Raw genomic sequence first — 57671 nt, 5'->3', positions numbered from 1 at the left:
ATGTGACAGCGTAGCGGCTTGCTCCTGAACATCATCTACGCCATTAAGCTCAAAAGTGACCTCTGTTTCGTCTTGAATCAGTTCTCTTTCATTATTTGTCTTCTGACAAGACATAAAAGTTAGGAATAATAGTGTAGCAAAAATAGGTGGCGAAAGCAACTTTTTAGGAGTTTGCTTAAATGATAGTGTGTGCATGTGAAAATTTCAAAATAGGTGATCGACTATAATTGTAGTTTACAAGAAAATGTTAGCGTTACTATTATCTAAAACGGCCTCTTCGATGTCAGGTTGCCCTTGCGTAGTGCCAGATCCCGTGAAGGTAACTTCCGAAGCTGCTGCTATGCACCCTTCCGTTTTAACGAATAGCACATCCATAAAAGGTGTTGAATAGTTTTTTTTCTCTATCATGACTTTTTTAATAATAAACTTCAAGACCAATTACTACTCCATTTGTAAATAAATCGGTGCGTTTTATTTTTTGTCGTCACAGCAGTTTTTCGTGCTATATTGTGGTTCTAAGTCGTATACTGCTGCTGTAGTACCTGTCTTGACAATGCTAATACTAGATTACTTTCCTTTAAAATTTACTGTAAAGTTAATTTTAATTGCCTAAAGGAGGAAATTTATAGTAATTAATTATCTAATAAAGAAATGTAATTAACTGAAACATCTACTATACAGGCTCGCTAGTACGTTTTTTGATTTTAATGGTATGCTATATATAACAAAAATTTGCTATATCGATTTTACGGTAAATACTTGTTTGTGTAACGTTTATTACAGTATTTTTTTGGGAAATTCATGCAAAAATTAAAGATAAGTGCAGTCTTAATAATATCTACCCGTCGATATTAATTGATCCTGTACATTAAATATTCAAGATTGATTTGTCGCTAATCGATGCGACCACAATTTTGTTCTTCCGCAGATGTCGGAACTATGAGTAATACGTGTTTTTTGTTGCAAGATTTTGATAACTAGTATAATGTGAATTTATTCTATATAGCATAAGATAGTAGATATGATATTTTGCTATACATTTTTACCCATCTTTTCGCTAAATATCCCCCCTGATGGTGATGTCAATTAAGTAGTTTTACACTATTAATCGCAGGCTATAGTAATACCAAAACTACAGGTATAGCCTGAGTTGTAAACGCTAATGACTGCCATGAAATATTTTATTGACTTAACCAATTCGAAGATTTTAACCATGAAATTTTTTATAGATACCGCTAATCTAGGCGAGATCAAGGAGGCGCAAGACTTAGGTGTGCTTGATGGAGTGACCACTAATCCTTCTCTGATGGCTAAAGAAGGAATTAGCGGAACAGATGATGTGCTTGCGCACTACAAAGCAATATGTGATATCGTTGATGGAGATGTGAGCGCAGAGGTCATAGCTACGGATTACGATGGCATGATCAAGGAAGGATTAGCTTTGGCGAAGTTGGATGATAAGATTGTCGTCAAAATCCCGATGATTAAAGAGGGAGTAAAAGCGCTCAAGTATTTCTCTAAGGAAGGAATCAAAACGAACTGTACACTAGTATTTTCTACCGGACAAGCACTGTTGGCAGCGAAAGCTGGCGCAACGTACGTATCTCCATTTCTGGGTCGTTTGGATGATATTTCTACCGATGGACTAGGTCTTATCAAAGATATTCGTTTAGTATACGACAACTACGGTTATACCACTCAGATACTTGCCGCTTCTGTGCGCCACGGTATGCACATCGTTAACTGTGCTAAGATTGGCGCGGATGTTACGACCTCGCCATTGTCTGCGATTACCTCATTGCTTAAGCATCCATTAACTGATTCTGGGCTTGCTCAGTTTTTATCGGATCACCAGAAATCGGCAGGACTATTATAATATGAAGAATTCTATTTTGAATAACTACAGTATACATAATCTGGAAACGATCGCAACGCAAATACGTCGTGATATCGTTCGCATGGTACACGCGTGTCAATCTGGTCACCCTGGCGGTTCATTAGGATGTACAGAACTATTTGTTGCTTTGTATTTTGAAGTGATGAACAGGAAGGAAGGTTTCGACATGGGCGGTATGCATGAAGACTTGTTTTTTCTATCTAATGGACATATTTCTCCCGTTTTTTATAGTACGCTGGCCAGAGTCGGTTATTTCCCAGCGGAGGAGTTAGCCACCTTTCGTCAAATGAATTCACGACTACAAGGTCATCCTACTACGCACGAAGGACTTCCAGGAATTCGTATCGCATCGGGTTCGCTCGGTCAAGGGCTTTCGGTAGCGATAGGTGCTGCGCAAGCAAAACGCCTACATGGCGATAAGCATCTCGTGTTTGTACTAATGGGCGATGGGGAATTGCAGGAAGGGCAGATTTGGGAAGCCGCATTATATGCTCCGCATAACAAAATAGATAATCTGATTGCTATTGTAGATTACAATGGTGCTCAGATAGATGGTTCGACAGAGCAGGTACTTTCGTTAGGCAACCTGTATGCCAAATGGCACGCTTTCGGTTGGGACGTGTTAGAGATCAAAAATGGGAATGATATGATCTCTGTTGTGGATGGGCTTCGTGAAGCAACATCTAGATCAAGGCGACAAAAACCTGTTGTCGTATTACTACATTCCGAAATGGGAAATGGTGTGGATTTTATGATGGGTACACACAAGTGGCATGGTGCAGCACCAAATGATGAGCAACTTGCTGCGGCACTTGCGCAGAATGCAGAGACACTAGGCGATTATTAGGATGATGTGTGGACTATTACTGGTCAAGCACTTCACTATTATCAAAATATAAAGATGAAAAAATATACATATACTGTTTCAAAAGATACGCGATCAGGTTTTGGAGCAGGCTTATTGGAGGCAGGACGGCAGGATGAGAACGTCGTGGCACTATGTGCGGATTTGATTGGCTCTTTAAAAATGAATGATTTTATTGACGCATTTCCCGATCGCTTTTTCCAGATCGGTATTGCAGAAGCCAACATGATGGGTATTGCTGCTGGATTAACCATTGGTGGCAAGATTCCATTTACAGGTACTTTTGCCAACTTTTCTACCGGGAGGGTATACGATCAGATCCGGCAATCCATTGCCTACTCTGATAAAAATGTGAAGATTGCGGCATCGCATGCAGGTTTAACACTAGGTGAAGACGGTGCCACACATCAAATATTAGAAGATATCGGATTGATGAAAATGCTGCCTGGAATGACGGTCATCAATCCCTGCGACTATAATCAGACAAAGGCAGCAACTATTGCGGTAGCAAAGCATCGGGGACCCGTTTACCTCCGTTTTGGTAGACCGGTCGTGCCCATATTCACCGCCGAAGATCAAGTATTTGAAATTGGAAAAGCAGTGATGCTGAATGAAGGTAAAGATGTTACGATCATTGCGACCGGACATCTTGTGTGGGAAGCAATCCAAGCAGGAGAAAGATTGGAAGCGCTAGGCATTGATGCCGAGATTATCAATATACACACCATCAAGCCCTTGGACGATGAAGCAATTCTCCGATCCGTTCAAAAGACAAGATGCGTAGTCACGGCGGAAGAACATAACCGTATAGGAGGGCTGGGAGATAGTGTAGCACAGCTGCTTTCCAAAACACTGCCCGCACCTCAAGAATATGTGGCGGTGGATGACAGCTTTGGCGAATCTGGTACTCCTGCACAATTAATGGACAAATACGGGTTGAATGCATCTGCTATTGTTGATGCCGTACAAAAAGTAATTACCAGAAAAATGTAATTAGATGCGATTCTATCGCATATGAGCGTTTTTGGAAGTGATGGGGAGATCGTTTCTGATCTCAGTAATAGCCTAATAAATCTAACGAATTACTAGATATGATGAAATATGTATTAAGGTGTTTATTGACAATTGCGTCCATGGCCACCGTTCAATCGCAAGCCCAAAGTTTGGCGCCCAAAGGGTTTGATACGCAGAAAAATCTTTCTGTGACTGGTAAGATAGATACCATTACCTATCCTTCCAAGACGGTCGGCACAGAACGAAAAGCCCTAATCTACACACCACCAAGTTATTCGAGCAATATCAAATACCCTGTACTCTACCTACTACACGGCATCGGCGGTGATGAAAAAGAATGGTTTACGCATGGTGTGCCTCATATTATTCTCGATAACTTATACGCAGAAGGGAAGTTAGAACCCATGATCGTAGTGCTTCCGAATGGTCGCGCAATGCAAGACGATCGTGCAACTGGAAATATCATGCAAGAAGATAAAGTAAAAGCTTTCGCTACTTTCGAACGTGATTTGATCGATGATCTAATTCCTTTTATCGAACAGCATTATTCGGTCGAAAGTACGCCACAAAAACGCGCTATTGCAGGGCTATCAATGGGTGGCGGACAGTCGCTTAACTTTGGTTTGGGCAATTTAGATATCTTCGCATGGGTAGGCGGGTTTTCTTCCGCGCCAAATACCAAAAGTCCAGAACAGCTCGTACCTGATACTGAACTGGCCAAAAAGCAGTTAAAGTTATTGTGGATCTCCTGCGGCGATCAAGATCGTTTATTGCCATTCTCTAGCCGTACACACGATTATTTAAATGAGCACAAGGTGCCTCATATGTACCTCTATGAATTGGGAGGGCATGACTTCCGCGTATGGAAGCATGATTTATATCTCTTCTCACAGTTACTTTTTAAGGATTAAGAAATAAGTGTGCTCATGTGCTTGGTAGGTTGGTGAGGTGTAAAACATTCGACAAACCGAGTACTTTTCACGATTAGAAGATATAGATACATGACGATACATCCTATCCAAAACGCGACGCTTTTACTGCTGATAACTGTTCTTCCTTTTTGGTCGTTTGCACAATCCACACCACCTTTAAAATTGTGGTACGATCAGCCAGCAGATCCTTCGATCTGGGAGCAAGCGCTTCCTATAGGAAATGGACGCTTAGGTGCTATGGTTTACGGTATTCCTGCACACGAAGAGTTGCAGCTGAACGAGGAAACAATATGGGGAGGAAGACCATATCGAAATGACAATGATAAAGCATTGTCGGCACTGCCGGAAGTGCAGCGGTTATTATTCGAGGGCCAAGTGCAAGAAGCTGAAAAACGGATCAATGCATCATTTTTCACGAAAACGCATGGGATGCCTTATCAAACGGCCGGTAGTGTATTAATCGATTTTCCGGGGCATGAATCGTACACCGATTACTACCGGGAGCTAGATATTGAAAATGCTATCACACGCACGCAATACAAGGTAGGAGATGTGCATTATACACGCGAAATTTTGGCTTCCTTCACGGACGATGTGGTGATCATTCGGCTTACCGCCAGTAAGAAAAAAGCCTTAAATTTTACGTTGCGTTATAAAAATCCAGCACAACACCGTGTATTTGCCTCCGGGCATGCACTCGTACTGGAAGGTAAAGGAAGTGATCATGAAGGCATTCCGGGTGAGGTGATGTATGAGACACATACCGCTGTGCATCCAGAAGATGGTCAAATCAGGATGACCGAGAATTCCTTGATGGTTTCCGATGCTAGTGCGGTCACGCTGTATGTTTCTATGGCGACGAACTTTACCGACTACACTACTCTGGCCGCCGACCCGAGCTCAAGTGCTGCTAACAAATTGTCCGCTGCCATGCTCGTTCCATTTCAAAAAGCAAAAAAAAGGCATTCGGACTACTATGCGGCACAGTTCAATCGCTTTAAATTAACATTGGGTAAAAATACCACTTCTCCGAATACGACTACTAGCCAACAAATTGCTTCTTTTAAAGATACGCAAGACCCAGCGCTTGTAACCTTATTGGCGCAATTTGGAAGATATTTATTGATCTGCTCCTCGCAACCTGGTGGGCAGCCGGCAAATTTGCAAGGGATTTGGTGCAATTCCATGCGCCCAGCCTGGGATAGTAAATACACGATTAATATCAACACAGAAATGAACTATTGGCCAGCAGAAGTGACAAATCTGGCCGCCAATCACGAACCGCTATTGAGGATGATTACAGAGTTAAGCGAAAGTGGTCGGCAAACAGCGCAGACCATGTATGGCGCTTCTGGATGGGTAGCTCATCACAATACGGATATTTGGAGAGTGACTAGTCCGATCGATTTTGCGGCAGCCGGTATGTGGCCAACGGGTGGCACATGGCTGGCGCAGCATCTGTGGGAACATTACTTGTATGCTGGTGATCGACAGTTTTTAAAAAGTATTTATCCGGTGATGAAGGGTGCCTCAGACTTTTTGCTGACTAGTTTGGTAGAACATCCTCAGCATAAGGACAAGAATTGGCTCGTATTGTCACCATCTGTATCGCCAGAGCACGGGCCAATTGCGGCCGGTGTGACGATGGATAACCAGCTGGTTTTCGATATGCTCACACGCACAGCGTTAGCTAATGAGATACTCGGTGAGGATCAAACTTATAGGGCGCAACTGCGCCAGACATCGCTGCGCATTCCTCCGATGCAGATCGGAAAATATGGTCAGCTTCAAGAGTGGCTTGAAGACCGAGATGATCCTAAAAGCGATCACCGACACGTATCCCATCTCTACGGTCTTTATCCCGGCAATCAAATTTCTCCGTACCGCACGCCAGAACTGTTTGAGGCAGCTCGTAATTCTCTAAATTATAGAGGAGATATGGCTACCGGTTGGTCGATCGGTTGGAAAATTAACCTGTGGGCACGGTTATTAGATGGTAATCATGCCTATAAAATCATCAACAATATGTTGACCATTGCGGATGCTAACCGTAGAGAAGGTCGTACTTATCCCAATCTGTTTACCGCGCATCCACCGTTTCAGATTGATGGCAACTTTGGGCTGACTGCCGGTGTCGCTGAGATGCTTTTGCAAAGCCATGATGAGGCAATACATATATTGCCCGCACTTCCGGATGCTTGGTCATCAGGTGCGGTGAAGGGATTACGCGCCAGAGGCGGGTTTGAAATTGATGTGGTGTGGGAAAATGGGCAGGTTAATGACATCGCGGTGTATTCTTCTATCGGAGGAAATCTCCGTTTGCGGTCCTACACACCGCTACGTGGAAAAGGTTTGACAGAAGCTACTGGCCAAAATCCTAATACTCTTTCTAATGCTGTAGTGGGGTTGAGGCCATTGATCTCCGATCAAGCCACTTTGAAAGGAAGTGCATTGCGTACCATATATGAATATGATGTAAAAACCGTAGCCGGAAAGCGCTATACATTCCAGCAAAAAAGGTAACTGATCAGGAGAAGATACCTATGGAGTGGCGAGCTGTTTTTCTGAGATATAGGTACAGATAGACAAACACTGAGCAACTCATTTTACGTGTGTATACCATGATAAATAAAGACCATGATTAACCATTAATAGATGTTATTATTAGGAATAGACTTAGGAACATCCTCTATCAAAGTTTCTGTGTTAGACGCGCAGACCAATAGAAGAATTGCTTCAACGCAATATCCGGATAAAGAAGCAGCAATACTTTCCGAACAAACCGGATGGGCTGAGCAAGACCCACGTACGTGGTGGACCTACACAAAGGCCGCCATTCAAAAATTAAATAGCTTGGGATTATACAATCCGCAACACATCGGTGCTATTGGTATCGCATATCAAATGCATGGACTTGTCGCGGTTGATAAAGCACATGATCCTATTCGCAATGCAATCATCTGGTGTGATAGCCGCGCTGTCGCGATCGGCAATGAGGCCATGCAAGCTCTACAAGCAGATGGCTTTTTGCGATCGCATCTCAATTCGCCGGGAAATTTTACAGCATCAAAATTGGCTTGGGTGAAACGGTATGAGCCTGCGCTGTACGACAAGATTTACAAGTTTATGTTGCCAGGCGACTACCTCAGTATGTGTTTTACAGGAGAGATCAATTCCAACAGTAGCGCTCTGTCGGAGGGTATACTTTGGGATTTTCAGGAAAATGCGGTTTCGCGCACCCTATTATCCTACTATGGCATCAGTGAAGAACTTGTGCCAGATATCGTACCGGTATTTTCAAACTATGGCAGAATAAAGCCACAAATTGCGCAGGAGCTGAATCTTTCAACTGAAGCTTTTGTGAGCTACAAAGCAGGCGATCAACCTAATAATGCGCTATCTCTGAATGTGTTTGAGCCTGGTGAGGTGGCCGCTACAGCAGGTACATCGGGTGTTATCTATGCTGTCACCGACCAACTCACGTACGACAAAGAGTCCAGAGTTAACACGTTTGCCCATATCAACCATGAGCAAGATAACACCAATTTAGGCGTATTGCTATGCATAAACGGTACCGGGATACAGAATAGCTGGATAAAGAAAATAACCGCGCGTGGGCACGATTACTTTAAGATGAATCAGTTAGCCTCTGATGTTTCTATTGGGTCGGATGGCATTCGAGTACTGCCATTTGGTAATGGCGCTGAGCGGATGCTCAATAACAAAATTGTGCAGGCGCATATCGAAAATATTGATTTTGTCCGTCACGACGATGCTCATCTTTGGCGTGCTGCTCAAGAGGGTATCGCTTTTTCTTTCCGTTACGGTCTAGATATACTAAAGGAGAATGGCATTACACCAAAGGTGATTAGAGCTGGGCATGCCAATCTGTTTTTAAGCCCTGTATTTCAGCAATCTTTTGCAGGCGTGACCAATGTATCTGTGGAGCTCTTTGACAACGATGGGAGTGTAGGTGCAGCGATAGGCGCTGGTTTAGGCGCTCAAGTATTTTCGTCACGTAGCGATGCATTTGCCGGACTGGAAAAACATGCAACTATAGAACCCTCACATGTAGGGTTATATGATGAATTGTATGAGCAATGGAAAGATAGTTTAAATAGAAAACTTTAATAAAATATAAAAAAATGAAAATCATATCTGGAAATCAAGAGTATTTCAAAAACATCGGACAGATCAAGTACGAAGGGGTGGAATCAGACAATCCTTTGGCTTTTCGGTGGTACGATGCCGAACGCAAAATCGCTGGAAAAACAATGGCGGAGCATTTCAAGTTTGCGTGTGCGTATTGGCATTCGTTCAATGGGAATGGTTCTGATCCTTTTGGTGGACCTACTCAATTTTTTCCCTGGGATACCAAAAGTACAATTATCGATCGTGCAAAAGATAAGATGGATGCCGCATTTGAATTTATGACGAAAATGCAATTGCCCTACTATTGTTTTCACGACGTGGATTTGGTGGATTACACCGATGATGTTGCGCAGAATGAGAAGCATTTAGCGCAAATCGTAGCGTACGCTAAGCAAAAGCAAGCGGATAGTGGTATCAAATTATTGTGGGGTACTGCCAATCTATTTAGCCACCATCGTTATATGAATGGGGCATCTACCAACCCCGATTTCCATGTGGTAGCACATGGAGGAGCACAAGTAAAAGCAGCGATCGATGCTACGATCGCTTTGGGCGGTGAGAATTATGTTTTTTGGGGAGGTCGCGAAGGATATATGTCCTTGCTCAATACCGATATGCAAAGAGAACAAGATCATTTGGCTCGCTTTTTACATATGGCCAAAGATTATGCTCGTAAGAATGGATTCAAAGGAACATTTTTCATAGAGCCGAAGCCTTGCGAACCTTCCAAACATCAATACGATTACGATGCGGCCACCGTCATCGGATTTTTAAGGAAATACGATCTGTTAGATGACTTCAAGCTAAATTTGGAGGTCAACCACGCCACATTAGCAGGGCACACTTTTCAGCATGAGCTCCAAGTCGCTGTAGATGCAGGTTTGCTAGGTTCTATTGATGCCAATCGTGGAGATTATCAAAATGGTTGGGATACCGATCAGTTTCCAAACGATTTGAACGAGTTGACCGAATCTATGTTAATCATTTTAGAGGCTGGCGGCATCAACGATGGTGGAGTGAATTTTGATGCCAAGATCCGTCGCAATTCTACCGATCCGGCAGATCTATTCTATGCTCACATTGGCGGTATGGACAACTTTGCGAGGGCATTAGTAATTGCAGATAATATCTTGCAAAAATCTGACTATCGTCATCTTCGTGCGGCGCGTTATGCCAGTTTTGATAGTGGTGCAGGTGCCGATTTTGAGCAAGGAAAATTGACTTTAGAAAATTTAAGGGATTTTGCTGCCGCAAATGGAGAACCACAATTGATTAGTGGAAGACAGGAATATTTAGAAAATCTGATCAACCGCTATATCTAGAGCATATCATGCTCATATGATGCTACGCATAATGAATACATCGTTACTTTCATTATGCGTAGCATCATTATCATCAAGCAGTTGGTTTTTGTATTTGCTGAGAAACAGCTGATGAAACACAAAAAGCCAACAACTGCTAGCAGTTCGCTGCAATACATTGTACCAATTTTACATGCTATGAAAAAAAACATCTTACTGCATATATTCCTGTTTTTGCTTAGTCTATGTTGCTTCATGCAGCAGGTAAACGCGCAAAACCCCATTGTTCAAACCTCTTATACTGCCGATCCGGCTCCACTAGTTTATAACGATAAGGTATATCTCTACACCGGACAGGATGAAGATCAATCGACTTGGTTTGTAATGAACGATTGGAGGGTATATTCTTCTGACGATATGGTCAATTGGACGGATCACGGAGTAGTTATTTCTGCCAGTACTTTTGAATGGGCCAAAGGAGATGCGTGGGCGTCTCAATGTGTGGAAAGGAATGGGAAATTTTATTTTTATAGCACCGTTACATCCCGGTATAATGGTAAGCCTGCCATTGGCGTAGCTGTCGCCGACAGTCCTATTGGTCCTTTTTACGATGCACTTGGTAAGCCGCTCGCACAAACTGGTAAAGGAGATATCGACCCCACCGTATTTATTGATGACGACGGACAAGCCTACTTGTATTGGGGTAACCCATTTTTGTACTACGCAAAGCTTCACGAAGATATGATCTCCTTGAAAGGAGAAATTGTAAAAGTTCCTATGACCGAAGCGGCCTTTGGAAAGAGGGAAGGAAACGTGTCTGAGAGGCCGACATTGTATGAAGAAGGCCCATGGTTGTACAAGCGGGCAGATCTTTACTATCTTCTGTGGGCAGGCGGTCCTATACCAGAGCATATTGGCTATTCGGTGAGTAAATCACCTTCAGGGCCTTGGGAGTACAAAGGTACATTGATGCCGACCGAAGGCGCGAGTTTTACCAATCATCCTGGGCTGATGGATTACAGAGGAAAATCTTATTTCTTCTATCATAATGGAGCCCTGCCTGGAGGGAGCGGATTTAACCGATCCGTTGCTGTACAAATGGCTTCTTTTGACCCGTCGGGCGCAATCCGTCCGATGAAAATGACAGCAGCACCGGATCAACCACTGCAACCATTAATGCCGTACCAGAAAGTTGAAGCAGAAACGATGGCTTGGTCTGAAGGTATGAAAGCTAATCAAAATCGGCAGGTAGGGGTATTTCTAACCGCTCAGAAGGATGGCGCTTACACGGTCGTAAAAGGAGTTGATTTTGGTGAAGATGGAGCATCACGACTGGTGGCACGCATCGGTACTACTCACTTCAGTGATGTAGCGCTAGAGATACGGATTGGCAGTTTGAATGGCACATCGCTCGGCAAGGTAAAAGTACCATTGACTGGAGGAAACGACCGTTGGGAATTGGTAAGCATCGATATTCCCAAAACTACGGGCGTACAGGATGTGTATTTTGTTTTTCACGGAAAAGACCGTGCTAATGCCGCCTATTTCGACTATTGGAAATTAGAGAAATAACAGAGTTAGTGAATCATTTGCTATAGCAATGGAAGAGATCAAGAAGCAAATTGTAGGTACTGTACTGCTCATACTTTTTCTAACAAATAGTGCGACCGGGACAGTGCGGCTGCCTTCGCTAATCAGTGACCGAATGGTACTACAGCGCCACACCGAACTCAAAATTTGGGGATGGGCCGATCCCGGAGAAAAGGTAACGGTGCGTTTTGCGGGCAATCATTATTATACCGAAGGGAGTGAAGCAGGTAAATGGATGGTACATATTCCTGAACAAAAAGCGGGTGGTCCTTACAATATGGAAATTAATGAAATCATCATTCGTGATATCTTAATAGGAGATGTATGGCTATGTTCAGGTCAATCCAACATGGAGACACCCATAGCGCGATTAGTAGAGCGCTATCCTGATATTCCCATGTCCAATCAGCACATGATTCGATACTTCAAAGTACCTACGCTAAATACCGTCGAAAAGCCACAGGAAGATATCGCACCACATGGAAAGTGGTTTTCGGGAATCGCGTCAGACATCATGAATTGGACAGCGTTAGCGTATTTTTATGCTAAAGAATCATATGAGCACAATCGTGTTCCGATAGGTATGTTGGTTTCTAGCCTTGGAGGATCTGCGATCGAAAGCTGGATCAGCCAAGACCATCTTAAGGAGTTTCCACATTTGCAAATCGATCAAGTGGCTTTGGACAGTCTTCGCATCGTAAGCGAAGATCGAGGCTTGGGTAGCTGGACGAGAGAGGATTGGGATGATGCTAACTGGCAGCAGACATCCGTGCCTGGCATGTGGAAGGACAACCCGCAATTAGCTTCCCTTCGCGGCGTTGTTTATATGCGAAAAACATTTGAAATGCCTGATCAGATGGCTGGTAGGCATGCACGCGTTTTCTTAGGTACCTTAGTAGATAGCGACTCGGTCTTTGTTAATGGGCACTTTATTGGATCTACCTCTTATATGTATCCACCCAGAAAGTACGATATACCAGCCGGCCTGCTTCGCGCTGGGCGCAATGTTATCACCGTACGATTAAGATCCAATAGCGGTTATGGAGGTTTCATTACCGACAAGGCTTATTATGTCCAAGGAGATGATGTACGTGTAAATTTAGCCGGTCAATGGAAATATCGGATCGGCATCGATCTGGATAAAGCCAAACCACTGGTCGATCGTTTGGCTAATAAACGATCAGCGGGATCGGGTCTTTTCAATGGTATGATCTACCCTATACGAGATTATCAAGTCGCTGGTGCTATTTGGTATCAAGGAGAAAGTAACAGTGGGCAAACCCAATACTATATGACGCATTTGCAAAATTTGATAAAGAGCTGGCGTACGCTCTTGAACAAGCCTCAACTCCCGTTCTTACTGGTTCAGTTGCCTAATTATATGGAAAAGCAAGCGCAACCATCAGAGTCGGGCTGGGCGGCTATCCGCGAAGCCCAAGCACAGGTGGCCCAAGCACTACCTTACACGGCATTAGCAGTCACGTACGATGCGGGGGAATGGAATGACATTCATCCATTGAATAAAGAAGTCATTGCCAAGCGATTGCTTTTGGGCGCTCGAAAATTGCTCTATCAAGAGCAAATCGTTAGTTCCGGGCCGATGTATCAGAGCATGAAGATCGAAGGCGACCAGATTGTACTTCACTTTACCGAAATAGGTACAGGATTACGTACACGAGATGGCCAATCACTAAAACATTTCGCTATCGCGGGCGCCGATAAGCAGTTTGTATGGGCCGACGCCGTTATTAAAGGAGATAAAATTATTGTACGTCATGCTGACGTTCAAGAGCCAGTGGCCGTGCGCTATGCGTGGAGTGATAATCCAGAAGAAGCCAATCTAATCAATAAAGAAGGCTTGTTAGCTTCTCCTTTTCGTACGGATAACTGGTAAGTAGTAGCATGCAACACATAAGAAAAGCAAATATGATACGTCTGAATATCTGTCGGCACAATGCTGTTGAAGATAGAGGTAGCCATAGCCAACAATATTAGGCTTTAATAAGAATAACCAATTAGAAAAAAATAGAAAAGGACATGATGATGAAACTAAAAAGCATCAAAGAAAGACAACCCATCTTCTGCCTAGTAGCAGCAGCGCTATTGTTCTCTACGACGACCAGCCTACATGCGCAGCAGCAGCAGATGAATACCTCTAAACCACCTCAGCAACGCTATGTACATAACGCAGCGGGAAACCCTTACCTGCCACTTTGGGAGCACCTTCCCGATGGAGAGCCGCGTGTGTTTGAAGATCCGGATAAACCAGGTCAATACCGAGCCTACATTATTGGTTCGCACGATCTGCGGATGGATAGCTACTGTGGTCCCGACATCCGGATGTGGTCTGCACCCGTTGAAGACCTGAGCAGTTGGCGAGATGATGGTCCAATATTTACCTATGAGGTAGATGGGCAATGGGATGTAATGTATGCGCCCGATTTGGTAGAGGTAAAGCAGAAAGATGGTACCAAAGAGTACTATTTATATCCACATAGTAGAGGGCCAAACCGAGAAGCAATGGTAGCAAAGGGTAGTAGGCCGGATGGTCCATTCACGCCAATCAATCTCACCGACGACGGACGTAAAACGCTCCCGGGAAGCATGATTGGTTTTGACCCGGCAGTGTATATAGACTATGTGACAGATCCGGCTGATCCAGATTATGATATTGGATTTAGGGCTTATGTATATTGGGGTTTTCAAAGGTCATTAGCAGCCGAACTAGATCAGACAACGATGTATTCTGTACGACCTGGAACGAAAATTATCGACCGTTTTATTCCTGCTAGTGCGCGCTACGGTGTGCTCCGCGATCCAGAGGGCACCACCTTTCCGCACATTGCAGAAGGGGAAGATTTGGGTTCATTCAATTTTTTCGAAGCCTCCTCTATACGAAAAGTAGGCAATAAATATGTGTCGGTATATAGCGGTTATTCAGGTCCCGAGTACGGCATGAGCAGTTCGAATTCTACCTTACGCTATCTCGTAGGCGATTCTCCGCTAGGGCCCTGGAAAAGTGGCGGAGTGTTAGTCGATTCGCGCGGTCCTGTCTTGAACAAAGATGGTACAGCACTGCAAAGCACCAATGGCGGGCACAATACGCACGGCAGTATACAATTGATTAATGATCAATGGTATGCTTTTTACCACAGACCACCGCGAAACTTTGGTTTTGCCCGTCAGGCAGTTGTCGCTCCAGTTCATGTCGAGTGGGATGAAAAACCCGTATCCGAAGGTGGAACCGTACGGATCAGAGCTTTTGATCCTTATGGCCAAAATGAGCAATGGACCGTAAAGGATAGTGAAGGAAGAGAATATACCGGAGCAGAAGTAACATCCGAAGGCTTTCACATGTATGGATTAGATCCCTATCAATATTATTCAGCCGGTTACGCTAGCTATCTTTCGGATATTGGTAGCCAGCAAGATTCGTGGGATATTTGGGATAACCATATGCCCATCCATGTCAAAAATGGGGATATCATTGGTTATAAATACTTTGGTTTTGGCGGATTGGCACAAGATAAGGCTGGATTGAAGGCTTTTAAGGGTACGGAGAAAGGTAATAAAACAGCATTTAATGTATTTTTAATCCCAAAAACAAAGCAAAGCTTCAAAATACAGGTGTGGTTAGACGGCCCTTGGAACAATGCCACATGGAAAGGAACCCAGATTGGCGAAGTCGTAGTTCCCGCTAATGCTGCGGAGCAAGAAGCGCCCTTTACGATTGACGTATCAAAATTCGTGGATCATCTAGATCAAAAGCACGCCATATTTCTGGTGGCAGAAGGGAATGACGGCGGACAACTTTTCGAGTTGAGCGGCTTAGGTTTTAGTTCCAAAAAGCACAAAATCAATCGGCCACTCGTTCCTGGTGTGTCCATTGAGATAGATGGTCAAGCGATAGCATTACCAAAAACGCCCGTAAGATCTACCAATCAAAATGGTATTGTGGGTTACGATATTTATCAGGTGTCGGTACCACATACATCTGCAGGACAAGCGCCGAAAATAACAGCATCTTCCGATAATAAAAAAGTGAAGGTGACAATACAGCAAGCAGCCTCATCATCGGCTCCAGCTGTGGTAAAGTTTGATTTTAATGGCGTAGTAAAAACGTATAATATCAACTTCCAAAAGGACTAATTTAGTATTAAAACAATCTCATAATGAGTAAAAAAACAAGCAGCTTTTGGCAAGGGATTGCGCTCATAACAGTAGCTATTGGCTTATCTAGTAATCCTACATATGCACAGCAGTCCACAGTCAACAAAGCGACCAACCCGATCATCTTTGCAGATGTGCCCGATATGTCTATGATACGTGTAGGAGATACCTATTACATGAGCAGTACGACCATGCACATGAATCCGGGATTGCCGCTAATGAAATCACATGATTTAGTGAATTGGGAACTATTCGGTTATGGACATACCACGTTACAAGATAGGGATGAATTAAATTTAGACAATGGAAAAAGCACCTACGGTAGAGGTACATGGGCCAGTAGCCTTCGGTATCACAACAATACTTTTTATGTGAGTACCTTCGCGCAGACAACTGGTAAGACCTATATCTATAGCACGAAAGATATCGAATCGGGACCTTGGGAAGTCAACGAATTCGAACCGATGATGCATGATCATTCTCTATTTTTTGATAATGATAAATCTATATGATCTGGGGCGGGGGTAAAGTGGAGATCGTCGAGCTTCAAGCCGATTTATCTGGGATAAAGCCTGAAACGCAACGTGTTTTAATAGAAAATGCGACCCTTCCAAGTACGCCCGAAGGAGCGAAAGGTGGGCTACCAGCAGAGGGATCTCAGCTATTCAAAGTCAATGGCAAATATTACTTATTTAATATTTCCTGGCCTCCGGGAGGTATGCGTACCGTTATTGTACATCGGGCAGATAAATTGCATGGGCCTTACGAAGGGCGGGTCGTATTGCAAGATAAAGGCGTTGCGCAAGGAGGACTAATTGATATGCCAAACGGAGAATGGTATGCGTATCTGTTTCAAGATCATGGCGCAGTCGGAAGAATACCGTTTCTAGTGCCGGTAAAGTGGGAAAACGATTGGCCTGTTCTGGGGGGTGATGGCAAAGTACCGGCCGAATTGGATCTTCCGGCCAGTACAGGTTTAATTCCTGGGATTGTACATTCCGATGATTTCTCTCGAAAAGCAGGCGATCCGGCATTGCCTTTAGTTTGGCAATGGAATCACAATCCGGCGGATGAGCTTTGGTCTGTCGATGCCAGGAAAGGGTATTTGCGATTGACGACCGGTCGGGTAGATAATTCATTCCTGCAAGCTCGAAATACGCTGACACAACGTACGATAGGACCAACTTGCGTGGCTTCGACATCGATCGAAGTGAATAAGATGAAAGACGGTGATTTTGCAGGTCTTTCTTTATTACAGAAAAATTATGGATTAGTGGGCGTTCGTATGCATGGTAATACGAAGAGCTTAGTAATGGTCAATGCAACGACAGGTGTGCCAGAAGAGGTTGCAAATCTGTCATTGGAACAAGAGCACGTGCACCTAAAGGCCATGTGCGACTTCACCAACAAGAAAGATGTAGCCACATTTTTCTACAGCCTAGATGGTGAGAAGTGGATGCCGATCGGTACAGCTTTAAAAATGGCCTATACCATACCGCACTTTATGGGGTACCGTTTCGGATTGTTTAATTATGCGACAAAAGAAGCCGGTGGATACGTCGATTTTGACTATTTCAATATCGATTACGGTGACTAGTGAAGTTGCGATAAGTAACGCTCAAGCGACCTTTAACCGATAAGCCCTTTTGATGCAAGCTCAAGCACAGCCAATACGTAGAAAGGGCAATTCGCAAAATAATCTGCTAACTATAAATAGAAACCATTGCTATGAGAAAAATTTTTGGAAGTGCAGTACTTTTAATAGGACTGATATTTAGCCAATGCAAATCCGCACAAGATCAATACGATCATCCTTTTCGAGATCCAGATGTATCGGTCAATGAAAGAGTCGAGAATTTGTTAAGTCTGCTTACCCTTGAAGAAAAAGTAGGTCTGATGATGAATTCATCGAAAGCAGTGCCCCGTCTGGGTATTCCTGCTTACGATTGGTGGAACGAGGCTTTACATGGTGTGGCTCGTTCGGGCAAAGCAACGGTATTTCCGCAGGCTATCGGTATGGCAGCCACATGGGATGACAGCAATCATTTGAAGACCTTTCAAATTATTTCGGATGAAGCGCGTGCTAAGTACAATAAATCGTCGGAAGAAGACGAGCGCGGAAGGTACTATGGCCTATCATTTTGGACCCCAAATATCAACATATTTCGTGATCCACGATGGGGTCGTGGGCAAGAAACTTATGGTGAGGATCCCTTTCTGACTACGCAATTAGGACTTGCCGCTGTAAAAGGACTACAAGGAGACGATGACAAATTCTTCAAAACACATGCCTGCGCCAAGCATTATGCAGTACATAGTGGTCCCGAGTGGAATCGACATTCCTACGATGCGACGGTATCCAAGCGGGATCTTTGGGAAACGTATCTACCTGCTTTCGAAGCGCTGGTAAAGGAAGGCAATGTACAAGAAGTCATGTGTGCCTACAATGCTTTTGAAGGTGAGCCTTGCTGCGGGAGCAACACGCTATTGGTCGATATACTACGCAATCAATGGGGATTCAAAGGAATGGTAGTGTCCGACTGCTGGGCCATCAATGACTTTTATGAAAAAGGTCATCATGAGACACATGACAGTGCGGAAGCTGCAGCGGCAGATGCCGTTATTACTTCTACAGATCTTGAATGCGGCAGCACGTATGAAAATCTATTGTTGGCGGTAGAAAAAGGTATGATTTCGGAAGATCAAATAAATACTTCTTTGAGGCGGGTTTTGCGTGGATGGGTAGAACTCGGGCTGTTTGATCCAAAGGGAACGGGTCCATGGGATGATCTTTCGTATGATATTGTGGCTTCCGCAAAACATCGGCAGCAAGCGCTAGAGGTAGCTCGCCAGTCCATGACTTTGCTTAAAAATCAAAACAATACATTACCCTTAAGCAAAGAGATTAAAAAAATAGCTGTTGTGGGTGCCAATGCTGCTGACAGCCTCATGCTGTGGGGCAATTATAATGGTACTCCAACTTCTACGGTTACCATATTAGACGGGATTCGTAAAAAACTGCCGAATGCTGAAGTGATCTATGAGAAGGGGAGTGATTTAGTAGATCCCTGGGTGAGAAGTTCGCTTTATGACTCCTTTCAAACAGCGCAAGGTGGAGAGAAGGGTCTTAAAGTCGAGTTTTACAATAACAATAAATTGGAAGGAAAGCCTGTGCGCACATTGACCAACGATTTAGGAATAGAATATAGCAATCGTGGGGGTACAGCATTGGCACAAGATGTCGATATGGAAAATACTTCCACGCGCATTTCGGGAGTATTCGTAGCGCCATATACCGGCGAGGTTGTTTTCAAAGCAAATGCTTATGACGGGTATGTGCTAAAGATTGATGGTAAAGAAGTCGCCAAACGGACAGGTGCCTCTGCCATACAAGGAGAAGAATATGCCATGCGTATGCAACAAGGTAAGTCCTACTCCGTGGTAATGGAACATCGCCAAATGGGGAAAATCAATATTATTGGCCTTTCTGTATTTAAAAAGGAAAAGGCAGAATTCTCCGACCTCACCGAGCGACTGAAGAATGTGGACGCCATCGTGTATGTTGGCGGCCTTTCGCCGCGGTTAGAGGGCGAGGAGATGTTTGTCGACTATGAAGGTTTTCGTGGAGGAGATCGTACATCCATCGATTTGCCGCGCGTGCAAAGAGATTTATTAGCGGCGTTGCGCAAGACAGGAAAATCCGTCACGTTTGTATTATGTACTGGAAGTTCTCTCGCGTTAGAGCAAGATGAAAAAAACTATGATGCACTACTTTGCGCTTGGTACGGTGGCGAAGAGGCTGGAACCGCGGTCGCAGATGTCTTATTTGGAGATTACAATCCAGCAGGTAGATTACCAGTAACCTTTTATAAAACACTCGCGCAACTGGATGATGGACTTACCCAAACAGGCGATTCGAAACGTCAAGGTTTTGAAAATTACGATATGAAAGGTCGTACGTATCGCTATTTAGCGAGCCAGCCCTTATATGCATTCGGCCATGGGCTGAGTTATGCTACGTTTAACTATGGTCGTGTTGAGCTACAAAGTACTAAGATAGAAGGGGCGAAAGGAGTTCAGTTTTCTATTCCAGTGAGCAATATTTCGGATAGAGACGGCGAGGAAGTGATTCAGGTGTATGTGAGGCGTTTAGATGATCCGAATGCACCACTCAAGTCGTTGCGCGCATTTAGCAGAGTGCCTTTCAAAGGAAAGCAACGTAAAAAAATCGACATTAGCCTGTCCGCAGATTCATTTCGCTTCTACGATGATGCGCAGGGTAGTATGCGAATCAAGGAAGGGAAGTATCAAATACTTTATGGCGGCAGCTCTACAGACGATCAACTGCATAGCTTAGATATCGAGGTGATCTAGGATCGCTTACGCGAGAATTTATTCCACTAAATCCGAAGCTCCAATCCTGCATGCTGCTGACATGCAAGATTGGAGCTTTATATTTTGAAATGCTCGCTAGTAGTGTGCAGAACCCCTGTTTTATACATTTTTACTAGTTAATAAAACAAATGTATCATCTACCGCAGCAGCGTTAATCTAATTTTACAACACGGATGTCTGTCGGTACAACTTGGCGGGCGACCACATTATAAACTGTACTTAAACCTATTCCTACACTACATGATGTATCAAAGATGCTGTATCGTCTTTATTTTACTTTTTTTAAGCCGCACTCTTGTGGCACAAATCAATGAAAGTAACCGTTTTGTAACAGATGATGTACAGGATGGATACCTTCCACTTGTTATACAAAGTCAACCTATCCCGGTTGTCGTTAGTACAGAAGATTGGGTGGGAGTACAGCGTGCTGTCCATAATTTACGTGAAGATTTTCAACGAGTAACTTCGCATACACCGAGTAATGCTGCCGCAAAATACAGCGTTATTATAGGTACATTAGGTCATTCGCCACTCATCGATAATTTAGTGCAGGATCGTAAAATTGACCCCGCTGCATTATCCGGCAAAAATGAAAAATTCCTGATTCAGCTTATTGCTCATCCTATGGATGGTGTCGATTCTGCGTTGGTTATCGCAGGTAGTGATAAGCGGGGTACCATATACGGAACCTATGAACTGTCTGCGCAGATAGGCGTATCGCCTTGGTACTATTGGGCAGACGCGCCCATCGCAAAAAAGCAAGAACTGTATGTAAAACCTGGCGTGTATACGCAGGGCGAACCCGCTGTGCGATACCGTGGGATTTTTCTTAACGATGAATATCCTGGATTGACCCGATGGGCAAATCATACTTTTGGCGGTTACAACAGTGAGTTTTACGAGAAGGTTTTTGAATTGATTCTTCGGTTGAAAGGCAATTTTCTCTGGCCAGCCATGTGGGGCAGCGCTTTTTATGATGATGACCCAAAGAACGGAGCTTTGGCGGATGAGATGGGCATCGTAATGAGTACCTCCCACCATGAACCTATGGCACGAGCGCAGGCCGAATGGAAGCGCTATGGAAATGGAGGCGCGTGGGATTACGCGCAGAACAAGAAAGGACTTCAAGAATTTTGGAAAGGTGGAGTTCAGCGTACAAAGGACTGGGAAACCATCGTGACGATGGCCATGCGTGGAGATGGCGACGAGCCCATGAGCGACAACCAAAACATCAGCTTGCTACAAGACATCGTGCGCGATCAGCGTAAAATTATCACACAGGTAACGAATAAAAAAGCTGCAGCAACCCCGCAAGTATGGGCGCTCTATAAAGAAGTGCAGGATTATTACGATTCGGGGATGCAAGTACCTGATGATGTAACCTTACTGTTCTGCGATGACAATTGGGGCAATGTACGAAAAGTGCCGCCACTTGATCATAAACCTCGAGCTGGAGGGTATGGTATGTATTATCATTTTGATTATGTAGGCGCTCCACGGAATAGCAAATGGCTGAACGTAAGTCAGGTGTCTCGCGTATGGGAACAGATGAATATCGCTTACGAGCACGGAGTTGACCGCATCTGGGTAGTCAACGTAGGTGATCTAAAGCCGATGGAATATCCTATCTCTTTTTTCTTAGATATGGCTTGGGATCCAACGCGCTACCAACCGGCTAATCTCTATCAACACACGGTGGACTGGTGTGCGCAACAGTTTGGATCAACCTATGCCGAGGAAGCGGCACGGCTAATCGACACTTATACCAAGTACAATCATCGTGTGACACCAGAGCTGCTAAATCACCGCACCTACAGCCTAGAACATTACCAAGAGTTTGAAACGGTGACGATGGATTATCAAAAATTATTGATGGATGCCTTTCGATTATACAATAAGTTGCCATCAGCGTATCGTGATTCTTTTGACCAATTGGTGCTATTCCCCATTCAGGGTATGTCCAACTTGTATGATTTGTATTTCGCCAAAGCGAAAAATGATTTTTATGCGGACAAGCAGGATGTACAAGCCAATTATTGGGCAGATCAAGTCAAAGAGAGTTTTGTTCGAGATTCACTGCTCACCCTACATTTCAATACCTTATCTGATGGTAAGTGGCAACATATGATGGATCAGGTACGCATTGGCTACCGTAGTTGGAATAATCCACCGCATAGTATCATGCCAAGCGTAAGGTACGTAGATAGCACTGGCGTGGCATCCTCCAAGATTTTTTTAGAGCAGGATGGTCACATCTCGATCGAAGCTAGGAACTTTTTTCGGGCGCAAGGTGCGGGAAATGTAACTTGGGAAGAAATCCCCAATTTAGGCAAGACCGTATCAGCGATTACCACTTTGCCTATTACTGCTGCTATAGCAGACGGTGTGTCTGTAGAATACAAAATAAAGACCGAGTCCACCGGTCAAGCGAAGATACACGTGTTGACTTCACCCACATTAAATTTTAATGCTAATAAGGGATTACGCTACGCCATTTCAGTCGATGATGCCGAGGAAGTTATGGTAAACATCAACGGTCATTATCGAGGCGAATTAGGTAAATGGCAGGCCGAGCGGATTATCGATAACGTCACCGAACATCATATGGCACACGCTGGCGAACACACCATCCGAATACGACCACTAGATCACGGTATCGTCATACAGAAAATCATGATAGACTTTGGCGGATTGCTACCTTCTTATCTGGGTGCGCCACAAAGTAAGCAACAATAGACTACGAAATTATAAACTATACATAGCGCAAAATAGGCAATGAATACAGACGTGAAACAGGGAATAGAAACCAGAGGGTTTTATAAGCTTTCGCAAGTCCAGCGGATCGGTTTTGGTTCGGGAGATCTAGCCCAGAATCTCATTTATCAGACCGTTTCTATGTATCTGCTTCTATTTTATACCAATGTCTTTGGTATTTCTGCTGCTGCGGCAGGATTGATGTTTTTGATCGTAAGGATCGTGGATGTTTTATGGGATCCTGTAGTTGGCGCCTTTGTCGACAAGAAGAATCCTAAGTATGGTAAGTATCGGTCCTATCTGCTACTAAGTGGTATTCCGCTTACCGGGTTTGCGATACTGTGTTTTTGGAATGGTTTCTCGGGATCTTTAACCTATGCCTATATTACCTACGTCGGTCTGTCTATGCTATACACGCTGATCAACGTACCTTATGGTGCTTTAAATGCTTCGCTGACCAGAGATACAGATGAGATTACCAAGCTAACTTCTACGCGAATGTTTATGGCCAATCTAGGAGGATTAGCCGTAGGATATGGCGTGCCAATTGTGGTGCAATATTTCTCTCCCGACGGCAAAATAAATTCTTCAGCTTCTGGAGATGCTTGGTTTATTACAATGACCATATATGCTATCGCCGGATTATTCTTATTGATTTTTTGCTACACGCAAACAAAGGAACGGGTGGTGATGGACGAAAAAGAGACAGAAAATGTGCACGTTTCGGATCTATGGACTGAGTTTAGACGTAATAAGCCTTTGCGCGTGTTGGCTTATTTTTTTATTACCGCATTTGCGATGATGGCCATTGGCAATTCGGCTGGTTCATATTACATGATATATAATGTGCAAGCCCCACAAATGTTGCCCTATTTCATGGCGCTAGGATCCATACCCGCCTTTATTTTTATGCCTTTGGTGCCCGCTATCAAAAGGACAATCGGAAAGAGACAAATGTTTTACCTGTTTCTGAGCATCGCCATATTCGGCATGATCCTGCTCTATGTGATTTCGGTCGTTCCTGCGCTTAAAACTCAAATATGGCTCGTGCTTATTGCGCAGTTCGTCAAATCTACCGGTGTGATCGTGGCCACAGGTTACATGTGGGCACTAGTGCCAGAAGTGATTTCCTACGGAGAGCATACAACGGGTAAACGCATTTCAGGCATTGTAAATGCGCTGACGGGCATTTTCTATAAAGCAGGTATGGCGCTCGGAGGAGTAGTTCCTGGTTTGGTATTAGCTTACGTAGGTTTTGATCAACAAAATACGCTTCGACAATCTGCTTTCGCTGAGCAAGGTATTCTTTGGCTAGTAGCCGTTATTCCCGCCATGCTTCTTGTACTGGGCTTATGGATCATTTCTAAATATGATCTGGATGATGCTCTGATGGATAAAATTAATTACGAAATCGAATACCGATATAAAGACCAAATATGAAAACAAAAATGAAAAGCATCAAGGCATTACTGTTAACCACCGTGGTAGCTTCAGGAATAGCCTGTGCTAGTAACAGTTCGCGTGAAAAAATACCAACAAATGATCCGGTGGTACTAAAAGAAGCTTTCCAAGGTCGCTTCTACATTGGTACTGCATTAAATCTAGATCAGATCTGGGAACGTGATGGCGAGGCAATAGCCTTAGTACAGCAACAGTTCAATTCCATCGTGGCCGAGAATTGTATGAAGAGTATGTATCTGCAACCGCGCGAAGGAGAATTTAATTTTACCGATGCCGATCGCTTTGTCGCATTTGGTCAAAAACATGACATGCATCTCGTAGGTCACACCTTGATATGGCACTCCCAAGCTCCAAGATGGTTTTTTCTGATGAAAATGGAAAAGACGTATCGCGCGATGTACTGATTGCACGAATGCGCTCACATATTCACAAAGTAGTATCAAGGTACAAAGGTAAGATTGCAGGATGGGATGTAGTCAATGAGGCGGTATTGGATAATGGCGAATACCGAAAAAGTAAATTCTATCAGATCATTGGAGAAGATTTTATTCCCCTAGCATTCCAGTTCGCTCACGAAGCTGATCCAGATGCAGAGCTATACTACAATGATTATTCTACGGCCATTCCGGCCAAGCGGGATGGCATTGTAAAAGTTGTCAAAAGCATACAAGAGCGCGGTATACCTATTCATGGCATTGGCATGCAAGAGCACCAAGGTCTGTATCATCCTGAACTTGATGAAATCGAAAAAACCATTTTAGCATTTTCATCTACTGGCGCAAAGGTGATGGTCACAGAGTTGGATGTCTCTGTGTTGCCACATGCGCGCGAAAACCAAGGTGCCGAAATTAGCGAGACGTATGCGTACAAGAATGAGCTCAATCCATACGTAGATGGCTTGCCAGATAGCGTCATGAATAAACTAGGAGAACGATACGTAAACTTCTTTAAAGTGTATCTAAAACATAGCGATAAGATTTCCAGAGTAACCTTATGGGGTGTCGGGGATCAATATTCGTGGAAAAATGGCTGGCCGATTCCCGGTCGTACGGATTATCCATTACTATTTGACCGAAATTTTAAACCTAAACCCTTTGTACAAGACATCGTCAGTTTAGCCCGTAATGCTGCTGAAATAAAATAAAACACACGATGAAACAACAACCAAAATATTTATTTCCAGATGATTACATGGCAGATCCGTCTGCACACGTATTTGAAGGTAGATTATATATCTACCCTTCGCACGATTGGGAAAGCGGAAAGCCTGAGAATGATAATGGTGATCATTTTGATATGAAAGACTATCACGTATTCTCAATGGAAAGCGTGGATGGAGAAGTTATTCATCACGGCGAAATATTACGTGTAGAAGATGTGCCTTGGGCAGGCCGACAGCTTTGGGATTCGGATGTAGCGCACAAAAATGGCCAATATTTCCTCTATTTCTCGATGAAAGATAAGACCGATATTTTTCGGATTGGCGTAGCTATTAGCGATCGTCCGTCAGGACCATTTAAGCCTTTAGGTAACCCGATGGATGGGAGCTACAGTATCGATCCGTGCATCTTTGAAGATGCCGACAATCAGTATTATATGTATTTCGGCGGTATCTGGGGTGGTCAATTGCAATACTATCGGAACAACAAGTTAAATGCCGATGTCAATCTGCCTTTGTTCCATGAGCAGGCGCTCTCGCCAAAGGTCGCGCGATTGTCGGATGATATGCTGTCTATGGCCGAAGAACCCCGCGACGTACTCATATTGGATGAAACTGGACAACCACTGAAGCAAGGCGACACCGAACGTCGATTTTTCGAAGCATCCTGGATGCATATCTATCAGGGCAAATATTATTTCTCGTATTCAACAGGCGATACACATTTGCTATGCTATGCGGTTGGCGATAATCCATATGGGCCATTTACCTATCAAGGCGTCATACTACGCCCGTAGTAGGGTGGACCACCCACCACAGCATCGTCCAGTTTCAGGATAAATGGTGGCTGTTTTACCACGATTGCGTGCCATCGGACGGAAAGACCTGGTTGCGTAGTATGAAAGTGGTAGAACTTGAATATGATGATAACGGCCATATCAAAACGATAGAAGGAAAGCAAGTTCCTAATCTTGAGAATAGTGAAGTAGGGTAGTCACACATCATATATAGTAAGTTTTTGAATTTTTTGATTAACATGTTTACACGATTTTACAAAATATACTTAATCATCTTCACTGTTGTTTGGATTCCAGTGGGGCTGCTTCAGGCCGACGATGGCAGTCAATTATGGTTGCGTTATGATCGCGTGTCGGCACAGATAGCAGCTCTCCGAACGATTTCCAGCAAGAGCAGTCATGCCTCCGCGCAGCTTGCCGTACAAGAATTGGAGAACTACTGGGCTGGTCAGCATATTGAACTCGTGCTCGACCAGCGCAAACAAAGCTGGAAAGATGGGTATCAGATCCAAGGGAATAGCCAAAAATTGCGTATTACAGCGTACCAACCGATTGGCTTGCTGTACGGTGCATACGATCTACTTCGTAGACAACAGGTCGGTCAAGAATTTTCCGAGCCATTCGAGGTTTCCGAAATTCCAACGTTTGACCTTCGGGTTCTCAATCATTGGGACAATTTGGATCGTACCGTTGAGCGTGGGTACGCCGGTCATTCGCTCTGGCTATGGGATGAATTGCCCGGCAGCATATCTCCAAGATATGTCCAATATGCCCGTGCCAACGCATCGATTGGGATCAACACCGTTGTATTAAACAATGTTAATGCATCACCCCAAATACTTAGCTCCACTTATTTGCAGAAAGTAAAAGTATTGGCGGATCTCTTTCGCCCGTATGGCATTCAAGTGTACCTATCGGCGAATTTCTCATCGCCTGCCGTTATTGGCGGATTAGATGATTCGGATCCACTGCGCGATGAAGTACAGCAGTGGTGGGCCATGAAAGCGAAGGAAATCTATAATCTTATCCCAGATTTCGGCGGCTTTTTAGTAAAAGCTAATTCAGAAGGTCAGCCCGGTCCACAGGATTATGGCAGGACGCACGCTGAAGGAGCCAATATGCTGGCCGATGTTTTGCAGCCCTATAATGGACTCATCATGTGGCGAGCTTTTGTGTATAACCCTACAACGGAGGACCGCGCCAAGCAGGCTTATGCCGAATTTCTACCATTGGATGGCCAATTTCGGGACAATGTTATCATACAAACTAAAAATGGAGCGATAGATTTTCAGCCTCGTGAACCATTTCATCCCTTATTTGGCGCTATCAAAAAGTCGAAGCAAATGGTCGAATTTCAGATTACGCAAGAATATCTTGGCTTTTCTAATCATTTGGTCTACTTAGCACCATTATTCAAAGAAACTTTAGATGCCGATACCTATGCCTACGGTTCGAACAGCACGGTGGCCAAAATGACTGACGGTACCTATCACCAGCAGGGCAAAAGTGCTATAGCTGGCGTAGCTAACATCGGTGCGGATGACAATTGGACCGGACACCATTTCGCGCAAGCGAATTGGTATTCGTATGGTCGACTAGCCTGGAATCATACGCTTAGTGCTGCAGACATTGCCGAAGAATGGATTCAGGCCACATTCGATAAAGATCCCAATTTTGTGAAACCGGTCAAAGACGTGATGCTGAAATCTCGCGAAGCCGCCGTCAATTATATGATGCCATTGGGGCTCCACCATATTTTCGCATTCGACCATCATTACGGACCCGAGCCTTGGGGCGATATACCCAACGCACGAGCAGATTGGATGCCTTGGTATTATCACAATGCCAGTACAAGTGGAGTAGGTTTTGATCGTACAGCAACCGGAAGCAATGCCGTCGCGCAATACAACGAACCATTACAGCAAATATATAGCGATGTGGCGACGTGCCCCGAAACACTATTGTTGTGGTTTCACCATGTGCCCTGGACATATCAAATGCGTAACGGAAATACCTTATGGGATGAATTATGCTATCGGTACGATGCAGGTGTATCAGATGCACGACATTTTCAAAAACAGTGGGACGAACTCGAAGCATATGTAGATAAGGAACGGTTTCTGGATGTACAAAAAAGACTAGCGATTCAATCGCATGATGCGGTATGGTGGAAAGATGCCGTGCTCTTGTATTTTCAAACTTTTGCTAACAAACCCATTCCGCACGATATCGAACCGCCGAAACATCAATTGGAAGAATTAAAGAAAATAAAGCTCAATCTTAAGCATCACAACTAGTAGCACATGGAAAGATCGGCTGCAAAATGTTGATCTACTTCCGCGCTATAAACTCGTATAAGGTGCTAGTAAATTGGATAAAAAACGATGAAAAACTATTTAATACATATTAGCAAACGACTGTTCTTTCTATGTCTGTGTGTGGCGGTATTGCATGTAGCAAAAGCAGAGAAAATCAAGGTGCAAAGTCCAGATAAGCGCTTGTCCTTAACCTGTTTTGTAGAAGATGGTAAAGCATTTTACCAGGTTTTGTATGATGACGCAGTGATCATAAAGGCTTCCCCGCTAGGTTTACATACCAATGAGGGTATTTTCATGGACAAGTTGATCTTAGTGCAAGCTTCGCATGCTACAACAGAAAAAAACTACGCACAAGATCGGATCAAGAAATCCAGCATTTCTTACGCTGCAAATACCCTGCATGTCACGCTACAAAATGAGCAATCTCAGCATCTTTCCATACAATTTCAGATCAGTAATCATGATATTGGATTTCGGTACGAATTACCGATTTGGGGCGAACGCCGTGCTGTGGTCGTTCAAAATGAAGAAACAGGATATGCATTCCCCGAAAAAACGCAGCTGTTTTTGTCGGAAATGATGAAGCCTATGACAGGTTTCGCACGCACAGCTCCTAGTTATGAAGGACATTACCAGATCGATGTACCCGTTTCAACAGCCAAAAGGAATCCATACGGATATGTCTTTCCCGGTTTGTTTCATGTGGAAAACGATACCTGGGTTTTGCTATCCGAGACTGGCGTAAGCAGCTTGTATTGTGGATCTCACTTGGCGCAGAGCGATACCAATGGGCTATTTACTATAGCATACCCACATATGGAAGAAAATAATGGCTTTGGAAGTACGGGTGCTGCAATTTCGCTTCCCGGAGTAACGCCGTGGCGTACAATCACAGTCGGCAAATCACTGCAGTCCATTGTAGAAACCACGATTCCGTTTGATTTGGTAGAACCACTATATGAACCATCACAGCAATATCAATATGGGCGCGCGTCCTGGAGCTGGCTAATTTGGCAAGATCAAAGTATGAACTGGGACGACCAAGTAGCCTATATCGATCTTGCTTCTGCCATGAAGTTCGAGTATATCTTAATTGATGCACATTGGGATACACAGATTGGCCGTGATAGGATGCAAGATCTTATCTCCTATGCGAAAAGCAAACAGGTGGATGTATTTCTGTGGTACAACTCCAATGGTGCTGCCAACGACGCTCCGCAAGGACCAAGAAATCGCATGAATACCAGTGTAGTACGAAAAAAAGAAATGCAATGGCTGCAAAAAGCCGGTGTAAAGGGTTTGAAAGTCGACTTCTTTGGTGGTGATAAACAAGAAACCATACGCCAATATGAAGACATCTTGTCTGATGCGAATGATCATGGTTTGATGATCATTTTCCACGGTGCAACCTTGCCTCGAGGGTGGGAACGAATGTACCCCAATTTTGTAGGTAGCGAAGCAGTCATTGCATCAGAAATGCTTATTTTTTCCGAGCATGTGCGCGAGCAGGAAGCCATATTTGCTACGTTACATCCCTTTATACGCAATACGGTGGGCAGTATGGAATTTGGTGGCGTCTTGCTAAATAAGCACCTTAACAAGGGGAATACATCGGGCAATGACCGCCAAACCAGCAATGCATTTCAACTGGCAACTACGGTGCTTTTTCAAAACCCAGTGCAACCGTTTGCATTAACTCCAAATAACTTACAAGAGATCCCAAAATCTGAAATAGCGTTTTTACAAAATGTGCCTACTACGTGGGATGAAACGCTATTGTTGGACGGATACCCGGGCAAATATGTAGTACTGGCACGAAGACATGCTGATCGTTGGTACATAGGTGCCATTAATGCAGAATCAGAAGTAAAACACCTAACGGTAAAGCTGCCTATGCTCGATGGCAAAACGATGCATATGATAGGAGATGTATCCCTCACCGAAACTTTTCTAAAACAAGTGCCCATTAAGGATGGAGAATTGGCTATTTCTGTTCAGCCGAACGGCGGAGTAGTGATTTTCTAAAGCAAATAGAATTTATCCAAATCAATTGAAGAACAACAGTAATGATGAAATATTTTTCCCCTAAGATAGCCGGTAGTTTACTAACATTATTAAGCATTAGCTTACTGACTTCCTGCCATAATCCCGATGCCAAGGCGGAAGCTTTAGAAGAGGGAAAGGCTGTATTTAATAATTTTCAATACGTGGGTAACGATGCTATCTACGAACAGCATAACCTTTCTTCAGAAGAATTTTTTAGCCCGATTTTACAAGGCTGTTATCCTGATCCAAGTATTACTCGTAAGGGCGACGATTACTATCTAGTCAACTCCTCCTTCGTGATGTTCCCGGGCGTGCCGATATTTCATTCTAAGGATCTTGTAAACTGGACTCAGCTAGGACATGTATTGGATCGCGAAAGCCAGCTCAACGTGCAAGAAGCGGGTATCAGTGAAGGTGTTTATGCGCCTGATATTCAGTATAATAAACACAATGATACTTTCTACATGGTGACTACACACATATCGGCTGGTATAGGTAATATGGTAGTCAAAACGCAGGATCCCCAAAAGGGCAATTGGACTGATCCGATTCGTCTGCAAATTGATGGTATTGATCCAGCATTATTTTTCGATGAAGATGGCAAAGCATACTTGATTCATAATGATGCTCCTGACAAAGGAAAGGCTTTGTACGAAGGACATCGTGTAATCAAAATTTGGGATTACGATGTAGAGAGTGATCAAGTAGTGCCCGGCACTGATCGCATACTGGTAGATGGCGGTGTTAATATTCAAGATAAACCGATATGGATCGAAGGTCCGCATCTCTACAAAAAGGATGGTAAATACTATCTCATGTGTGCAGAAGGAGGTACAGGGAGTAACCATAGCGAAGTGATTTTTATTAGCGATCATCCCACAGGTCCTTTTACACCGGCCGCTACCAATCCTATACTTTCGCAAAGGCACTTAGATAAATCACGTCCTAATCCAGTCGAGTGGGCTGGTCATGCCGATCTGGTGCAGGGACCGGATGAAGCATGGTATGCGGTCTTCTTGGCGGTACGACCGAATGTCAACCGCAGAGTAAATACGGGACGCGAAACCTTTATTCTTCCAGTAGATTGGACAGGTAAGTGGCCCATATTTGTTGGAGGAATGGAACCTTTGAAGCCCACGATCCCTACACCGCAAGGAATAAGTAACCATACAGGAATCGATGGTTTCTTGCCAAATGGCAATTTCCGTTTTGAGGATAGTTTTAAGCAAGCGAATCTTGACCTACGCTGGGTTGCATTGCGCGGTCCTCGCGAAAAATTTGCACAGCAAACGGCACATGGTGTTCAACTAAATCCAGGAGGTCATAGCTTAGCAGATCGTAAACCGATATCAGCACTATTTTATCGTCAGCAACATCGTGACTTTAGTACGGAAGTGGAGATCGATTTTGTGCCAAAATCCACACGTGATTTTGCAGGAATAACCTGTTTGCAAAGCGAAGCTTTCTATTATTCATTGGGTGTTACCAAGATCAATAATGAGTATTATGTAGTCTTGGAGAAGATGGCTGATAGCCAATCCACTGTACTAGCTACCGAAAAGATTAGCCATCCTCGATCGCTCAGTTTGCGGGTAGAATCCAAAGATGATCGTTATCAATTTTCTTTCAAGCAGGCTGGTAATAGCTATAAGCCGATTGGTGCTGCGCTTTCTGGCGATATTTTGTCGACCGATGTGGCAGGAGGTTTCACCGGTACATTGATCGGTCTTTACGCCACCACCGCTAATCACATACAATTCAAGCCTCAATCATCCAATTAGTTCTACCAATAAATCGAGTTACATTATGCGTATTAAACGTCTATTACTGCCCCTTGTTTTACCGCTTTGCGTATCATCTATCTGCGCGCAGGAAAAGCTGTACCCTCATACTTTTTCCTTGGCAGATGTACAAATTGCGGAAGGGCCATTTCGTCATGCTATGAATCTGAACGTCGAAACACTCTTGGCTTATGATGTCGATCGGCTCTTAGCACCGTATCTCAAAGAAGCAGGTTTGGAACCAAAAGCACCAAGCTTTTCGAATTGGATAGGACTAGATGGACATATCGGAGGGCATTATCTTTCCGGATTGGCAATGCACTATGCCTCATCAGGAGATCAGCGTTTGTACGATCGGATACAGTATATCGTGGAAGAAATGAGACGCTGCCAATTGGCACATGGTGATGGATACGTGGGCGGTGTACCCAATGGGGCCAATTTGTGGCCGGAAATCAAAGCAGGTAATGTAGGGATAATCTGGGATTATTGGGTACCATGGTACAATCTACACAAGACGTTTGCTGGGCTGCGTGATGCTTGGTTGTACACCGATAATGATCTAGCAAAAACCATGTTTTTGGAATTTTGTGATTGGGCTATTCAGATCACCAACAATCTGGATGATCGGCAAATGGAATCCATGCTAAATAATGAATTTGGCGGCATGAACGAAGTGCTTGCAGATGCGTTCGCCATGACGAATGAACCCAAGTATTTAGCTGCTGCACGTCGCTTTTCTCATCGAGAGATTTTGGACAGTATGGCTATAGGAGTTGATAATTTGGATAATATGCACGCCAATACCCAAGTGCCTAAGGCAGTGGGTTATCAGCGTATTTCTGAACTAACGCACGATAGTACATTTCGCAAGGCTTCGGAATTTTTTTGGCATACAGTCGTCAGCAATCGATCCCTTTCTTTAGGTGGTAATAGTCGGCGTGAGCATTTTCCCTCCAAACAAGATTTTCTGAGCTATATGGAAGATCGAGAAGGCCCTGAATCATGCAATACCAACAACATGATGAAGCTTACTGCCGGTCTATTTCGCGAGCAACCAAATGCCGAATTAATGGATTTTTACGAGCGTGCTATGTACAACCATATCTTATCCACACAGCATCCACAACATGGTGGTTACGTTTACTTTACATCGGCTCGGCCTGCACATTACCGCGTGTATTCGCAAGTAAACAGTGCGATGTGGTGCTGTGTAGGAACAGGAATGGAAAATCATGGTAAGTACGGTGAATTGATTTATACCCACGTCGACGATTCGTTGTATGTTAACCTTTTTGTGGCATCAGCACTCAATTGGAAAGAAAAAGGAATTCAAGTAACACAAGAAACCAAATTTCCTAAAACGGGCGAGAGCAAAATTCATTTGGAGATGGATGTACCTCAAAAATTTGGACTCAAAATACGCTATCCAAGTTGGGTGCCAGTCGGAGCATTTCGACTTATGGTAGGAGGGCAGGAATATAGGCACGATGCGCAGCCGGGTACCTATGTGACGATTGACCGAACTTGGAAATCAGGAGATGTTGTAGAAATACTTTTTCCTATGCAGTACCGTATTGAGGAACTAATGGGCCATCCCGAGTATATTTCTCTTTTTAAAGGTCCGATATTAATGGGAGCAGCACTGGATCACGATGATCTGACAGGTTTGAAAGCGGATGATCATCGTTGGGCACACATCGCGCATGGACCATTAGTATCGATCTTTGATACTCCGATTTTGGTAGGAGATCGCGAGGAGTTGCTGAAGTCGCTTAATGCCAACGAATCCTTCGCGGAAGAATCGGGCGAAGTGGCTATTCCTGCCAACTTTATAGACACGCGCTTTCGCGGATTGCGTATCAAACCTTTTTTCTCGATACATGATACGCGATACATGATGTACTGGTTGCATACGACTTCAGCAGGCCTCGACTCGCTACAGCAGCGCAAACAAGCAGAAGAAGCACAAGCATTGCTTTTAGATCAATTGACATTAGATGTAGTCAAGTTAGGTGAGCAACAACCAGAAGTGGATCACAAATTTCATGGCGTGAAAGCAAACCGTGGAATTCATATGGGGCAATCCTATCGGGAAACAGCGCAGGGAGGATCGTTATCGGTGGAGCTGACGGCTGATCATCAAAAAGACTTGGCTTTAGTGATCACCTACTGGGGCTACGAGTCCGACGGAAAAATGATCGATATTTTTCTTAACGATCAGCTGCTGACTACCGAAGATGTTGGTGGTAAGTGGAATCAAAGTAGATTCTTCGAGCAAAAATATGTGATTCCCGAAGAACTTCTTCCTGATACGCAAAACCTGAAGGTACAAGTCAACGCTAAAGATGACCAAAAAGTACCAAAGATCTTTAAGATCCGACTCATTCGCAATAAGGATACCGACGACCAAAGTATTCCGCAGGCCAACGAGTATCTACAAAAGACATAAACATAAACTGTTAACTAAATTATATAACAATCTAATAATCAATTTACTAATTAATAATATATAAACCTTTATTTATACATGATGAACAAATTACAGACCTTTATGTATAGGGTACTCACACTATGTTGTTGGCCCGATACAAAAATGAGCTTGTCCATCTGCTTTGTACTTATGAGCGCAGCAGTATTTGCCCAGAGCACAGTTAGCGGAACAGTGACTTCTAGGAGTGGACAAGCATTACCCGATGTTACAGTCAATGTCAAAGGCTCGTCCACCAGTGCATTGTCTTCTGCGAATGGCCGCTATAGTATAGCTGCCTCGGTGGGCGATACGCTCGAGTTTGTGAACGTTGGTTTATCGCGCCAAACTGCGGTAGTCACTTCGCTCAACCAACCCATTAACGTCGTGTTCACCGATGATAATATCGCTGTAGACGAAGTCGTAGTCGTAGGATATGGTACGCAACGTCGAGAAGCCGTTACCGGCTCGGTATCCTCTATTGGAGGTGAAGCAATGCGCGATGTACCTTCAGCAAACATCACGCAAGCCTTACAGGGACGACTGCCTGGTGTACAAATGTCACAAACATCGTCACGACCAGGTGCTACTACTCAAATTCGTATTCGTGGTACGCGCTCACTCAACGCCAGCAATGATCCATTGATCGTACTGGATGGAATTCCATTCACGGGATCTATCGGAGACATCAATCCCAACGATATTAAGAGTATTGATGTCTTAAAAGATGCTTCTGCAACCGCGATTTATGGATCTAGAGGTGCCAATGGTGTCATGCTCGTAACGACCAATACAGGAACATTAGGACAACCCGCTCGGATCTCTTACAATAGTTTCCAAGGGTTTCAAACCATTTTTTCGAAATATCCGATGATGAACGGTCCCGAATTCGTGGAACTGCGCAGGGTAGCCGGCATGTTTCCTAATAATGGGGTCGACGAATCAGACGATGTTGATACGGATTGGCAGGACTTGATGTACCGCACAGGATACATTGTGAGTCAGGATTTAGGTGTATCCGGAGGGACAGAAAAAGGTGCCTATAATTTTGGTGCCGGCTATTATACCGATCAAGGCGTATTACCGCTGCAGGGATACGACCGGATTTCGTTACGCGGATCGGTAGATCAGCGCATAGGAGATTATATTCGTGTCGGTATCAATACCAATACCAATTACAATGTCACCAGAGGCCAACATGTTGGCCTTGGTGTGTTGAGCAATTCACCAATTGCCAATCCATACAATCCAGATGGTACATTTAAGCGTACTATTCAGATGCCACTCAATGAAAACTGGGTATCCACACGCTCCATTATTGAAGACCTTAGCGATCAATGGCTGAACGAAACACGCGCCTTTGCAACTTATAACGCCCTATTTGGAGAAATCGCTATTCCAGGCGTTGAAGGTCTGAAGTACCGCGCCAATCTAGGTTTGGATTACCGGCAAAACAATGGCGGTTGGTTTACTGGAGAAGGTATCAATAACATCAACCCGACATCACCATCTACCGCAGGAATCAACAATTCACACATTTACCATTATGTTATTGAGAACTTGCTGACTTATGATAAGACATTTGGATCGAAGCATAATCTAAACTTAACGGCTTTGTATTCGGCAGAGGAAAACCAGTTTGTACGCTCGGAAATGTCTGGTAGAGATATTCCGGCATCGGCCTTCCAATTTTATAACATTGGCCATGCTTTAGGTGAAATCATCGTGAATCCAGATGGTCAGGTTTATGAGAAATGGGGTTTGTTATCGTACATGGGACGAGCGATGTACTCGTACGATGATAAATATATGTTGAGTGTGACGATGCGGTCTGATGGCTCTTCCCGTTTGGCCAGAGGTAAAAAATGGCATACCTATCCGGCTATCTCAGCAGGTTGGAATATCGGTCGCGAATCTTTTATGGACAATGTTTCCTATATCGATATGCTAAAGCTTCGCGTGGGTTATGGACAAACGTCTAATCAAGCCATTAATCCTTATGCGACGTTAGGTAGGTTGTCTACACGACCGTACAACTTCGGTTCGGATAATTATGATGTCGGTTATTTCGTTTCGCAACTTCCTAATCCGCAATTGGGCTGGGAATATTCGCAAACTTATAATCTGGGTCTTGACTTTTCATTATTCAATAACCGCCTATCCGGTACAGCAGAATATTATGAAACCTACACACATGATTTGCTGCTGAATTTGAGAATGCCTGGATCTTCTGGTGTCGAAAGTTATACCGCGAATGTGGGGAGAACGCAGAATAAAGGGGTAGAATTTGCTTTAAATGGGATCATTTTGGATAACAAAAACGGATGGACATGGGAAGCCGGACTTAACCTTTACCGTAACCGCAATAAATTAACGGAACTAGCTTCTGGACAAACCAGAAATGAGAACAACTGGTGGTTTGTTGGTCATCCAATCGATGTAATCTTCGACTATGAATACAACGGCCTGTGGCAGGAGGGCGACCCTCATCTAGATATATTGGAACCAGGTGGAAACGTTGGAATGATCAAAGTGCATTATAATGGTGAGTTTGATGAGAATGGTGTACCTACACGTCCAATTGGTCCAGATGATCGTAGAATTATCGATATGCAGACCAATTTCATGGGTGGTTTTAATACGCGTTTGGCTTACAAAAACCTTGATTTCAGTATGGTCGGTATGTTTCAGCAAGGTGGTGTATTAATTAGCACCCTTCATTCCGGTTCCGGGTACCTCAACCTCATGTCTGGTCGTAGCAATAACGTGAAGATCGATTATTGGACACCAGAAAATACAGACGCTAGATATCCAAAACCAGGCGGTATCATGAGCGGTGACAACCCAAAATATGCGAACTCATTAGGATATTTTGACGCTTCCTATCTCAAAATTAGAACCATGACGTTGGGGTATAACTTCAATGATTCGCCATTTTTCCAAAATATGGGAATCAATCGTCTGCGTATGTACATGATGGTACAAAATCCTTTTGTGTTTTTCTCGCCATTCCATCGCGCTACAGGTATGGATCCAGAAACGAACTCCTATGCTGATGAAAATACAGCCGTGGCGGCGCACCAAAGTCGCCTGTTGACGATCGGGACGAATGCTCCGGCTACCCGCTCCTTTTTATTCGGCGTCAATCTGACTTTTTAATGAAAATCCTTATGAAAAAGATATCAAAATACATCAAGATAAGCGCACTGGCTATTCTGGCTACCGTAGCATCCTGCTCCAAGATTTTGGAAGAACAGCCGCGCAGTATATATGAACCTGGTTTTTTTGAAACCGAACGCGGTATTATGGGTGGACTGACATCCATGTACGCTCATTTGCGTTGGATTTATGGTCAAGCTTATTGGTATAACTCTGTACTAACCGGTACAGACGAAGTAACCTATGCACAACAAGCCGATCAAAATTTCTTAGTGATGGATCTAAGTGGTCGAGCAGTGATGAATGCCGAAAATAGCAGAGCTGATGCTATATGGGGCGTATGTTTCAGCAATATCAATACGGCTAATGGAATTCTGGAATTTGCGCAGAATGTCGATGGCATTACAGAAGCACATATTGGCGAAGCCAGATTTTTTCGGGCTTTTGATTATTTCTTGCTCGTACAAACTTTTGGTGGTGTGCCACTGGATTTGGGAGCAGGGGAGTTAGTATTCAATACAAGTACCACGCGTACCTCTGTACGTAATACGGTGCCTGAGGTGTATACGAAGGCGATATTTCCCGATCTTTTGCACGCGGTAGAAAACCTGCCAGAAAGTGGTCGGGTTATCGGCGGTGTCACCAAAACATTAGCTCGCCTTTACTTGGCCAAAGCTTATCTCACCTACGCATGGTGGTTACAAAATCCTAAAAACATTCCGACCTATCCCGCTGCTGATCGTGTAGATCCAGATGGGCATGATGCACAGTGGTATTTCCAGCAGGCTTACGACATTGCGGTACAAGGCATTGAAAATCCGGGACCATTCGCATTACAACCAACTTTTTATGACGTGCATGTCGCTACTAATGATCGTAATAACGAGTTATTACTTTTTGCAGATCATACGGAGTCTAGCGAGTTTTACAATGGTGGCAGTCTGACGTTTGGTAGCGGTGGTGCTCCCGACAATTTTGCAGGCTGGATGCTCACATGGAACTACACCGAGATTCGAAGCAGTTCTTCCAGTTCGGCTTGGGCGCCTGTAGCATCTGTGCAGCGCGAAGCGGCACAAGCATTGGGACGACCGTGGGTAAGGATGGCACCAACCATCGGCGCTATTACCAATACATTTGCGGATAAAACCAACGATTCTAGATACGACGGTACATTTACCAGCGTATACCGAGGCAATTGGAATAAAGCAGGTATACAAGGCCAGCTATACAATGCGAACTTCCTGCCTGTAAACCCGGGCGATGCCATTCTTACGTTTTTGGATGAAGAACCTTCGGAAACAATTAACTATGCGTCACCAACCAGTAGTAATGTAGGTGCCGGCGTACTTCCAAATCGTGCAGACTTTGTCGTTGCGCCCAATGGAATTAGTCGGCGAATATATCCTGGTCTTTGGAAACTTGGACCTTACCGTACAGACAGTGGCGGTGGCTTAGGTGAACCTAATGCGGGTAGTACTCGACCATTTGCTGCGGCAAAGTTCTCGGAATTGTACTTGGTGGCGGCTGAGGCCGCCGTAAAAGGTGCATCTATAAAAGCAGGTTTCTCCGCACGAGAATTGGTTAATGTGATCAGAGCGCGTGCAGGCGTATGGCGCTGGGACAATAATGGCAACACCGAAAAAGTGGAAGACAATAGTGCGGCTATGATTGCAGCTACTCCGGCAGATATTACGGTTGAATATATCTTAGCAGAGCGTTCTCGAGAATACTTCGGTGAAGGATACCGGTGGCACGATCTGGTTCGTACTCAGACTTGGACCGACATTGCATCTAGTTATGTAATCTGCGGCCCCAACTTAGGAGATAGAACGCCTATTACTTTTCAGCGAAATATACAAAATTTTCATTACTTGAGGCCAATTCCTTTGGGACAGTTGGATGCTATGGAGGGAGACCGTGGCACGTACCAAAATCCGGGATATGATTAATGTAATGACCATTGCCTTTTTTAAAAGGGCAATGGTTGTACTTCATTCTTTTCTTTAGGATGAATGCCCGCCCTGCATAGATGGCAGCTGCTTCTTACAATTATTGTTCAGTTGATTAATGAAGGGCGAGTACAGAAAATGAAATTACACACAAAAAGAGCCTAGTCTGCATATACGGACTAGGCTCTTTTTGTGTGCGTAATGATAGATCGATTACAAGTTTCTAGTAGTTCAAATTCCAGAATGGAAGTCCACCGTTAATTTTGCTTTTCAAAGCGAGCACGATGGTGCATCAATGCCTTTGCGTACTGCGTACCAAGCTGCCGATAGCCAGCGGGACTAAAGTGCAAACCATCTGTAGTGCCTTCACACTGCGCCGAACTCACGACGATAGCTTCAGGTAATACCGTCGGCAATGTTTGGATAATGGCATTCATGGACGCGCATTTTCCGCCAAATTCTTCAGTTAAGAGTTCGCCAGCTAGAAGCGGAGTTTCTGAAGAGCTCAAATGGAGGTCATTTATAATGTTGTCATAGATTCGTTTTACTTTGCGCGGCCAGTGCAGATCGCCGGTATTGGATTCGCCTTGATGTAATAATATACCTTTTATCACCCCAGATTCTTGAGCGATTTTTGCCAAAGAGATCATGTGTTCATAAGGATCGTTACCATAGGCAGATAGGGCACTTTTCATCCAGTCGGGCGCTGTTTTTACGTAGGTAGTAGTGCTGTCACGATCAAATAGTTCGATCCGGCATCCGCCCACAGCAACATTAATAATTCCGATACGTACCTCATCAGATGAATTTTGTGCTAAAGTTTTTCCAAAATAATCTGCCGGTGTTAATCCCGTATGGCATCGTGTGATGGGCGATTGAGCCAGATACCATTTGCCTTGCGCTCGCTCAAGATCTGGACAATCCACAGCTTGTAAGGAAAATACGCGAGCGTTTGTCACGGTATCTTGCGCTTCAAACTTCCCGTGTCCTTCCATATTAGATTGGCCAAAGCAGAGGTAAATATGAAAATTTGGATCCTGAGCTTGCGCAGTGCAGATGCCGATAATGCCTGCAAATAGGAGGCCTAGCTTATGTTTAATTGGAGAGCATATCATAGCGTTAGATTTAATGTTATATTTAAAAGATCAAGAAAGGGAAATATAAAAATATTTCCCTTTCTTGATCTTTTATTTTTGATTATTGGTTTTGTAATGCTTCCAATACGCCGCGGTAGGCCGGCTTGCGTTGGTAGCCAGCATTGTTTGTCCAAAGGCCAGATGCCACTGTCTGATTGGCAGCATCCGTTGGGCTGGTAAATAGTATCCCTGCTCTTCTTTCTCTCGGTATATGCTCCATGTAGGATTGCACTAACCATTTGTACATATTTTCTTGCTCCGTATATTGCGCATTGGTGGTTTGTTGTACTGTATTTCCAGTTTGGATGCGTACTGCTACTTTGATGAGTTTATTGGTTGCCGCCAAAGATTTAAACAAGTTTTCTACATGACTTTTGTCACTATTAAGTTGAAGATCCAACTCAGAGACAATGCCATGTATGGGCGCACCTTGCTTTTCGGTATGTTGAATAAAATCCATCAAAGCTTCGAGTTTAGCACTATTGTTCAAGAGATTCGTTTCGGTAATAAAAAATTTATCTTGCGAATTTGCCTGCTGTAGTAGCTGTTTTATCGCTATTGCGGCATAATCTTTACCCAAATAATCTTGCCAATAAAATGTGTTCGCTGGTAATGCTCGGCCTACTCCGCTGCGCAATTGGCTAGGATCGGTGTCATCTATTGGTTGATAGGCTACGCTCCAAGAGCTTACTTTGTCTTTGCCTGCTTCTGCAGTTGCATTTATCCATTTTTCTAATTCAGTGGTGAATATGGTTTTTCTTTCTTCAGGCGTCTTTACGATTGTTTGACCTTCCAATTCCCAGTCCATTTTGATATTATCCATATAATAATCGGCAGAACCGGTAGCGGAACCTATTGTTAATACAAAACTAGTCCACGCTTTTTGATCTGAAGTAAGGTTGAGATTAGCCAGAGGAAGATTAATCAAGCCGCGTCCCCAACTGTTTATCGTAATCCCGAAGCTGGCTGGACTACCATACTGACCTAAGTTTACGTCCTCCGCTTCAGCACTAATGCCCAGTCGCATACCTGCTCCATAGTAACCACAGCAGCCATCTCCCTTAAAATCGATCATAACGTTTTTATAATCTCCGACCGTGCGACCTTCGGGAAGGTTTATCCTTATTTGTGGAAAAGTTTGTGGACCTTTAATGTTGAGTACCTTGCCGGTTTCTCCGTTTGGATCATTGACCACTGCATTACTTCCCGATCCGATCATCGGGAATGAATGACCTAGTTCGTCGTCTTCAAAATCATGCACTACATCGGTGCCGCTTTCGCCCGGAATATAAATATCAGCGATCAGACTATTTAAAAAGGTCGAAAACTGATTCTCGTGCCACAGCAAATGCCCGAAGTGCACTTTTAACGGATTTTCGGTCTGACTATTGAGCTCCAACGCCTGAGATAGCGCTGTTAAGTTGGCACTTCCTTCTGCATTAAATACATTGACAGGATACACAGAAGTAGTTATACTTATTTCATTCATATGCTCTTGCATTAAGCGGTATAGGGAGTGGTTGGCTCCGACGGCTGAAAGAGCGATTTCTGCTCCTAAAGTAGGATGAGATGCTGGATCAGTACCGGTTACGGATCGCAATGTAACGAGTGCGTCTAAGGCTTCTTGATCAAATATACTTTGTGGTTTGTCGACGTCAAATATACGTGCCTCGTATTTGACACAACCTATGAAAGGTAGAGCAGCTATAAGCGCGATAACGACTTTGGTGCATAATCTCGTGATAATGTTCATCATCTTGGTGGCTTTAGAGTTATCGTAATATAGGATTGAAATATTCAGGTGATACCGCACGATCTCGCATTACTAAGGTATCTTTGGTCGTTATTTGTCCAGTGATCGTTCTGATATTTGGTGCATTACCAATGCTAATACCCGAGTACGCGACTTGATATTCAAGATATAGTGCATCACGATCTCTATTTGCCCAGCTATTTTTTTCTCCTTTTGAAACAAATTTTCCGGTACCTGTTGCGGTGTATCCAGGTGTATTGGTCGATATAGTACAGTTCCCCGAGTTATCAAATTCCAAATGAAGCGTACAGGAAAAGATGTTACCCGCATCCTGATCTCTAAATTGTATAGGAACAGTGGCTGATGTAAGTGAGCGAGTTGTCAACTTGTTGGTCTCGTCATGTTCTACGTATTGTGCACGACGCGTCACCGTTCTGCTAATATCCCCGGTCATGATATCACTTCCGCGGCGTAGATAATTTCCATGCCAGGGATTGATAAATTTCACGGCATAAAACACAAAATCCTTATGACTCAATATAGAATCGGCATGCATAACGCGGTTCATTTGCAATGGAATTGCATAAGTATTTACTAATGCATTGGGATCTGCGAAGAATGCGTCGAAAAATTGTACTTTGACGCCGCCCATAATATCACCAATACCGATATTGATCTGATTGGATAGTAAACTGTAATAATTGGCCGGCATTGGAACAATTTTATTGCCATTCTCGAAGTGGAGGCCTTCCAGCAAAGATTCGTTGACTTGCACGTCGATCAATACGTTATGCTGATTGTATCTTGTGCCACCCAGCGTGGCCTTAATTTCTACTTTTTTCTCATTATCTAAGGTGGTGTCGAAGTTCATGTCCTCTCCGAGAACGATCGTCCGGACGGGATACTGATTAGCAAAATATACCGTTTGGTAATCAAAATCAGGATGAATGATTTCTGCATTTTTACAGCCGATTACGGCTATAAAAATACTGGCTGTAGCTATTATTTTATTTAGCGATTTCATTGTTAGTTCATTTTAGTGCGTCAAAAAACTATTTACTATTCCCAACCGGTATTTTGTTGTAAGTTGCTGTATTTTAGCACTTCTGAAAATGGTATAGGGCCATAGTACATGTGGTTTTGGAACGTTCGGCCTTCGACAGGAATAGGTTGGTAGTTACTGCCATTTATATCCATTCCTGTTGCGGATTCTGTCAATGGCATTTTCCATCGGCGCAAATCCCAGAATCGGAAACTTTCAAAGCATAATTCTAGTCGACGTTCGTTGCGAATTAATGCGCGCATTTTGTCTTTATCGGCGCGGCATTCTTCCAAATAGGGATCATTATTAGTTGCGCCAACTCCCGCTCGTTGACGGATCGCCTTAATCACATCGTACGCGCTGTAGGCATTGCCTCCGGTACCGTCAGGTCCCCAAGCTTCATTGGCAGCTTCAGCATAGGATAAATAAATTTCGGTATAACGCACACGAGGGTAGTAGCGATTTCTGCGAACTGTATTAACGGGATCCAAGTTGACATCTGCACGAAGTCGTTTTCTCATGTAGTACCCGGTCCGAGAAGAGGTTTCCCGCGCATTAATAGCATCTGCAGTTCCAGAGGCACTTCCGGTCAAAATTTGTCTATTAGATACCCCTGCAGTACTTCCATTGTAAATAATGTACAGATTCAATCTAGGGTCTCTATCCGCATAAGGCGTTGCTGCATTGTAGCCACCGCTATTTTCACTATGATTAATCGGGTAACCATTAGCCATCGGAAAGGCATCTACCAAATTTTGTGTGGGATTGACTAGCGCATTGCCAAACAGACTTGGGGGTAGATTTTGCAATTCTTGATCAGAGTTATTCGGTTGAATTACTTCTCGCCAGATCATTTCAGGCGGATTAGTACCATTACTCAAATTATCAATCTCATTTCTATTATCGTAATAAGTATGTCCATTGTTAGGAAGGCCACTGATGCCCCCCTTGAAGTTGATTACGCTGGCTGCGGCGTTAGCTGCGGTCGCCCAATCGCTGTTGTTGCTTGTATGCTGGAAATAGGGGCTTGCAGCAAGGAGCGCCGTTCGCGCTCTAAAGGCTTTGGATATCAATCCATCAAAGAGCTGTCGGCTATATTCGCCCATCACGCGATTGTAGGCACTTACATCTTGGCTATATTTTCGAAGATGTTCGGGTATCTGTGCCGCTGTAGCGACATTATTATATTGCATGGGCAAATAAGCATCTGCACTATCCAGATCCATATAGATCTGATTGATACATTCCATAAAGCTTGCTCTAGGTACGTTAAAATCTGCCGTGCTCGGCATTGATTGTGTCATTAAGGGGACACCCATCAATTCGCCACTCGCATTAATACCGCCATGATTGCGCAATAAATAATAGATGTACAATGCGCGCAAACCAAATGCTTCGCCTCGCATTCTGATATTAAATAACTGCGCTGCCTCCGGATCTTCTGCCCAATCTACCAAATTCGAATTCTCTAAAAATATATTGAGGTATTGCATGGCGCCATAAGATTGACCCCATACCGATGTCGGGTTGAATGTAGGTGTCCACGAGCCCGTAGCAATTTGCAGATAGGGGTGTGATCGCTGATTAGTGACGGCATCATCCGTAGCGACATCACTATTGTCGTAGTATCCTGGGATTGTTCGGTATGCTGTCGTTAAAAATCCTTGTGCATAGCGTGCATCGGTATGCATTTGTTCTATCGTTTTTAGATTTTCCAGATCAGGATTAAGCCATTTCTCGCAGCTACTGAATAATAGGGCTGCTGATGCAAGGATTAATAGTGTATTCTTCATATCATCTGTATATTAAAATGATCAAATTAAAAGGAAGCTCGTACTCCCAGATTGTAGAATCGATTGTGTGGGGCAGCTCCAAAACCGGTTTCCATCATTTGGCGTTCATCAGAGATGACGAGCAAATTGTCTCCATTTGCGTAGAAACTCATGCGGCTAACGATGGATGAAGGTTTGAAAAAGCGCTCGTCCAGATCGTAGGTAATTTGTACGCGATTGAGGTTGAATCGATTGTTTTTAAACATCCAAAAAGTAGAGTTTTGGAAGTTGTTATTATTGCCCGTTGTGGTTAAGCGAGGATAGTTAGCGGTCGCTGCTGTCTCTTCTGTCCACCGGCCCAATACTTGATCCGAATATTTGCCAAGCCCTGTAACCCAATAGTAAGAATTGTTCTTGAAGCCAATAGCACCTGATTGTCCTGATCCGAGGGCAAAGAAAGTCAGGTTTTTCCATTTAAGGGTGATATTGAACCCATAATTGAATGGGTTGCAGCCCAGCCATATTTCCCCAAATCTACTTGATCGCGGTTGTCAATGATCCCATCGCCATTTACATCCCTGTATTTAATATCACCAGGTTTAATTTCGCCGCCAAAAGCCTGTCTAGCATGATTATTTATCTCTTCCTGATTTTGAAACAATCCTTCTGCTATATATCCCCACGCGGCGTCGAGTGGTCGTCCGGCACGGAATTGATAATTGTCTTCGTAGATCTCATCACGTTTCGTGGCTCGCGAGTTGAACAACATTCCTACTACGCCAAGATTATATCTTACGTTACCAATCTTGTCGTTGTAATTGACCGAAAAATCGAAACCCGTTCTTTGATCATTGTTAAAGTTAATCCACGGTAGAAAATCACCATTTCCAGAATAATAGGAAGGGAATACTGTCGCATTACCACGAGCTAACAAACCGTTTACATCTTGCCTGAAATAATTCGCATTCAGCATGATTCGATTGTCCAAAAAACCAGCATCCATGCCAAAACGCATTTCTTTACGCTCTACAAAATTTAGAAGCGGATTGCTTCCGCCTCCGGCCAATACCGTGAAGCCTCCAGCAGCTTTATCTCGCCATTCAAAATATCCGCCTAAATTGGTATTGTTACCATAGTTTCCTTGGTAGAGGTAATGGTTTCTATCGCCACCAGTGATATCGAGATCTTGTCTTAGCACGGCATAGGACGCAGTGAATCGCAATTCACTAACCGACGAAACATTGTCTTTGAAAAAATCCTCCTCGCTTAAGCGCCAGCCAATAGTTGCTGTTGGTGAAATCGCCCGCCTACTATGCTCCGGTAATTTGGTGGAATGAACGGCGGAACCCGAGAAATCGACGTAATACTTATGCCTGAAATTGTAAGCAGCTTGAAAGCCCACATTCGTATTTCGGATGGGATGGTAATCCGATCCGCCATTGGTATCGATATCGCTGGAAAATTGTGTCATGAAGCCCCAACCAAGTAATTTGGCAGATACATGATGATGCGCTTGAAATGTGCGATTATAATCAAGTTGTGCTAATATCGACATGGTTTGATGATACATTGAGGTTCCGATAAACTCGTTGGTACTGTTGCCATCGTTGCCAAACTTTTGAAGACCAGTAATCATTTCTACACCGTCTATGGTTTGCCATGTGGGCTGATATGTAGCATACGGAATGCTGTAGGCTTCGGTATAGCGCGAGGTATAATCCATGCTGTAGCGGCTGCTGAATCGCAATCCTTCTGTAATACCCTTAAGATCAGCATCTGCACCGACATTGAACATGAATGTGCGCATTCTATTTTTGATGTAGCCAGAAGCGATCAATTGAGAGAGATCGTTGGTTTGCAAAGTGGATAATCCGCCCAGCAAGTATTGCCCATTGACCAAATGTTGACTGTTTCGGACGATGGATTGGAGTTCTGGGTTTTGTGGATCTAATCGGTCAATTGGTATCAACGGGATTAATCCGTCGTGGTTGGGTCGCAAATTAGCAGTAGCGTCCCAAAAGTTGCCTCTCGCAGCGTAATTGTTATTAATGTTCGCTACGGCATCTGCCGATGCCTTCAGCCAAGGGGTTAGATTCATATCCACATTGGTTCGTACGTTGAAGGCCAGATCATTATTATTTCTCGCGTCACCCAATTTAAGGATACTGTTGTTGTACGACATACCCATATTGGTATAATACTTCGCGCGGTGATTACCTCCGGTAATCTCCGTCGTGATATCAGATCGTGTGGAGAAATCACGAAGGTATTCGCTAGATAGTAAATTGAGATCAGGATACCGATAAGGGTTTGTCCCGGCTGCGGTGTTGTAGATTGCTTCTGGACTATATCGTGGAGCTATACCATCATTTTGCAGCGCTTCGTTGTACAATGTCATGTACTCTGCTGCATTGAGGTAGCTTGGGTACCGCTTTGGGACAGCAATTCCGGTATTGGCTCGCACGTCGATGGTTAATGGTTGAACCTTTCCGCGTTGTGTATTTATTAATACCACACCTTTAGAACCGGCAGATCCATAAAGTGCTACGCTACTTGCATCTTTAAGTACCGTGATCGATTCTACTTCTACCAATCGTATATCTTCGGCTCTTCGTGGTACACCATCTACTAAAATCAGTGGTGCTTGTCCCCAAATATTTCCATTATAACCAGAGATAAAACTTCCTAAATTATCTAAGCTATTGGTTGCATAATTTTTGTTCAACAATTCAGTGACATCCAGATGGGATACTGCACCGACAAGATCTCGTTTGGCTGTACGACCAAATGCGACATGTATGCTGTCTGTAGTTGCAGGGTCAGTTTCTGGCAAATCATCCGCTAGTTCCTGTGCTTGTACATATCCAACATTCATCGAGAAGATCAGAAAAAGGCTACAAGCTATTGTGTTTATTTTAATCATTTTATCTGCTTATTTAATGCTACCAACCTGGATTTTGTGAAAACTCGGGATACATGCTGATGTCTGATACCAAAAATGGAAACCAATAATGTCGTGCAGAAAATTTGCGTTCAAACAATATCGTCTGTCTGAAATTGATTACTCGGGCATTTTTAGGATCTGCATATACCGCACTATTAGGAACCCCTGGAGCACGATTAAATTCGATTCCCATCTTGTAGGTATAAGGCCTTTCATGAAGGAGCAGCCAGCGTCTCAAATCTATAAATCGGTGACCTTCAAAGGCAAGTTCTACCGCTCTTTCTCTTCGGTACTCTTCGCGAAATGCAGCTTGAGAGGATAAGAATTTAGCATGTACATGACCTACACCTAAGCCCGGCCTATCTCTCACGAAATTGACTGCATCGACGGCTGTCTTACTGAAATTGGGTGATTTGCCGTTGGGTGAATCATATCCTTCCGAGGCGGCCTCGGCATAGAGCAGGTATACATCGGATAAACGTAAAAGGCTTAGCGAAAAAGCGTTGTTGTCGGCATATCCATCCCATTGATTCATATTTTTGGAGATAAACTTAGAAAGCATATAGCCTGTAAATACCGCTTTGGTTGGGTTAGCTGTACGATACAATCCTCCAGTAAACAGGCTGGCGTACTGTTTGTATTCGTCGTTACCAACATAGCCTCCATTCAAAACGGCTTGTTCTCCATCAAACATAATGTCATGGTAAAAGCGCGGATCTCTGTTGCGCCAAGGATACTGCGGGTCATAACCAGATTCTGAATCTGCCTGCGTAGGATTGGCAATTGGCAGTCCGTTTTCCATCCCATAAAAATCCACGTAATTGGCTGTTGGATATACTTTGATGCCGGAGTTGTTGATGTCCATCGGACGATAGTCGTTGACCTGATTCCACCTGAAGCGACCATTTATCTCGGCTGGATTCTCCATCATGATCGCCTCTGTGTAGCGATGTCCGTCTACAGTTACCGAGCCCGGTACTGCGTAATTTTGATTCCAAGTGTAGAATATACGGCTGTAATGCGAAAAGGGTATTAACTCATAAAGCCGGGTTGTTTCTGCAATTTGCAACGCTTCGCCCAAGGCCGCCGCTGCTCGTATACAATACTCCCGATTGTAGTTACGATCTCCCGTGGATTCTTGGTTCATTAATGGACTGCCGGCAAGTAATAGATTTTTGCCAAGAAATGATAATGCCATGATTTTGTTTGGTCGGCGGTCATTATTACCCATGGTTGGCCCAACGGTGGTCGCATTCCAGTCTACAGGAAGAAGTTCGGCTGCACGCTGCAGATCGGACGCTACTTTTTCGGCCGTTTCATGATAGTTGAGACGAGCAACACGCGGAGCTTGGTCGGGCGGCAATATCTCATCAATGTAAGGAAGACCACCCCAATATTGCATCAGCATAAAGTGGAACCAACCTCTGAAGAAATAGAGCTGCCCCTCAATTAGTCGTCGCTCTTCTTCAGTCGCCTCTGTCAATTTGTCCAGATTACCCAGACCGATGTTGGCTTTTCTTATAGCATACCAAGATAGTCCCCAAAGATTCCCTTTGTCGACCCTTGCGGTATTCGTCGGGTTGCCACCATTCTTGAACCACGATCCAAAAATGGCAGTGTTCCAAGCCCAATAATCACCATGATCAATATTGTACGCAAAAATCCGGGTTTCGGTAGGTTCCCACATTTCATCATCGCCAAAATTCCATGCGCTATGCGAACCAATTGATGTAATTAGAGGTACACAATTATAGAGTTCTTCCGTAAAGCCTTGAAAATTCCTGAAACTTTGGAAAGCTACTCCTTCGTCGATATCTGCCAGCGGAGATTTATCCAAATATTTTTCGCAAGAACTGGTTCCGACGATAATAAGCAAGATCGTGATGATCGCTAATCGGCTCTTTATTACGTTTGTTTTCATCTTTAGTAATTTTTTAAAAGGATAAATCAATACCTAAGTTGAATCGTCTTACAGTAGGGTAGGCACCACCTGATGAGCCTCCAGAAAAGTTCGACTCTCTGTCATCAGGCATTTTTGTCCATAAGAATAGGTTGTTGCCATTGGCAAATATTCGACAGGAGTTCAGTCCCAATCGTTCTACGGATTTTCCAGTTAAAGTATAGGCGATTTCCGCATTTTTTAAACGTAGATAAGATCCGTCGAATAAGTACCGGGTGCCGCTGCCACCTTCGGGCGATAGTGTGCCCCATCTCGGTAATGGTAAGTCGCCACCTCCATTCTCCAAAGTCCAAAAGTTTCCTTCAACGTAGGCTACGTTGGATTCAGAGTACGTATTGAATGTAGGAAAGGTGACCTCGCGTGTAACATTGTTCACACCGTAGAATTGTACAAAGAAACTAAGTCCTTTCCAATCGGTTCCTAAACTAAGATTGTAGGTATTCCTAGGGTTTCCAGCATAGGCGTAAGGGGCAACATCAAAGCGGTCGATAATGCCATCGCCATTATAATCGATGATGTTGTAATCTCCTGGCAGCTTTAGGCTGTTGTTTGAAATTCGCTCTGTACTGCCGTACACATCATCCCAAGTGGCTAAATGGCCGTTGTTAATATGCGTACGAACTTGTCCGAGTTGCCACCCCGCTTGCTGTTGATATTCGGGCAACAACAAAGGGTCATCTCTAAATAAAACTTTATTGACAGCATAGGTCATATTGGCATTAGCCCATAGTCGCAGACCGCTGGCTAGTCGCTTATTAAACTGAAGTTCGATTTCATATCCTTCACCACGAACTCTACCTAAGTTGGCGCGAGGTGCCGCTTGTCCGAAATAGGAAGGAACGGCGCGTTGGCCACCATCAATAATGATATCTGTACGAATGTCTCGGAAAAAATCGACGCTACCCGAAAACATACCTTGTAGTATGCTAAAATCAAGACCGATATTTTTCTTCTCCACATTTTCCCAAGATAAGTTAGGATTACCAAGTGTAGATATGCGATAAAAGGTGTATGGAGTATTTTGAATGTTGGTACCCATCTGTGCATTTCCGCCAAAAAGCCATTGATCCCGATAGAGCCATCTTCCAGAAACATTATCATCACCGATTCTCCCCCAAGATCCTCGGATTTTCAAGTTGTTGATAAAGTTGACGTCCTTTAAGAAGTTTTCGTTACTGATGACCCAACCAGCCGATAATGAAGGGAAAAATGCAAATCGGTATCCTTCGCCAAACATCTCGGATCCATTATACGCGCCATTGGCCTCGAAAAGATAGCGATTGTCGTACCCGTAGGTGGTCCGAAATACCCAATCCTCTCTATATCTTGGAAACATGCTACCGGTTGCAATGGTTTCTCTTAGAAACAGTCCCATAGCGCCTACATCATGTTTGCCAAACTGGCGATTATAATTGAGCTGACCAGAATAGTTGACACGGCGATAGGTGGCATCCTTGTCTACCTCCCCAGCGTTATTGATCCATCGTATCATATCCGAGTAATCCATCTGGGTATTGGTATCGATACCAAACATATAGACAATAACGCCAGTTTCGGGATTGACCCACATACGCTCCGGACCATCAGGATCTTCTACGCCACGCCTATGTTCTCTGAAGCTATGGTCATAAGAATAGTTAGCTCTAAAACTAAGTCCCGGAGTAATCATACTTAAGTCTTGGTTGACGATAAAGTCGGTCGTCAGCTGCGTGTTGGTGCCTCTTTCAATTCCAGATAGCGCTAAGTTGTAGACCGAGTTTGGTACATCATGATTTCTACCAGAGAAGAATCCCCATGTACCATTGGAGTAGATCGGTCTTAGCGCATCAGCGCCTGTGCGATATGCTGCGGTCCAAAATTGTCCGTCGTTGTTTCCAGGACTATCCCAAGGATATTTTCGGACGCCGTTTGAACCAAATAATTTGGTCGAGAATTTGGTGGTTTTGGTGAGGTTAAAATCTAAATTACTGCGGACATTGACCCGATCATAGCCGTATCCTGATCGATAGCCCCGGTTATTTTCGAATGATTTAAATAAGTCACCTTCCTTCACATAATCTACCGAAGCGAAGTAGGTCACGAAATCTGTACCGCCCGAAACGTTGGCATTCGCGCCGTATGACATGGCGTGCGATCTGAATAGTTCTTTCTCCCAATCTACATTTGGATAGCGGTCCCACTCTTCATCATTAGCAGGGTACCGATATTTTAGTAAAATATCTTCTGGACGGATATTGCCCCATCCTCCGGGATTTACGGATAATGCATTTTCTAATGTTCTATTCCGTAAAGTCAAGGCATCATAAGAGTCATATTTAGCGGGCAATTTTGAAGGTACTTTCGCTGTTGTATTTACTCGTCCTTGTATGTTTGCGCGCCCCATTTTTCCTTGCTTCGTGGTTATCAGGATAACGCCATTAGCACCTTTCACCCCAAATACAGCCGTTGCAGAAGCATCCTTCAAAACAGAAATACTTTCTACTGAGGCGATATCGATAGAGTTCATGGATCTTTCTACACCGTCTACTAATATCAGTGGAGCGCTATTGTTCCACGATGTTTGAGCGCGAATAAGAATCTGGGGATCCTCACCTCCAGGAATACCGGTAGAACTGCTAGTAGTCACACCGGGCAGATTCCCGGTCAAAGCCATTCCTAAATTTGTGACTCCACCCGTACGCTGCAGCACTTCACCGGTAGTTTGTGCGATGGAACCAACTAAACTTGCTTTTCGTTGGGTACCATAACCGATAACGACCGTTTCTTCTACGTCGATGGCGAGGTCGTTGAGTTCGATTGTAATTTGTGATTGCCCTGCAATGGCTATGGCGGATCGGTTGTACCCGATTTTGATAACCACGATGCTATCAGCGTTGGCGGGTACGCTGTTTAGTAAAAAGGAGCCATCCTCATTGGAGGAGACGGCTATTCGAGTGCCTTTTACAGAAACTGTAGCATCAGATATTGGTATGTTTTGTTTGTCGATCACCACGCCCCGAATGGTCGGTGGGGACTGCGCGTGAGCGAAAAAAAACGTGCTTAAAAGGAGTGTGAGTAGGATAAACCACCGATTATACATAAAACCTGTGTGCATTCTCCAGTGCTTGTAATAAATAAAACATGCTACCATATCATTTTCATTAGATTAAATTGGTCCTTTGCGTGTAATTGGTTGTTTGATAGGTATCATCTTCCTATCGTAAGGTAGTTTCTCATGGGGTGCGTTGGGATCTCATGAGCCATTGGTTACCTGAAATATGTCGGGTTAAAATGAAATGCGATATGTACATGATGTAGCGCTTTTCTTGATTTTAACTTCCATTTTGAGATAAAGCGTTCCTATGGTTCTTTACATTTAAACCGCTTATTTTTCATAATGCATCAAAATTTAGTCGTGATACTTACCCATTGCTGTAGACCAATGCGACCTGTTGCTTTATGCAAGCGATTGTTTTATTGTTACATATCGCTATGATGTGCCACATGCTGGCTATACAGCACGCGTCAAATACAAGTAGAAAGGTGCAATTAGTGATTTACACGATGCGTAGGTTTCCCTTAGGTTTATGGTTCTGATAAATTGATCAGTAATTCTTGCAAACAAAATTATCCGCTTGTAGGCTGTTGGAGTGGTAATATTGTCGAAAAAAGCGGTAAGAATGTATAACCTTAAAAAAAGGTGGGACAGGAGCTATCGTGATATGTTTTTGGAATGGTACTGCGGTAAAGTGATATGTATTTTAGATGTTCAAAAACAGTAATTGAGCACCTTATATGCTGGAAAAGATAATACATCGCAGCAAAAAGAGCTTACGAAATATCCTGTTAATGGGTAATATAAGTTATATTTACGAATCGTTTTTTCAGTCTAACCAAATTATAAACGAATTTTCTGATGCCTTTGATAAACATAATTATGAAAGCGGTTGCATTGTGTGTTTTTAGTATGTGTTTGATGGTAAGTTTTGCATCAGCGCAAGATAAAGCAATTGATTTTCAGCGCCTATATTCTAAAGATGGTCTATCTTCCAATACCATTCATGCATTAATACGGGATCAATTTGGTTTCCTTTGGATAGGTACTGAAGATGGTTTAAATCGATTTGATGGCACCAATTTCAAGATTTATAGGCGCAACCCGACAGAAAATGATGGACTCGGCGTTAATCATATCAGTTCTTTGCATGAAGATATTTCTGGACGCATCTGGATTGGTACAAATGGAGGTGGTTTAGCATACTATGACCGAAAAACGGATCGCATTGTTCATTATCATCCGACGACCACCACTGGCATGAGCACAGCCATCAACTCCGTGTATAGCGATAATCAAGGTAACGTATGGGTGAGTGCGTTTGGCGCATTTTATTGTATCGATGGTGATACGCAGCAGATCCGAACCGACGGAGCTTACGCAAAACTCAACCAAACATTAGAAGGAAAGATTTCATATTGTAGCTATAAAGACAAAAGCGGGAATTTGTGGATTGCGGCCGATCAACAGCTATATCAATACAATCGCAATTTAAACTTGGTAAAAGCATACGATGTGCCTAATGCGGGACAAAGCCATCGAGCCGATCGTATTATTCGGAGTATTGTTCAGGATGACTTGGGCAACCTATGGTTTGCTTCTACCGAGGGCCTTCTTCGCATAGATCACATACGTGAGAAGTTAGAATCTGTCTCACCACTATTAAAAGGGGGGCAGTTGTATAGCAATAACCTGTACGCCATTGATAAAGATAATGCTGGTAACCTGTGGATTGGTAGTGATAAAGGACTGCATGTTTTGCATATCAATACCTTCAAATTGAAGCAGTACAAACCTCAGAAGGGCGATTTGCAAAGTTTGAGTACACATTCGATACGTTCTATTTTGATAGATGATTACGGTATATCTTGGATCGGTACGTATCAAGGCGGATTGAACAAATATGATAGCAACCTGAATGAGTTTAATCTTCGCACCATTGATGGTGTACCATCCTACGCCGGCGATGGTGCTATCGTGACGGCGCTAGCCTCCATCCAGAAAAATGTATACATCGGAACGGATGGAGCAGGTGTATGGAAATACGATAAATCCAAACGTAGTCAACAACTAGTATCTTCATTGCCAAACGATTTAAACGTATTGGCCATGGAACAAGATGCCAATACCCTGTGGGTGGGCACCTATCAAGGAGGACTGTATGGCTATGATGTTGTAAAAAATGAAGTAACCAGGTTCAAAGCAGGCTCAGGTGCTACATATTTAAATAGCAATGAAATATTTGCACTGAAAAGTGATCGAAAAGGCAATCTGTGGATTGGCACCAATGGAGGAGGCGTAAATGTTTTGCATCCCGATCGGAAAACCATATCGAAGTATGATAAACTCGGGTACATTCGTGCTATCGAAGAAATGGACGACCATCAAATGTGGATTGGCACGTATGGAGCCGGTATAACCGTCATAAATCCGAATACTGGATCGTCCCGAAGTATCAATGCAGCATCACATAACTTACCCAGCAATTATGTTTCTTCGATTTATCATGATCGTAGTGGCAATACCTGGGTCGGGACAAACGGCGATGGAATTGGCGTGTTGAAGAAAGGTGAGCAGCGATTCCGAGTATTATCCGTTAACGATGGTCTTATTAATGGTGTCGTACAGAAAATCATGGAAGACAGTAGCGGTAAAATATGGATTAGTACCAGTCAGGGCCTAAGCTGCTATGATGTACAAGCAAATTTGTTCAAAAATTATTCGCACTCTTCCGGTTTACAGGCTGGAGCATTTAGTTTAGGTGCAGGCATTAAATTAGCCGATGGTGAACTATTTTTTGGTGGGCAGCGTGGCTTCAACCATTTTTACCCACAAAATCTCAAGATAAATCAAAACCCGGCTAAGATCGTACTGACTAATTTGCGCGTAAATAATACACCCGTGAATCCCGGACAAGATCAGCCTATAAGTACCTCTCTGCTGCTGGCAGAAAGGATAAAATTAAGATACGATCAAAACTTTGCCATATCTTTTGAAGCGCTCAACTTTACCGTACCCGAGGCCAATCAATACCAATATCTTTTAGAAGGATTCGACAAAGATTGGATAACGGTAGGTAAAGAGCACGTGGCGAATTATACCAATATTCCTCCCGGAAATTATCGTTTTAAAGTGCGAGCAAGTAATAACGATGGGGTTTGGGGCAACAATGAGCGATCTATCGAAGTAGTCATCTCGCCGCCCTGGTGGAAAACTATTCCAGCATACATATTGTACGCTGTGATGGCCCTAGGAACTTTATTATTAATCAGGGCGAGAGGTATACAACGTTTAAAAGCACAATTCGCTTTAGAACAAGAACGCGTCTCTGCCAAACAATTAATAGAACAAGAGCGAAAAGAGACAGAGCAATTGAGAAATCTTGATAGAATGAAGATCCAATTTTTGACCAATCTAAGTCATGAATTCAAAACACCAATTTCGTTAATCAAAGGACCTGTAGACAATCTGCTGCGCGAAATGCACAGCGAAAAAGCCGCAGAACAGCTCAAATTTGTACAACGCAACAGCGAGCGTTTACTAAGTTTAGTAAACCAGCTGCTAGATTTTAGAAAACTCGAAGAGAATGAGATAACCTTGCGTAATACAGATGGTGAACTCATGTCTTTCGTTCGACAATGCGTAACATCCTTTAGTGATCTTGCGATACAAAAAGACATAAATTTAAAAGTAACCTCCTGTACAAATGAACTTTTTGTTCGCTTCGACCAAGATAAGATCGAGCGCATACTATTTAACTTACTTTCTAATGCATTTAAGTTTACCCCGCGAGGAGGCAACATCGAAGTTTCCGTAGCGG

At 43.7% G+C, this 57671-nt stretch carries 35 protein-coding genes (2 of these 35 only partly in view); 25 read left to right on the top strand and 10 right to left on the bottom strand.

Features of this window, described 5'->3' with window-relative positions:
* Together A0125_RS04205 and A0125_RS04200 are read right to left on the bottom strand one after the other, a co-directional pair.
* Positions 1–195, bottom strand: partial view of a hypothetical protein gene (locus A0125_RS04205; protein WP_156472399.1) — the start only. 1659 nt of this gene lie to the left of the window's left edge; 195 of the gene's 1854 nt are visible here — the first part of the coding sequence; the start codon lies at positions 193–195; its stop codon lies beyond the left edge, outside the window.
* Positions 196–234: 39 nt separating this feature from the next.
* The gene (locus tag A0125_RS04200; RefSeq protein ID WP_156472398.1) at positions 235–408 is read right to left on the bottom strand and encodes a hypothetical protein; all 174 of its coding nucleotides are present in this window, start codon (positions 406–408) and stop codon (positions 235–237) included.
* Positions 409–1213: 805 nt separating this feature from the next.
* On the opposite strand from A0125_RS04200, the gene fsa reads away from it, so the two are divergent.
* From fsa to A0125_RS04090, 24 genes are all read left to right on the top strand, one after another.
* Positions 1214–1876 carry a fructose-6-phosphate aldolase gene (fsa, locus tag A0125_RS04195; RefSeq protein ID WP_066752781.1) on the top strand — a complete coding sequence of 221 codons (663 nt, stop codon included), beginning with the start codon at positions 1214–1216 and terminating at the stop codon, positions 1874–1876.
* 1 nt (position 1877) lies between these two features.
* Positions 1878–2744 (top strand): transketolase, encoded by an 867-nt coding sequence (locus A0125_RS04190; RefSeq protein WP_066752460.1) that lies wholly within the window; start codon positions 1878–1880, stop codon positions 2742–2744.
* A gap of 54 nt (positions 2745–2798) precedes the next feature.
* Entirely contained in the window at positions 2799–3755 is a 957-nt protein-coding gene (locus A0125_RS04185) for a transketolase family protein (RefSeq protein WP_066752457.1), read from the top strand.
* A 98-nt stretch (positions 3756–3853) separates the two neighbouring features.
* A complete protein-coding gene (locus A0125_RS04180) occupies positions 3854–4687 on the top strand; it encodes an alpha/beta hydrolase (RefSeq protein WP_066752454.1) in 834 nt (277 codons plus the stop codon).
* A 90-nt stretch (positions 4688–4777) separates the two neighbouring features.
* Entirely contained in the window at positions 4778–7231 is a 2454-nt protein-coding gene (locus tag A0125_RS04175) for a glycoside hydrolase family 95 protein (protein WP_066752451.1), read from the top strand.
* A gap of 132 nt (positions 7232–7363) precedes the next feature.
* Entirely contained in the window at positions 7364–8839 is a 1476-nt protein-coding gene (locus A0125_RS04170; protein ID WP_066752448.1) for a xylulokinase, read from the top strand.
* A gap of 14 nt (positions 8840–8853) precedes the next feature.
* Complete coding sequence (xylA, locus tag A0125_RS04165; RefSeq protein ID WP_066752445.1) at positions 8854–10182, top strand: xylose isomerase; 1329 nt, start codon at positions 8854–8856, stop codon at positions 10180–10182.
* A gap of 54 nt (positions 10183–10236) precedes the next feature.
* On the top strand, positions 10237–11733 hold the full coding sequence (locus A0125_RS04160) for a glycoside hydrolase family 43 protein (RefSeq protein WP_231863114.1): 1497 nt from the start codon (positions 10237–10239) through the stop codon (positions 11731–11733).
* A 28-nt stretch (positions 11734–11761) separates the two neighbouring features.
* A complete protein-coding gene (locus tag A0125_RS04155; RefSeq protein WP_066752442.1) occupies positions 11762–13645 on the top strand; it encodes a sialate O-acetylesterase in 1884 nt (627 codons plus the stop codon).
* 143 nt (positions 13646–13788) lie between these two features.
* A complete protein-coding gene (locus A0125_RS04150) occupies positions 13789–15900 on the top strand; it encodes a hypothetical protein (protein WP_197464774.1) in 2112 nt (703 codons plus the stop codon).
* 23 nt (positions 15901–15923) lie between these two features.
* A complete protein-coding gene (locus tag A0125_RS16040) occupies positions 15924–16433 on the top strand; it encodes a family 43 glycosylhydrolase (protein ID WP_231863113.1) in 510 nt (169 codons plus the stop codon).
* Positions 16430–17518, top strand: coding sequence for a beta-xylosidase family glycoside hydrolase (locus A0125_RS04145; RefSeq protein WP_231863112.1), 1089 nt, complete (start codon positions 16430–16432; stop codon positions 17516–17518). Before A0125_RS16040 ends, A0125_RS04145 begins: the two co-directional genes overlap by 4 nt.
* A 131-nt stretch (positions 17519–17649) precedes the next feature.
* A complete protein-coding gene (locus A0125_RS04140; RefSeq protein ID WP_066752439.1) occupies positions 17650–20295 on the top strand; it encodes a glycoside hydrolase family 3 C-terminal domain-containing protein in 2646 nt (881 codons plus the stop codon).
* A gap of 318 nt (positions 20296–20613) precedes the next feature.
* Positions 20614–23052 (top strand): glycosyl hydrolase 115 family protein, encoded by a 2439-nt coding sequence (locus tag A0125_RS04135; protein WP_231863111.1) that lies wholly within the window; start codon positions 20614–20616, stop codon positions 23050–23052.
* 39 nt (positions 23053–23091) lie between these two features.
* The gene (locus A0125_RS04130; RefSeq protein ID WP_066752436.1) at positions 23092–24510 is read left to right on the top strand and encodes an MFS transporter; all 1419 of its coding nucleotides are present in this window, start codon (positions 23092–23094) and stop codon (positions 24508–24510) included.
* A gap of 8 nt (positions 24511–24518) precedes the next feature.
* Entirely contained in the window at positions 24519–24935 is a 417-nt protein-coding gene (locus tag A0125_RS16035; RefSeq protein ID WP_231863110.1) for an endo-1,4-beta-xylanase, read from the top strand.
* On the top strand, positions 24887–25675 hold the full coding sequence (locus A0125_RS04125; protein ID WP_231863109.1) for an endo-1,4-beta-xylanase: 789 nt from the start codon (positions 24887–24889) through the stop codon (positions 25673–25675). Before A0125_RS16035 ends, A0125_RS04125 begins: the two co-directional genes overlap by 49 nt.
* A gap of 8 nt (positions 25676–25683) precedes the next feature.
* Positions 25684–26487: a family 43 glycosylhydrolase gene (locus tag A0125_RS04120; RefSeq protein WP_231863108.1), complete on the top strand. Its 804-nt coding sequence runs from the start codon at positions 25684–25686 to the stop codon at positions 26485–26487.
* A 239-nt stretch (positions 26488–26726) separates the two neighbouring features.
* Positions 26727–28784, top strand: a complete 2058-nt coding sequence (locus A0125_RS04115; RefSeq protein WP_066752434.1) for an alpha-glucuronidase — start codon at positions 26727–26729, stop codon at positions 28782–28784.
* Between the two features lie 87 nt (positions 28785–28871).
* Positions 28872–30830 carry a glycoside hydrolase family 97 protein gene (locus A0125_RS04110; protein WP_082784880.1) on the top strand — a complete coding sequence of 653 codons (1959 nt, stop codon included), beginning with the start codon at positions 28872–28874 and terminating at the stop codon, positions 30828–30830.
* A 41-nt stretch (positions 30831–30871) separates the two neighbouring features.
* A complete protein-coding gene (locus A0125_RS04105) occupies positions 30872–32632 on the top strand; it encodes a glycoside hydrolase family 43 protein (protein ID WP_197464772.1) in 1761 nt (586 codons plus the stop codon).
* Positions 32633–32657: 25 nt separating this feature from the next.
* The gene (locus tag A0125_RS04100; protein ID WP_066752431.1) at positions 32658–35084 is read left to right on the top strand and encodes a glycoside hydrolase family 127 protein; all 2427 of its coding nucleotides are present in this window, start codon (positions 32658–32660) and stop codon (positions 35082–35084) included.
* Positions 35085–35255: 171 nt separating this feature from the next.
* The gene (locus A0125_RS04095) at positions 35256–38261 is read left to right on the top strand and encodes a SusC/RagA family TonB-linked outer membrane protein (RefSeq protein ID WP_231863107.1); all 3006 of its coding nucleotides are present in this window, start codon (positions 35256–35258) and stop codon (positions 38259–38261) included.
* A gap of 11 nt (positions 38262–38272) precedes the next feature.
* Positions 38273–40210, top strand: a complete 1938-nt coding sequence (locus tag A0125_RS04090) for a RagB/SusD family nutrient uptake outer membrane protein (protein ID WP_066752764.1) — start codon at positions 38273–38275, stop codon at positions 40208–40210.
* A gap of 257 nt (positions 40211–40467) precedes the next feature.
* Here A0125_RS04090 and A0125_RS04085 read toward each other — a convergent pair whose 3' ends face one another.
* The 8 genes from A0125_RS04085 to A0125_RS04055 form a co-directional block, all read right to left on the bottom strand.
* Positions 40468–41325, bottom strand: coding sequence for a sialate O-acetylesterase (locus A0125_RS04085; protein ID WP_066752426.1), 858 nt, complete (start codon positions 41323–41325; stop codon positions 40468–40470).
* An 82-nt stretch (positions 41326–41407) separates the two neighbouring features.
* Positions 41408–43102: an endo-1,4-beta-xylanase gene (locus A0125_RS04080; RefSeq protein WP_066752423.1), complete on the bottom strand. Its 1695-nt coding sequence runs from the start codon at positions 43100–43102 to the stop codon at positions 41408–41410.
* Positions 43103–43118: 16 nt separating this feature from the next.
* Positions 43119–44123 (bottom strand): DUF5627 domain-containing protein, encoded by a 1005-nt coding sequence (locus A0125_RS04075; RefSeq protein ID WP_066752420.1) that lies wholly within the window; start codon positions 44121–44123, stop codon positions 43119–43121.
* Between the two features lie 35 nt (positions 44124–44158).
* Positions 44159–45934, bottom strand: coding sequence for a RagB/SusD family nutrient uptake outer membrane protein (locus A0125_RS04070; protein WP_066752416.1), 1776 nt, complete (start codon positions 45932–45934; stop codon positions 44159–44161).
* A 26-nt stretch (positions 45935–45960) separates the two neighbouring features.
* Entirely contained in the window at positions 45961–46275 is a 315-nt protein-coding gene (locus A0125_RS15790; RefSeq protein WP_197464770.1) for a hypothetical protein, read from the bottom strand.
* A 98-nt stretch (positions 46276–46373) separates the two neighbouring features.
* Positions 46374–48836, bottom strand: coding sequence for a SusC/RagA family TonB-linked outer membrane protein (locus A0125_RS04065; protein ID WP_197464769.1), 2463 nt, complete (start codon positions 48834–48836; stop codon positions 46374–46376).
* A gap of 19 nt (positions 48837–48855) precedes the next feature.
* Complete coding sequence (locus A0125_RS04060) at positions 48856–50778, bottom strand: RagB/SusD family nutrient uptake outer membrane protein (protein ID WP_066752413.1); 1923 nt, start codon at positions 50776–50778, stop codon at positions 48856–48858.
* A 13-nt stretch (positions 50779–50791) separates the two neighbouring features.
* Positions 50792–53896 (bottom strand): SusC/RagA family TonB-linked outer membrane protein, encoded by a 3105-nt coding sequence (locus A0125_RS04055; protein ID WP_197464768.1) that lies wholly within the window; start codon positions 53894–53896, stop codon positions 50792–50794.
* Between the two features lie 837 nt (positions 53897–54733).
* Between A0125_RS04055 and A0125_RS04050 the strand changes: the two genes are divergently transcribed.
* A protein-coding gene (locus A0125_RS04050; protein WP_197464767.1) for a hybrid sensor histidine kinase/response regulator transcription factor crosses the window boundary here: on the top strand, positions 54734–57671 show its 5' portion. Its footprint extends 1133 nt past the window's final position; 2938 of the gene's 4071 nt are visible here — the first part of the coding sequence; the start codon lies at positions 54734–54736; its stop codon lies beyond the right edge, outside the window.

It is taken from the genome of Sphingobacterium populi (genome assembly GCF_001586775.1).
GTDB classification, from domain to species: domain Bacteria; phylum Bacteroidota; class Bacteroidia; order Sphingobacteriales; family Sphingobacteriaceae; genus Sphingobacterium; species Sphingobacterium populi.
This window is presented reverse-complemented; position numbering and strand designations above follow the sequence as displayed.

Coding starts and splice junctions, on each gene's coding strand:
- A0125_RS04090 (WP_066752764.1), top strand. CDS start 38,273: ATGAAAAAGATATCAAAATACATCAAGATAAGCGCACTGGCTATTCTG.
- A0125_RS04190 (WP_066752460.1), top strand. CDS start 1,878: ATGAAGAATTCTATTTTGAATAACTACAGTATACATAATCTGGAAACG.
- A0125_RS04130 (WP_066752436.1), top strand. CDS start 23,092: ATGAATACAGACGTGAAACAGGGAATAGAAACCAGAGGGTTTTATAAG.
- fsa (WP_066752781.1), top strand. CDS start 1,214: ATGAAATTTTTTATAGATACCGCTAATCTAGGCGAGATCAAGGAGGCG.
- A0125_RS04150 (WP_197464774.1), top strand. CDS start 13,789: ATGATGATGAAACTAAAAAGCATCAAAGAAAGACAACCCATCTTCTGC.
- A0125_RS04065 (WP_197464769.1), bottom strand. CDS start 48,836: ATGATTAAAATAAACACAATAGCTTGTAGCCTTTTTCTGATCTTCTCG.
- A0125_RS04175 (WP_066752451.1), top strand. CDS start 4,778: ATGACGATACATCCTATCCAAAACGCGACGCTTTTACTGCTGATAACT.
- xylA (WP_066752445.1), top strand. CDS start 8,854: ATGAAAATCATATCTGGAAATCAAGAGTATTTCAAAAACATCGGACAG.
- A0125_RS04140 (WP_066752439.1), top strand. CDS start 17,650: ATGAGAAAAATTTTTGGAAGTGCAGTACTTTTAATAGGACTGATATTT.
- A0125_RS04180 (WP_066752454.1), top strand. CDS start 3,854: ATGATGAAATATGTATTAAGGTGTTTATTGACAATTGCGTCCATGGCC.
- A0125_RS16035 (WP_231863110.1), top strand. CDS start 24,519: ATGAAAAGCATCAAGGCATTACTGTTAACCACCGTGGTAGCTTCAGGA.
- A0125_RS04160 (WP_231863114.1), top strand. CDS start 10,237: ATGCGTAGCATCATTATCATCAAGCAGTTGGTTTTTGTATTTGCTGAG.
- A0125_RS04075 (WP_066752420.1), bottom strand. CDS start 44,123: ATGAAATCGCTAAATAAAATAATAGCTACAGCCAGTATTTTTATAGCC.
- A0125_RS04060 (WP_066752413.1), bottom strand. CDS start 50,778: ATGAAAACAAACGTAATAAAGAGCCGATTAGCGATCATCACGATCTTG.
- A0125_RS04115 (WP_066752434.1), top strand. CDS start 26,727: ATGTTTACACGATTTTACAAAATATACTTAATCATCTTCACTGTTGTT.
- A0125_RS04055 (WP_197464768.1), bottom strand. CDS start 53,896: ATGTATAATCGGTGGTTTATCCTACTCACACTCCTTTTAAGCACGTTT.
- A0125_RS04185 (WP_066752457.1), top strand. CDS start 2,799: ATGAAAAAATATACATATACTGTTTCAAAAGATACGCGATCAGGTTTT.
- A0125_RS04080 (WP_066752423.1), bottom strand. CDS start 43,102: ATGATGAACATTATCACGAGATTATGCACCAAAGTCGTTATCGCGCTT.
- A0125_RS04125 (WP_231863109.1), top strand. CDS start 24,887: ATGGTTTTTTCTGATGAAAATGGAAAAGACGTATCGCGCGATGTACTG.
- A0125_RS04085 (WP_066752426.1), bottom strand. CDS start 41,325: ATGATATGCTCTCCAATTAAACATAAGCTAGGCCTCCTATTTGCAGGC.
- A0125_RS04070 (WP_066752416.1), bottom strand. CDS start 45,934: ATGAAGAATACACTATTAATCCTTGCATCAGCAGCCCTATTATTCAGT.
- A0125_RS04110 (WP_082784880.1), top strand. CDS start 28,872: ATGAAAAACTATTTAATACATATTAGCAAACGACTGTTCTTTCTATGT.
- A0125_RS04145 (WP_231863112.1), top strand. CDS start 16,430: ATGATCTGGGGCGGGGGTAAAGTGGAGATCGTCGAGCTTCAAGCCGAT.
- A0125_RS04170 (WP_066752448.1), top strand. CDS start 7,364: ATGTTATTATTAGGAATAGACTTAGGAACATCCTCTATCAAAGTTTCT.
- A0125_RS04105 (WP_197464772.1), top strand. CDS start 30,872: ATGATGAAATATTTTTCCCCTAAGATAGCCGGTAGTTTACTAACATTA.
- A0125_RS04155 (WP_066752442.1), top strand. CDS start 11,762: ATGGAAGAGATCAAGAAGCAAATTGTAGGTACTGTACTGCTCATACTT.
- A0125_RS04095 (WP_231863107.1), top strand. CDS start 35,256: ATGAGCGCAGCAGTATTTGCCCAGAGCACAGTTAGCGGAACAGTGACT.
- A0125_RS16040 (WP_231863113.1), top strand. CDS start 15,924: ATGAGTAAAAAAACAAGCAGCTTTTGGCAAGGGATTGCGCTCATAACA.
- A0125_RS04120 (WP_231863108.1), top strand. CDS start 25,684: ATGAAACAACAACCAAAATATTTATTTCCAGATGATTACATGGCAGAT.
- A0125_RS04200 (WP_156472398.1), bottom strand. CDS start 408: ATGATAGAGAAAAAAAACTATTCAACACCTTTTATGGATGTGCTATTC.
- A0125_RS04100 (WP_066752431.1), top strand. CDS start 32,658: ATGCGTATTAAACGTCTATTACTGCCCCTTGTTTTACCGCTTTGCGTA.